This is a genomic window from Morganella sp. BCCO 40_0007 (assembly GCF_032989665.1).
Classification (GTDB): Bacteria; Pseudomonadota; Gammaproteobacteria; order Enterobacterales; family Enterobacteriaceae; genus Morganella; species Morganella sibonii.
In genome coordinates this window covers 172,182-229,852 of sequence record NZ_JAVBIN010000002.1, presented here as the reverse complement: position 1 = coordinate 229,852, position 57,671 = coordinate 172,182, and the positions used below count along the sequence as shown (strand labels likewise).

45 protein-coding genes (2 of these 45 cut by a window edge) are annotated in these 57,671 nt (G+C 51.3%); 26 read left to right on the top strand and 19 right to left on the bottom strand.

From position 1 onward, the window contains the following. Positions 1-768, top strand: the 3' portion of a protein-coding gene (macA, locus tag R5268_RS03075) for a macrolide transporter subunit MacA (protein ID WP_317418702.1). It extends 342 nt beyond the left edge of the window; 768 of the gene's 1,110 nt are visible here — the last part of the coding sequence; its start codon lies off the left edge, out of view; it ends in the stop codon at positions 766-768. Between the two features lie 3 nt (positions 769-771). After that, positions 772-2,718 (top strand): macrolide ABC transporter ATP-binding protein/permease MacB, encoded by a 1,947-nt coding sequence (macB, locus tag R5268_RS03070; protein ID WP_317418703.1) that lies wholly within the window; start codon positions 772-774, stop codon positions 2,716-2,718. Positions 2,719-2,838: 120 nt separating this feature from the next. Here macB and cspD read toward each other — a convergent pair whose 3' ends face one another. Next, positions 2,839-3,069: a cold shock domain-containing protein CspD gene (gene cspD, locus R5268_RS03065; RefSeq protein ID WP_046893902.1), complete on the bottom strand. Its 231-nt coding sequence runs from the start codon at positions 3,067-3,069 to the stop codon at positions 2,839-2,841. Between the two features lie 257 nt (positions 3,070-3,326). Here cspD and clpS point away from each other — a divergent pair, with 257 nt between their 5' ends. Further along, positions 3,327-3,647, top strand: a complete 321-nt coding sequence (clpS, locus tag R5268_RS03060) for an ATP-dependent Clp protease adapter ClpS (protein WP_046893824.1) — start codon at positions 3,327-3,329, stop codon at positions 3,645-3,647. Positions 3,648-3,680: 33 nt separating this feature from the next. After that, positions 3,681-5,966 (top strand): ATP-dependent Clp protease ATP-binding subunit ClpA, encoded by a 2,286-nt coding sequence (clpA, locus tag R5268_RS03055; RefSeq protein ID WP_046893903.1) that lies wholly within the window; start codon positions 3,681-3,683, stop codon positions 5,964-5,966. 110 nt (positions 5,967-6,076) lie between these two features. Here clpA and infA read toward each other — a convergent pair whose 3' ends face one another. From infA to trxB, 5 genes are all read right to left on the bottom strand, one after another. Next, on the bottom strand, positions 6,077-6,295 hold the full coding sequence (gene infA, locus R5268_RS03050) for a translation initiation factor IF-1 (RefSeq protein ID WP_002211347.1): 219 nt from the start codon (positions 6,293-6,295) through the stop codon (positions 6,077-6,079). Between the two features lie 150 nt (positions 6,296-6,445). Further along, on the bottom strand, positions 6,446-7,165 hold the full coding sequence (gene aat, locus R5268_RS03045; RefSeq protein WP_166707313.1) for a leucyl/phenylalanyl-tRNA--protein transferase: 720 nt from the start codon (positions 7,163-7,165) through the stop codon (positions 6,446-6,448). Then, entirely contained in the window at positions 7,143-8,909 is a 1,767-nt protein-coding gene (gene cydC / locus R5268_RS03040; RefSeq protein WP_317418704.1) for a heme ABC transporter ATP-binding protein/permease CydC, read from the bottom strand. The genes aat and cydC overlap by 23 nt, the downstream gene beginning before the upstream one ends. Positions 8,910-8,911: 2 nt before the next feature. After that, a complete protein-coding gene (gene cydD, locus R5268_RS03035; RefSeq protein WP_264997306.1) occupies positions 8,912-10,681 on the bottom strand; it encodes a heme ABC transporter permease/ATP-binding protein CydD in 1,770 nt (589 codons plus the stop codon). Between the two features lie 104 nt (positions 10,682-10,785). After that, positions 10,786-11,742, bottom strand: coding sequence for a thioredoxin-disulfide reductase (trxB, locus tag R5268_RS03030; RefSeq protein ID WP_317418705.1), 957 nt, complete (start codon positions 11,740-11,742; stop codon positions 10,786-10,788). A gap of 559 nt (positions 11,743-12,301) precedes the next feature. On the opposite strand from trxB, the gene lrp reads away from it, so the two are divergent. The 5 genes from lrp to serS all read left to right on the top strand — a co-directional run bounded on the left by lrp (position 12,302) and on the right by serS (position 20,052). Further along, a complete protein-coding gene (gene lrp / locus R5268_RS03025) occupies positions 12,302-12,796 on the top strand; it encodes a leucine-responsive transcriptional regulator Lrp (RefSeq protein ID WP_004235807.1) in 495 nt (164 codons plus the stop codon). Positions 12,797-12,933: 137 nt separating this feature from the next. Beyond that, positions 12,934-16,518, top strand: a complete 3,585-nt coding sequence (locus R5268_RS03020; RefSeq protein WP_317418706.1) for a DNA translocase FtsK 4TM domain-containing protein — start codon at positions 12,934-12,936, stop codon at positions 16,516-16,518. Between the two features lie 62 nt (positions 16,519-16,580). Continuing rightward, positions 16,581-17,192 (top strand): outer membrane lipoprotein chaperone LolA, encoded by a 612-nt coding sequence (gene lolA / locus R5268_RS03015; RefSeq protein ID WP_046893830.1) that lies wholly within the window; start codon positions 16,581-16,583, stop codon positions 17,190-17,192. 7 nt (positions 17,193-17,199) lie between these two features. After that, on the top strand, positions 17,200-18,543 hold the full coding sequence (locus tag R5268_RS03010; RefSeq protein WP_107678217.1) for a replication-associated recombination protein A: 1,344 nt from the start codon (positions 17,200-17,202) through the stop codon (positions 18,541-18,543). A 216-nt stretch (positions 18,544-18,759) separates the two neighbouring features. Then, positions 18,760-20,052, top strand: a complete 1,293-nt coding sequence (serS, locus tag R5268_RS03005) for a serine--tRNA ligase (protein WP_107678218.1) — start codon at positions 18,760-18,762, stop codon at positions 20,050-20,052. Positions 20,053-20,132: 80 nt separating this feature from the next. Here the strand turns inward: serS and R5268_RS03000 are convergent, their stop codons facing one another. From R5268_RS03000 to R5268_RS02970, 7 genes are all read right to left on the bottom strand, one after another. Further along, positions 20,133-21,437: an anthrax toxin-like adenylyl cyclase domain-containing protein gene (locus R5268_RS03000; protein WP_317418707.1), complete on the bottom strand. Its 1,305-nt coding sequence runs from the start codon at positions 21,435-21,437 to the stop codon at positions 20,133-20,135. Positions 21,438-21,568: 131 nt separating this feature from the next. Continuing rightward, the gene (locus R5268_RS02995) at positions 21,569-22,108 is read right to left on the bottom strand and encodes a fimbrial protein (RefSeq protein WP_182104886.1); all 540 of its coding nucleotides are present in this window, start codon (positions 22,106-22,108) and stop codon (positions 21,569-21,571) included. Between the two features lie 10 nt (positions 22,109-22,118). Further along, positions 22,119-22,655, bottom strand: a complete 537-nt coding sequence (locus R5268_RS02990; RefSeq protein WP_218455274.1) for a fimbrial protein — start codon at positions 22,653-22,655, stop codon at positions 22,119-22,121. A 12-nt stretch (positions 22,656-22,667) separates the two neighbouring features. After that, positions 22,668-23,675: a fimbrial protein gene (locus R5268_RS02985; protein WP_218455275.1), complete on the bottom strand. Its 1,008-nt coding sequence runs from the start codon at positions 23,673-23,675 to the stop codon at positions 22,668-22,670. Positions 23,676-23,686: 11 nt separating this feature from the next. Further along, positions 23,687-26,215: a fimbria/pilus outer membrane usher protein gene (locus tag R5268_RS02980; RefSeq protein ID WP_317418708.1), complete on the bottom strand. Its 2,529-nt coding sequence runs from the start codon at positions 26,213-26,215 to the stop codon at positions 23,687-23,689. A gap of 65 nt (positions 26,216-26,280) precedes the next feature. After that, complete coding sequence (locus R5268_RS02975) at positions 26,281-26,958, bottom strand: molecular chaperone (RefSeq protein WP_317418709.1); 678 nt, start codon at positions 26,956-26,958, stop codon at positions 26,281-26,283. A 47-nt stretch (positions 26,959-27,005) separates the two neighbouring features. Next, on the bottom strand, positions 27,006-27,551 hold the full coding sequence (locus tag R5268_RS02970; RefSeq protein WP_046893838.1) for a fimbrial protein: 546 nt from the start codon (positions 27,549-27,551) through the stop codon (positions 27,006-27,008). 517 nt (positions 27,552-28,068) lie between these two features. Between R5268_RS02970 and R5268_RS02965 the strand changes: the two genes are divergently transcribed. Further along, a complete protein-coding gene (locus tag R5268_RS02965; RefSeq protein WP_317418710.1) occupies positions 28,069-28,872 on the top strand; it encodes a methylenetetrahydrofolate reductase in 804 nt (267 codons plus the stop codon). A gap of 70 nt (positions 28,873-28,942) precedes the next feature. Here the strand turns inward: R5268_RS02965 and pflA are convergent, their stop codons facing one another. The 4 genes from pflA to ycaO all read right to left on the bottom strand — a co-directional run bounded on the left by pflA (position 28,943) and on the right by ycaO (position 35,072). Beyond that, positions 28,943-29,683, bottom strand: coding sequence for a pyruvate formate lyase 1-activating protein (gene pflA / locus R5268_RS02960; protein WP_004235814.1), 741 nt, complete (start codon positions 29,681-29,683; stop codon positions 28,943-28,945). Between the two features lie 104 nt (positions 29,684-29,787). Continuing rightward, the gene (pflB, locus tag R5268_RS02955; RefSeq protein WP_166707326.1) at positions 29,788-32,070 is read right to left on the bottom strand and encodes a formate C-acetyltransferase; all 2,283 of its coding nucleotides are present in this window, start codon (positions 32,068-32,070) and stop codon (positions 29,788-29,790) included. Positions 32,071-32,124: 54 nt separating this feature from the next. Next, positions 32,125-32,985 carry a formate transporter FocA gene (gene focA, locus R5268_RS02950; RefSeq protein ID WP_218455278.1) on the bottom strand — a complete coding sequence of 287 codons (861 nt, stop codon included), beginning with the start codon at positions 32,983-32,985 and terminating at the stop codon, positions 32,125-32,127. A 305-nt stretch (positions 32,986-33,290) separates the two neighbouring features. Next, positions 33,291-35,072, bottom strand: coding sequence for a 30S ribosomal protein S12 methylthiotransferase accessory factor YcaO (gene ycaO, locus R5268_RS02945; RefSeq protein ID WP_218455279.1), 1,782 nt, complete (start codon positions 35,070-35,072; stop codon positions 33,291-33,293). Between the two features lie 353 nt (positions 35,073-35,425). Between ycaO and serC the strand changes: the two genes are divergently transcribed. The 11 genes from serC to kdsB all read left to right on the top strand — a co-directional run bounded on the left by serC (position 35,426) and on the right by kdsB (position 47,995). After that, positions 35,426-36,511, top strand: a complete 1,086-nt coding sequence (gene serC, locus R5268_RS02940; protein WP_218455280.1) for a 3-phosphoserine/phosphohydroxythreonine transaminase — start codon at positions 35,426-35,428, stop codon at positions 36,509-36,511. An 84-nt stretch (positions 36,512-36,595) separates the two neighbouring features. Then, complete coding sequence (gene aroA / locus R5268_RS02935) at positions 36,596-37,873, top strand: 3-phosphoshikimate 1-carboxyvinyltransferase (RefSeq protein ID WP_052926165.1); 1,278 nt, start codon at positions 36,596-36,598, stop codon at positions 37,871-37,873. A 116-nt stretch (positions 37,874-37,989) separates the two neighbouring features. Beyond that, a complete protein-coding gene (gene cmk, locus R5268_RS02930; protein ID WP_107678231.1) occupies positions 37,990-38,679 on the top strand; it encodes a (d)CMP kinase in 690 nt (229 codons plus the stop codon). Positions 38,680-38,905: 226 nt separating this feature from the next. Next, positions 38,906-40,579 (top strand): 30S ribosomal protein S1, encoded by a 1,674-nt coding sequence (gene rpsA / locus R5268_RS02925; RefSeq protein WP_317418711.1) that lies wholly within the window; start codon positions 38,906-38,908, stop codon positions 40,577-40,579. A 65-nt stretch (positions 40,580-40,644) separates the two neighbouring features. After that, positions 40,645-40,929 carry an integration host factor subunit beta gene (gene ihfB / locus R5268_RS02920; protein WP_004235823.1) on the top strand — a complete coding sequence of 95 codons (285 nt, stop codon included), beginning with the start codon at positions 40,645-40,647 and terminating at the stop codon, positions 40,927-40,929. Positions 40,930-41,302: 373 nt separating this feature from the next. Beyond that, positions 41,303-43,603, top strand: a complete 2,301-nt coding sequence (locus tag R5268_RS02915; protein WP_317418712.1) for a DNA internalization-related competence protein ComEC/Rec2 — start codon at positions 41,303-41,305, stop codon at positions 43,601-43,603. A gap of 37 nt (positions 43,604-43,640) precedes the next feature. Beyond that, positions 43,641-45,386 (top strand): lipid A ABC transporter ATP-binding protein/permease MsbA, encoded by a 1,746-nt coding sequence (msbA, locus tag R5268_RS02910; protein ID WP_410795817.1) that lies wholly within the window; start codon positions 43,641-43,643, stop codon positions 45,384-45,386. A 12-nt stretch (positions 45,387-45,398) separates the two neighbouring features. Continuing rightward, positions 45,399-46,382 carry a tetraacyldisaccharide 4'-kinase gene (gene lpxK / locus R5268_RS02905; protein WP_317418713.1) on the top strand — a complete coding sequence of 328 codons (984 nt, stop codon included), beginning with the start codon at positions 45,399-45,401 and terminating at the stop codon, positions 46,380-46,382. A 360-nt stretch (positions 46,383-46,742) separates the two neighbouring features. Next, on the top strand, positions 46,743-46,958 hold the full coding sequence (locus tag R5268_RS02900; protein WP_004241772.1) for a cold-shock protein: 216 nt from the start codon (positions 46,743-46,745) through the stop codon (positions 46,956-46,958). A gap of 105 nt (positions 46,959-47,063) precedes the next feature. Next, a complete protein-coding gene (locus R5268_RS02895) occupies positions 47,064-47,240 on the top strand; it encodes a Trm112 family protein (protein ID WP_072056875.1) in 177 nt (58 codons plus the stop codon). 5 nt (positions 47,241-47,245) lie between these two features. Continuing rightward, positions 47,246-47,995 carry a 3-deoxy-manno-octulosonate cytidylyltransferase gene (gene kdsB / locus R5268_RS02890; protein ID WP_107678235.1) on the top strand — a complete coding sequence of 250 codons (750 nt, stop codon included), beginning with the start codon at positions 47,246-47,248 and terminating at the stop codon, positions 47,993-47,995. A gap of 61 nt (positions 47,996-48,056) precedes the next feature. On the opposite strand, the gene elyC is transcribed toward kdsB, so the two are convergent. Beyond that, a complete protein-coding gene (elyC, locus tag R5268_RS02885; protein WP_317418714.1) occupies positions 48,057-48,854 on the bottom strand; it encodes an envelope biogenesis factor ElyC in 798 nt (265 codons plus the stop codon). 208 nt (positions 48,855-49,062) lie between these two features. Here elyC and cmoM point away from each other — a divergent pair, with 208 nt between their 5' ends. From cmoM to mukB, 4 genes are read left to right on the top strand one after another with little or no spacing between them, the layout of a single operon-like run. Next, the gene (cmoM, locus tag R5268_RS02880) at positions 49,063-49,851 is read left to right on the top strand and encodes a tRNA uridine 5-oxyacetic acid(34) methyltransferase CmoM (protein ID WP_107678443.1); all 789 of its coding nucleotides are present in this window, start codon (positions 49,063-49,065) and stop codon (positions 49,849-49,851) included. Beyond that, complete coding sequence (gene mukF, locus R5268_RS02875; RefSeq protein ID WP_046893852.1) at positions 49,844-51,169, top strand: chromosome partition protein MukF; 1,326 nt, start codon at positions 49,844-49,846, stop codon at positions 51,167-51,169. Before cmoM ends, mukF begins: the two co-directional genes overlap by 8 nt. Then, entirely contained in the window at positions 51,150-51,887 is a 738-nt protein-coding gene (gene mukE, locus R5268_RS02870) for a chromosome partition protein MukE (RefSeq protein WP_317418715.1), read from the top strand. The genes mukF and mukE overlap by 20 nt, the downstream gene beginning before the upstream one ends. Then, positions 51,884-56,380, top strand: a complete 4,497-nt coding sequence (mukB, locus tag R5268_RS02865) for a chromosome partition protein MukB (protein WP_317418716.1) — start codon at positions 51,884-51,886, stop codon at positions 56,378-56,380. The genes mukE and mukB overlap by 4 nt, the downstream gene beginning before the upstream one ends. A gap of 64 nt (positions 56,381-56,444) precedes the next feature. Here the strand turns inward: mukB and R5268_RS02860 are convergent, their stop codons facing one another. Continuing rightward, positions 56,445-57,122: a hydrolase gene (locus tag R5268_RS02860; RefSeq protein ID WP_046893855.1), complete on the bottom strand. Its 678-nt coding sequence runs from the start codon at positions 57,120-57,122 to the stop codon at positions 56,445-56,447. A gap of 276 nt (positions 57,123-57,398) precedes the next feature. Between R5268_RS02860 and aphA the strand changes: the two genes are divergently transcribed. Then, positions 57,399-57,671, top strand: the 5' end (the start) of a protein-coding gene (gene aphA / locus R5268_RS02855) for an acid phosphatase AphA (protein ID WP_317418717.1). It continues 441 nt past the right edge of the window; the window shows 273 of its 714 coding nt (coding positions 1-273); its start codon is at positions 57,399-57,401; the stop codon falls past the right edge of the window.

Sequence of the window (57,671 nt, the reverse complement as noted above, 5' to 3'; positions counted from 1 at the left end):
AAGCAGGCAGAGGCGGAGTATGCCTTTGCACAGGCGACGTATCAGCGGCGGCTGGCACTGTCAAAAACACAGGTTATCTCAAAGCAGGATGTGGATGAGGCACGGCGCAATATGGAAGTGCAGCGCGCAGCGATTGATACCAGTAAAGCCCAGCTGGCACGTAATCAGGCCACTCTGGATACCGCCCGTAATGATTTGCAGTACACCAATATCCGTGCACCGATGGACGGTGTGGTGACAGAGCTGAAAACATTACAGGGGCAGACGGTGATCGCCATGCAGCAGGCGCCGACCATTCTCTCCCTTGCGGATCTCGATACGATGCTGGTGAATGCGGAAGTCTCCGAGGCGGATGTGGTTTATCTGAAACCCGGCCAGAAAGCGACGTTCAGTGTCCTGGGTGCACCGGATAAATCCTTCAGCGGCGTGATCACCGATATCCTGCCGAAACCGCAGAAAATCAATGACGCCATTTTCTATTATGCGCGCTTTGAAGTACCGAACCCGCAGCATGTACTGAAACTGGATATGACTGCTCAGGTGACCATTGCACTGGAAAACCGCGAAAATGTGCTGAAAATTCCGCTGGCGGCGCTGGGTAAAGAGATTTCCCCGACCGAATATGAGGTACAGGTACTGGTGAATGGTCAGCCGGAAACCCGGCAGGTGACACTCGGCACCCGTAATGATGTGGAAGCTGAGGTGGTAAAAGGCCTGGCGGAGCATGAGAAAGTGGTGACCGGTATTGATGACAGTACGGCGGGATAATTCATGAGCGCCTTATTAGAACTGCGGAATATTTACCGCCGTTATCCTTCCGGCGACAGCACTGTCACGGTACTGGATGATGTCTCACTGACGATCAGCGCCGGTGAAATGGTGGCGATTGTCGGTCAGTCCGGCTCGGGTAAATCCACACTGATGAATATCCTCGGCTGTCTGGACACGCCGAGTGACGGTCAGTATTTTGTCGCCGGAAAGAACACGGCAGAACTGAGCGGCGATGAACTGGCGGCACTGCGCCGTGAGCATTTCGGCTTTATTTTCCAGCGCTATCATCTGCTCTCCCACCTCAGTGCGGAACAGAATGTGGAAATGCCGGCCATTTATGCCGGACTGAACGCCCGCGAGCGCCGCGAACGGGCAGCAGAGCTGTTGCAGCGTCTTGGGCTGGGTGAGCGGCTGATTTACCGGCCGGGACAGCTTTCCGGCGGGCAGCAGCAGCGTGTCAGTATTGCCCGCGCGCTGATGAACGGCGGTGAAGTGATCCTCGCGGATGAACCGACCGGCGCGCTCGACAGCCAGTCGGGCAAAGAAGTGATGGCGATCCTCCACCAGCTCTGTGAGCAGGGGCATACGGTGATTATTGTCACCCATGACCCGGTCATTGCCGCACAGGCAGCGCGGATTATTGAAATCAAAGACGGGCATATTCTCAGTGACAGCGGGGCGGCAATCAATCCGCAGGCGAAAACCCCGGCGGCAAAACCCTGTCTGAAAAGCAGTGCGTTCAGCCGTTTCTTCGGCCGCTTTAATGAAGCGCTGCTGATGGCGTGGCGGGCGATGGTCGTCAACAAGATGCGGACACTGCTCACGATGCTGGGCATTATTATCGGGATTGCCTCCGTGGTGACTATTCTGGTGATTGGTGATGCCGCCAAAGCCCTCGTGCTGTCTGATATCAAATCCATCGGCACCAACACCATTTTTATCTATCCCGGCAAAGACTTCGGCAGTGATCCGGGACAGGATCTGCAATCCCTCAAACCCGGCGATGTGGATGTGATCCGCCGGCAGCCGTATGTCTATGCGGCTTCCGCGGAAATCGGGAGTAATGCACGACTGCGCCGCGGAAATATCGACTCCGCGGCCCGCATCACCGGGATCGGGCCGGACTTTTTCACGGTGTATGATATGCGTTTCGGCGAAGGGCGTGCATTCCCGCCTGAGATGTATGAACGCCGCTCTCAGGTTGTTATCATCGACATGAATACCAAACGCAAACTCTTTCCCCATCAGAAGAATGTGGTCGGGGAAACGCTGCTGGTGGGCAATATGCCCGCTACGGTGGTCGGCGTGATTGCGGATCGCAAGTCCATGTTCGGTAACTCGCAAACCTTACAGGTCTGGATGCCGTACACCACCCTGACCGGGCGGCTGATGCAGCGTAATTATCTGGATATGATCTCCGTGCGTATCCGTGACGGTTACAACACTAATAATACGGAAGAACAGCTGGTCCGGCTGATGACACTGCGCCACGGCAAACAGGATACCTTCACGTATAACCTCGACAGCATTGTGAAAACCGTGGATAAAACCACAACCACCATGCAGCTTTTCCTGACGCTGGTGGCGGTAATCTCGCTGGTGGTCGGGGGGATTGGCGTGATGAATATCATGCTGGTGAGCGTGACAGAGCGTACCCGCGAAATCGGTATCCGTATGGCGGTCGGTGCACGGGCGGGGGATGTGATGCAGCAGTTTCTGATCGAGGCGGTGCTGGTGTGTCTGATGGGCGGCGCCATCGGCCTGGGGCTCTCTTACTCCATTGCTTTTGCAGCCCAAATGGCACTGCCGGACTGGGAATTTGTCTTCCGGCCTGCGGCGATTGTCAGTGCGGTGCTTTGTTCAACCGCGATCGGGGTTATCTTTGGTTTTCTGCCGGCCAGGAATGCGGCGAAACTTGATCCTATCGATGCACTGGCGCGGGAATAGCCGCACACCGGCTGAAAATACGAATACGTCGCGGAATGACGATTGACATTACCGCGACGATCCGCATAATTTTATAAAATACATGATTTTGTAAAATACAGTAATTTGTAAAATACAGTGTTACGGCGCTGCGGTGTCGTCATCTTCAGTAACCGGAATAATCACACTGACGTGATGCCCTTTTGGTCCCTGAATGGTGTCATAATTCACTTTCTGACCCGCTTTCAGCGTGCGGTAGCCGTCCATCTGTATCGTCGAATAGTGGACAAAAATATCGTCACCACCGTCCGACGGACAGATAAACCCGAAACCCTTGGCGTTGTTGAACCACTTAACAGTACCTGTTTCCATACTGTTATCACCCTCATCTGTCAAACGATTGAAAAATGCTGCACAATGCACCATATGATCCATAATACTCATAATGAAGTATCAGTATTACGCAGATATACTGGTTGCCTTGTACATTATTTATACTCTATTGAATTAGAGGGTGACGTCAAGCCTTTGTTGACGGCAAAACAGTATGGGTCTGTAAAGTCTGATAAAAATAACGCTGAGTATTGATACGCCTGCTGCGGCGTACGTTTTCTATAACCGGAATAGCAATGAGTCACTATCAATCTGAATCACAAACGGATGTCACGCTCAGGGAAAAAGAGCTGCAGAAGATACAGCCGCCTTCAATGTATAAGGTGGTTTTAAACAACGACGACTATACCCCTATGGACTTTGTGGTTGAAGTTTTGCAAAAGTTCTTTTCTTATAATGTTGATCGCGCGACGCAGATTATGCTCGACATCCATTACCAGGGAAAAGGGATCTGCGGGGTATTTACCGCTGAAATTGCGGAAATGAAAACAATATTGGTCAATACGTACGCGAAAGATAACGATCATCCGTTGCTGTGTACACTCGAGAAGGTATAAGAATACACTTTATTTCTCAGAATGGAGGTGCCTATGCTCAATCAAGAATTAGAGCTCAGTCTGAATATCGCCTTTGCCAAAGCAAGGGACAACCGGCATGAATTTATGACCGTAGAGCACCTGCTGCTGGCGTTGTTAGGTAACAAATCAGCCCGTGAGGCGCTGGAAGCCTGCCGTGTTAACCTGGCTGTTCTGCGCCAGGAACTCGAAAATTTTATTGAACAGACCACGCCGCTGCTGCCGGAAGGGGACGATCGCGAAACCCAGCCGACACTCAGTTTCCAGCGTGTCTTGCAGCGCGCCGTCTTCCATGTCCAGTCATCCGGCCGTAATGAAGTCAACGGCGCAAATGTGCTGGTGGCCATCTTCAGTGAGCAGGAATCCCAGGGGGCATATCTGCTGCGCAAGCATGATGTCAGCCGTCTGGATATTGTTAATTTCATCTCTCACGGCACCACCAAAGGTGAGGATGATAATGACAGCAGCCCGTCTTTTGATGAGCCCTCCCAGTCTGCCGCCGAAGAGAGCGGCAGCGGAGAGGACAGCCTGGATAACTTCACCTCCAACCTTAACGAACTGGCACGTAAAGGCCAGATTGATCCGCTGATCGGCCGTCAGGCAGAGCTGGAGCGCACGATTCAGGTGCTGTGCCGCCGCCGCAAGAACAACCCGCTGTTTGTCGGGGAGTCCGGCGTGGGTAAAACCGCGATTGCGGAAGGGCTCGCCTGGCGTATCGAACAGGATGACGTACCGGAAGTCATCAAAGGCTATACCATTTTCTCTCTGGATATCGGCTCGCTGCTGGCAGGCACCAAATACCGCGGTGATTTCGAGAAACGCTTTAAAGCGCTGCTGAAAGTGCTGGAGAAAAACGAAAAAAGCATCCTGTTTATTGATGAGATCCACACCATCATTGGTGCCGGTGCGGCATCAGGCGGACAGGTGGATGCGGCTAACCTGATTAAACCGTTATTATCCAACGGGAAAATCCGTGTAATAGGCTCCACGACTTATCAGGAATTCAGCAATATCTTTGATAAAGATAAAGCGCTGACCCGCCGTTTCCAGAAAATTGATATCAACGAACCGACGGCTGATGAAACCGTACGCATCATCAACGGTCTGAAAGCCAAATATGAAGCGCACCACGATGTGCGTTACACCGCGAAAGCCGTTCAGGCGGCGGTGGATTTATCAGTGAAATACATCACTGACCGCCATCTGCCGGATAAAGCGATTGATGTTATCGATGAAGCCGGGGCAAGAACCCGTCTGATGCCGCTGAGCCGCCGTAAGAAAACCATCGGTGTCGGCGAAATCGAGGCGATTGTGGCGCGGATTGCGCGTATCCCGGAAAAAACCGTGTCCAGCAGTGATAAAGATCTGCTGCGCAGTCTCGACAGCCGCCTGAAAATGCTGGTCTTCGGCCAGGACCCGGCGATTGATGCTCTGACGGAATCCATCAAAATGAGCCGTGCGGGGCTGGGTAACGAGCATAAACCGATTGGTGCGTTCCTGCTGGCCGGGCCGACCGGGGTCGGTAAAACTGAAGTGACCGTACAGTTATCCAAAGCGATGGGGATCAAACTGCTGCGTTTTGATATGTCCGAGTACATGGAGCGCCATACCGTCAGTCGTCTGATTGGTGCGCCTCCGGGATATGTCGGGTTTGATCAGGGCGGGCTGCTGACAGATGCGGTTATCAAGCATCCGTATTCGGTGGTTCTGCTGGATGAAATCGAAAAAGCGCATCCGGATGTCTTTAACCTGCTGTTACAGGTGATGGATAACGGGACGCTGACGGACAACAACGGGCGCAAAGCGGATTTCCGTAATGTGATCCTGGTGATGACCACCAACGCCGGTGTGCGTGAAACCCAGCGTAAAGCCATCGGCTTTACCGAGCAGGACAACAGCACTGACGCGATGGCGGAAATCAAGCGGGTCTTCACACCGGAGTTCCGTAACCGTCTGGACGGCATTGTCTGGTTTAATGCACTGTCGCAGCCGATTATCGCCCAGGTGGTCGACAAATTTATTGTTGAACTCCAGGCGCAGCTGGATGCGAAAGGCGTTTCCATTGAAGTGTCTGCCCGTGCCCGCTCATGGCTGGCAGAAAAAGGGTATGACCCGGCAATGGGCGCACGCCCGATGGCCCGTGTGATCCAGGATAAACTGAAAAAACCGCTGGCAAACGAATTACTGTTCGGTGAGCTGGTGAACGGCGGTTCGGTGATTATCGATCTTGATAAGAAGAAAGATGATCTGACTTACCGTTTCAGTGCCCTGAAAGAGAAATCCGGTGACCCGGTAGCCTGATGGCAGGGTAGTACTGAGACAAACAGTACAGACATAAAAACGATCACCACAGGACGCGCACTTCGGTGCGTTGCCTGTGGTGTCTTTTTATGAGGCGTGGCCTGCAGGGATCAGCGGCTACGGAAGACGATACGGCCTTTGCTCAGGTCATATGGGGTCAGTTCTACTGTAACCTTGTCGCCTGTCAGGATGCGGATATAGTTTTTACGCATTTTACCGGAGATATGTGCAGTCACAACGTGTCCGTTTTCCAGTTCCACACGGAACATCGTGTTCGGCAGTGTATCTAACACAGTGCCTTGCATTTCAATATTGTCTTCTTTGGCCATCTAATCCTCTAATGTTAATAACCAGTATTTTCAAACCGCAAGATAATGCCGAAAAACCGGGATTATGTAAAGGAATGATATTTTTTAAGCACCGTGTCTGAAACATAAAACGGGCTGAAACATACCATTTCCTGTTGCTTTGCAGCGATTTTATAAAAAAGGCGGCAGTTGTGACGGCACCGGACGTGCTAATGTCTGCGGCTGCCAGCATGACTGCGGTAAATGATTATCGCGCAGCTGATACAGCTGACGGATAAACGTCTGCCGCGGGATCTCCCGCGCACCCAGTGATCCGGTGTAATGATTCAGTATCTGACAATCAAACATCGCGCCGCCGTGGCCGGTAAAATGGGCGAAAAATGTCATAAAAGCAATTTTTGACCCGTTGCTGACACGGCTGAACATCGACTCTCCGCAGAACAGCGATCCGGTGTTCAGACCATACAGCCCGCCGACCAGCGCGCCATCATCCCACACTTCGGCAGAATGAGCACGTCCTGCCTGATGCAGCCGGATATAAGCGGCAACAATATCCTCACCTATCCAGGTACCTTCATCCCGCTCTGTACAGGCGCGGATGACCTGCTCAAAGGCATGATTGAGCGTGACCCGGTAAGGGTGTTTTTTCAGAATTTTGTGCAGTGAACGGCTGACATGCAGCTCTTCCGGGTACAATACCGCACGCGGGTCCGGTGACCACCACAAAATGGGCTCACCGGGCGAATACCACGGAAAAATACCTTCCCGGTATGCCAGCAGCAACCGGGCGGGGGAGAGATCCCCGCCGGTGGCCAGCAATCCGTCCGGATCGGTCAGCGCGTGCTCAACCGGCGGAAAGAGAAGTTCCTCATTCAGCTGATAGAATGGCATCTGATTCCCCGGTCATGGCCGGCATACGGTTCACAAACTGATAATAACGGCCTCTGCGCGCCAGCAGCGCGTCGTGAGTGCCTTGTTCGGCTATCTGCCCGCCATCCATCACGCACAGCGTGTCCATGTGTTCCAGGCCCTGCAAACGGTGGGTGATAATAAGCATCGTCCGGTCGCGGCCGATTTCCCGCAGCAGAGCGAGAATATGCTGCTCAGTATCCGCATCAAGCCCTTCTGTCGGTTCATCGAGCAGCAGGAACGGCGCATTGTGGAGCAGGGCACGGGCGATCCCGAGACGACGCTGCTCACCGCCGGAGAGCAGACGCCCGCCTTCACCGATCCAGGCATTCAGTCCCTGGTCGTTATCCAGCAGGTTTTCCAGCCCGACCTGGGCCAGTACCGCATTCAGCTGCGCATCTGTTGCTTCATTATCCCCGATCCGCAGATTGCCGCGCAGTGTGTTATTGAACACATGAATACGTTGCGGAACGACGGCCATCAGCGACCGGAGTGTATTTTCATCATAAGCGGCAATCGGCTGGTCATTCAGGCGGATTTCACCCTCACTGACATCCCATGCACGGGTCAGCAACTGCAACAGGGTGGATTTCCCGCAGCCGGTTTTGCCGAGCAGAGCGAAATGTTCCCCGGCGCGGAGAGTCAGGGAGATATCTTTCAGCACCGGCAGCGGTTGTCCCGGATAGGTAAAACCAACGCCGCTGAGGCTGACACTGACCTGTGCGGATGCCGCCGGACCGGTGGCCGGGAAGGTGACTTCCGGTTTGGTGTCAACAATCTGCGAGACGCGCTCAGCAGAGGTCATTACCTGGCCGAGATGCTGGAACGCGACCGCCACCGGGCCTAATGCTTCAAATGCCGCCAGCGCGCAGAATACAAACAGGGCGATAATGGCTCCGCCCTCACGGTACGGCCAGCTGACCCCGGAGGCCATCCACAGCATCAGTGCAACGGCAAACCCGGTCGCCAGAATAATCACGGCCTGGGAAAGCCCGGTCAGTCCGGCCTGGCGCTGCTGCTGTATCAGCCAGCGTTGTTCTGTTTCAGCAAGCTGATCACGGAAACGGGGCTGCGCGCCAAAAATAGTCAGTTCAGCCTGTCCCTGCAACGCACTGGTCAGCAGGGTACGGTATTGCGCCCGCAGTGTCGTCAGCTGTATGCCTATTGGCTTACCGGCAGAGTAGAACACCACCGGCAGGGCAAACAGCAGGAAGGTCATAAACCCGCCCAGTGCATATGCGAGAGTCAGATCGAGAAAACCCAGCCCGAATGTCAGTACCGCAATTACCACCAGCGCGGCAACAATCGGAGAAATGACCCGCAGATAGAGATGATCCAGCGTTTCCACATCCCCGACCAGCCGGTTGAGCAATTCTCCCTGACGGAAGCGGGCGATGCTGCCCGGTGTCAGCGGCAGGATTTTCTCAAAAGCAAATACCCGCAGGTGTTTCAGCACACGGAACGTGGCATTGTGGCTGACCAGCCGCTCCGCATAGCGTCCGGCGGTACGGGAGATAGCCGCACCGCGTACCCCGGCGGCAGGCAGCATATAGTTAAAAAAGGCAATCCCCGGCACACCGGCAATCGCCGTTCCGGCCAGGAACCAGCCGGACAGCGTCAGCAGGCCGATACTGGCGAGCAGGGTGGCAATCGCCAGCAGTATCCCGAGCGTCAGCAGGAACCAGTGGCGGCGGTAGAGGGCTAAAAACGGCAGTAAAACACGCATAATTACAGATCCCCCGTCCGGTGTGACAACAGCTGTGCAAAGGCACCCTGCTGTTGTTGCAGGGCGGCATAACTTCCCTGTTCAGTAATCAGACCTTTATCCATCACCCAGACTTCATCGTAGTCACGGGTCTCTTCCAGCAGGTGCGTCACCAGCAGGGTTGTCTGCTGACGGGCGGCATCATTCAGGGCATGCATCACACGCTCCTCACTGTGCGCGTCCAGACTGGCGGACGGCTCATCCAGCAGCAGCAGATGACACGGATTGAGCAGGGCACGCGCCACGGCAATCCGTTGCGCCTGGCCGACAGAGAGCCGGGCGGCATTATCCCCGACCACGGTATTCACACCGTCAGGCAGGGAACCGATAAAGTCGGTCACATAGGCTTTTTCCATCACCGCATTAATTTCGTCCTGAGCGGCATCCGGACGGCTCAGGCGGATATTGTCCAGAATGGTTTGTTCCGGCAGATGCGGGTTTTGTCCCACCCAGCTCAGTTGCGCCCGCCAGCTTTCCGGGCGGATGTCACGCAGTTCCTGCTGATTAATCCGGATACTGCCTTCATACGGCAGAAAACCGAGCAGCAGATTGAGTAGTGAGCTTTTTCCTGCACCACTCTGGCCGACAAGCGCGATACGCTGCCCGGCATTCAGGGTGAAGGTCAGCGGCCCGGCCAGTTTTTCCCCGGACGGGGCAAAAATCACCAGATCGGTTGCCGTGACAGAAATCTGCTCTGCCGGTGCCAGCGGTTCGGTGCCCGGTAATTCATCCGCATTATTCTCCGCAGATAGCAGGGTTACCAGCGATTCCGCGGCTCCGACGGCTTGTGCTTTGGCGTGGTAGTAGGTGCCGAGGTCGCGCAGCGGCTGGAAAAACTCCGGCGCCAGGATCAGGGCGATAAACCCGGCAAACAGCGTGACGCCCACGCCGTAACTGCCGAAATTCAGTTCGCCGAGGTAGGAGAAACCAAAATAGACCGCGACCACCGCAATTGAGATCGCCGCGAAAAACTCCAGTACGGCGGAGGAGAGGAACGCCATGCGCAGCACTTCCATGGTGCGCGAACGGAAATCTTCGGTGGCATCATCAATCTGTTTCACTTCCTCACGGCCGCGGTGGAAAAAGCGGATCGTTTCCAGTCCGCGCAGACGGTCGAGAAAATCGCCGCTCAGACGGCTCAGTGCCAGGAAGTTACGGCGGTTGGCATCGGCGGCTCCTAAGCCGACCAGTGCCATAAAGACGGGGATCAGCGGTGCCGTTACCAGCAGAATCAGCGCCGCAACCCAGTTGATCGGGAACAGGGTGATCAGAATCATCAGCGGAATGATGGCGGACAGCGTCATCTGGGGCAGATAGCGGGAATAGTAATCCTGCATATCGTCAATCTGTTCGAGAATAATGGTCGCCCAGCTGCCTGCCGGTTTGCCTTTTACCCGCACCGGACCGAGTTGTTCCAGTTTATCCAGCACAGTACGGCGGATTTCACGTCTCACCACCTGCCCGCAGATAAAACCGACCCGTTCGCGGATCGCAGCGACAACCGCGCGGGCAATAAACAGTATGATTAGTACAGTGAACGGAGTGAGGAGCTGTTCGCGGGGCGTATGCTCCATGATGAGGGACTGAAGGAGAACAGCGAGGCACCAGGCCTGGCCGATAATCAGTAAACCGCTGAGTACACCCAGCAACATCGAGAGGCGCAACCATCGCCGTGCCGGTGCCGCCTGATGCTTTAACCAGCGGACGAGTTCTGACTGTCTTGATTTATCCATTTTTTCTGTATGCAGGTGATAAGTAAAAATTTGGCTGAAATCAGCAGGATAATGCCATGGTACACGAAAAGGCGCTACAGATATAGCGCCCTGATAATGCTGGATTATTTGTCAGCGAGGCTGTCAAGATAGCGCTCGGCATCCAGTGCGGCCATGCACCCGGTTCCCGCGGAGGTAATCGCCTGGCGGTAGACATGATCCATCACGTCACCGGCGGCAAACACACCCGGCACAGATGTCTGAGTGGCATTGCCGTGTGTGCCGGACTGAACACGGATATAGCCGTTTTCCAGATCCAGATGTCCTTCAAAAATACCGGTATTCGGGCTGTGGCCGATAGCGATAAAGCAGCCCATCACCGGCAGCTCTTCCGTTGCATCACTTTGGGTATCACGCAGACGGACAGCGGTCACGCCCATCTGGTCACCGAGCACTTCATCCAGTGTGCGGTCAGTATGCAGAACGATATTGCCGTTCTGGACTTTGTCCATCAGACGGCTGAACAGTATTTTTTCCGCGCGGAAGCTGTCACGGCGGTGGATCAGATGCACTTCTGACGCGATATTGGAGAGATACAGCGCCTCTTCCACAGCGGTGTTACCGCCGCCGACAACCGCCACTTTCTGGTTACGGTAGAAAAAGCCGTCACAGGTGGCGCAGGCAGACACACCACGGCCTTTGAAGGCTTCTTCTGACGGCAGGCCGATATAACGGGCGGATGCGCCTGTGGCGATAATCAGCGCGTCACAGGTGTAGGTATTTTCCCCGGTCAGGGTAAACGGGCGTTTGCTGAAATCCACTTCCGTGATGTAATCGTTGATGATTTCAGTCTCAAATTTTTCAGCATGCGCCTGCATACGTTCCATCAGGCCCGGTCCGGTCAGACCTTCCGGGTCTCCCGGCCAGTTTTCCACGTCAGTGGTGGTGGTTAACTGACCGCCGACTTCCACCCCGGTAATCAGCACCGGCTTTAAATTCGCCCGTGCCGCATAAACGGCAGCGGTATATCCGGCAGGGCCGGAACCCAGAATAATTAATTTACTGTGTCGGGTTGCGTTCATGAACACCTCATTAACAAAATGGCAAAAAAGCGTGTACAGGATTGTAGGAGAAACGGGGGGTTAAAAAAAGGAATAAAAACGGCAGAGCACAAAATCGAAATGAGCCGGAAATGAGTCGGTTTTCAGGTTATTGTACGAAAAAGTGATTATTCAGAAGATTCCTAAGTTGTTTGAATATCACACCAAAAGCACGCCGTATTTGTCAGCGAAACGTTTTTCTGCCATTTTCTTCAACAGGTTGTTCTGATTTTTGTTCATTTGCTTTGACAATCGGCTGCGCATTTGCGAAAACATCAGTGTAAGAGATTTTTATCCGTCAGGTTAATACATCCTGTTACACCGGCGATGTGTTTGTCCTGATGACGAAGCGTGGTAATTTCAGCTTACGACTACAGCGATAATAATCTGAATGTTCCGGTAAACTGGCGCCGGTTGCGTATTCTTATAATCAGAAATGCAAAGATTAGCCTGAAAACATGTTTTCCGATGCTGATTTTGTTCTGTCAGGTAAGGGAAGTGTTATGGGTGTGGGAAAATAGTAAATAAGAGAGATAACGAGATGATTGATAACAAAAAGCGTCCGGGTAAAGATCTTGACAGAATCGACAGGAATATTCTTAACGAATTGCAGAAAGATGGCCGTATCTCTAACGTCGAACTCTCCAAACGTGTGGGTCTGTCACCGACTCCGTGTCTGGAACGTGTCCGTCGTTTAGAGCGTCAGGGCTTTATCACCGGGTATACCGCACTGCTGAATCCGCACTATCTGGATGCATCTCTGCTGGTATTCGTGGAGATTACCCTTAACCGCGGCGCTCCGGATGTCTTTGAGCAATTCAACACTGCAGTTCAGAAGCTGGAAGAGATTCAGGAATGTCACTTGGTTTCCGGTGATTTTGACTACCTGTTGAAAACTCGTGTGCCGGACATGTCCGCTTACCGCAAACTGCTGGGTGAAACTCTTCTGCGTCTGCCGGGCGTGAATGACACCCGCACCTATGTGGTGATGGAAGAGGTCAAACAAAGTAACCGTCTGGTCATCAAGACCCGTTAATTTGTTTCCTGCGTCATGTGCAAAACGGGATAAATCAGGTACACTCCTGTTTATGCATACAGTTTCAACGCTGAGCTACCCTCAGCGTTGTTCCGTTTTACTGACAGGAAAAACCGGACGTTGCGTCAGGAAATGAGATGAGCCAGGAATATACAGAAGACAAACACATTAAATTCAGAAAAATCAGCAGCGGCCGCCGGTTGCTGGAAGCCGTCCTTATTGTGATCGGGTTGTGCGCCGTCTTTCTGCTGGTTGCCCTTTTATCGTTTAATCCGTCAGACCCGAGCTGGTCCCAGACAAACTGGCATGAGCCGGTGAAAAATCTGGCAGGCAGTATCGGTGCCTGGTTTGCGGATATTCTTTTTTCCGCCTTTGGCATACTGGCTTACACCGTTCCCCCGCTGATGATTCTGGGGTGCTGGTCGGCCTTCCGCAGTAATGAAAATAAAGATTACGTAGACTTTTTCTCACTCTCGATGCGTATCATCGGGGGACTGACCCTTATCCTCTCATCCTGTGCTCTCGCCTCCCTGAATGTGGATGATATGCAGAACTTTGCTGCGGGCGGGGTGATAGGCAGTTTATTCAGTTCGGCGCTGATGCCGTGGTTTAATGCACTCGGCGCGACACTCGCGCTGCTCAGTTTGTGGGCGGTTGGCCTGATGCTGCTGACCGGCTGGTCGTGGATCACTATCGCCGAAAAAACCGGCGCGGCCGTTCTTTCACCGATTACCTTCCTCACCAATCATTCCCGTGACCGTTATGACGACCAGTATGACGATCAATATTACGACGACCGTGAATATGAGGATGATGACGAATACGATGATGACGAAGACGCTGATGAGCAAAAAACGCACAGCAGCATACCGCAAACAGCTGCTGCCGCTGCGGCACTGACTGCCGTTGCGCCTGACAGTGATGCACAGACTCAGACCGCACAGTACCGTGAATACGATGATGAGGATGATGTGTTATTTTCCGCGCCGAATGCGGCGGAACTGGCTAAGCAGACTCATTATGATGATCCCGCTGAAAACACAGACCCGCTGCTGACACCGGAACATCCTGTTTCTGCATTCCCGGAAACCGTGGCTGAACCGGTGGTGCCCGCGGTGCAGCATATCCCCGCACAGGAACCGGCAACAGCGGAACCTGAAAGACAGGAACACACTGAGTCTGCTGCGGATGACGCTGAACACTACCGTTTTGATGTTCCGGACGCTTACCGGACAACGTTTGATCCGAATACGCCGATTCACGTGCCGGATGTTCAGCCTGAACCTGAACCGGCACCGCCGCAATGGGAAAACCCGTATGCAGAAAGCGGCCGCACTGAACCGGTCTTTACGTTCGGTTTACCCGGTTCTGCGGATTTGGATGATAACAGCAGCGCGGCGGCTGCCGCAGCGGCAGCTTTTGGTGCGGCACAGGTCAAACAGGGGCTTGGCCCTGAACTGCCGCGTCCGAACCCGGTGCGTCTTCCGACCCGGCGTGAACTTTACGGCATCCGTATTCCGTCTCAGCGTGATGCGGAACTTGAGCGTCTGCGCCGTGAGCAGGATGAATTTGCGCAGCAGCATCAGCCGGAGCAACCGGCAGCACAGACAGAGCCGGATGAAGACGACGTATTGCAGGCGCGTCTGCGTGATGAGTTTATGACGCAGCAGCGCAGCCGCTATGGTGATGATGATGCGGATATGTCGCCGGCAGCAGAGCCGGAGCAGGCAGTAACTGCCCCGGAAGTCACCGCGGGGACCTCCTCTGCCTTTATCCCTGCGTCGTCCGCCTATCAGACTCCGGTTAATCATCACTCCTTTGCCTCTGTCTCACCGGTGGCGGATGTCCGCACTGTGGCAGCAGAAGACGATGAAGACGAGCAGGAATCTGAGCGCCTTCAGGCTCAGTTTATGCAGATGCAGCAACAACGTTACAGCGGGCAGGCTGATGCGATTTTATCAGATCTGGCCGAACTGAAGGCATTCTCCCCGGTGGACGATCTGGTCGACCCGGAACCGGCAGAGCCGCTGTTTATCCCGACACCGGTCACCGCGCCTGTGGCTGAACCGGCTCCGGTTTATCAGGCACCACAGACGCCGGTACAGAGCGCTGAGCCTGTTGCCGCACCGCAGCAGAATCCGGCACCGGTCAGTTCACAGGAAACACAGTTACAAAAACAGATGGAAGAGAGCCTGTTCCATCCGTTCCTGGTCCGCAATGATCAGCCACTGCCGAAATCCACCACGCCGATGCCGTCTCTTGATTTACTGGCCTCACCATCGGATACCATTGAGCCGGTGGATGAATTCGCTATGGAACAGACTGCACGCCTGATTGAAGCGCGTCTGAATGACTTCCGTATCAAAGCCCGCGTGGTCGGTTATGAACCGGGGCCGGTGATCACCCGTTTTGAACTGGATCTGGCGCCGGGCGTGAAAGCCTCGCGTATTTCTAACCTGTCCCGTGACCTGGCGCGTTCACTCTCCACTGTCGCGGTTCGTGTGGTGGAAGTGATCCCGGGCAAACCGTATGTGGGCCTGGAACTGCCGAACGAAAAACGTCAGACCGTCTATCTGCGTGAAGTGCTGGATTGTGACGAGTTCCGCGACACGCCGTCGCCGCTCTCGGTGGTGCTGGGGAAAGATATCTCCGGTCAGCCGGTGGTGGCAGATCTGGGTAAAATGCCGCATCTGCTGGTTGCCGGTACAACGGGCTCCGGTAAATCAGTCGGCGTAAACGCCATGATTATCAGTATTCTGTATAAAGCGAAACCGGAAGACGTCCGCTTTATCATGATCGACCCGAAAATGCTGGAACTCTCTGTTTATGAAGGCATTCCGCACCTGCTGACCCAGGTGGTAACCGACATGAAAGACGCCGCCAATGCCCTCGGCTGGTGTGTGGCGGAAATGGAGCGACGCTATAAACTGATGTCAGCGCTCGGGGTACGTAACCTCGCGGGTTATAACGAAAAAATTCTGATGGCGGAATCCATGGGACGACCGATTCCGGACCCGTTCTGGAAACCGACAGACAGCATGGAAATGACACATCCGGTTCTGAAAAAAGAGCCGTATATCGTGGTCATGGTGGATGAATTTGCTGACCTGATGATGACCGCCGGTAAAAAAGTGGAAGAACACATTGCCCGTCTGGCGCAGAAAGCTCGTGCAGCAGGTATCCACCTGGTGCTGGCGACACAGCGTCCGTCTGTGGATGTGATCACCGGTCTGATTAAAGCCAACATCCCGACCCGTATCGCCTTTACCGTATCCAGTAAGATTGACTCCCGGACTATCCTCGACCAGGGCGGTGCGGAATCGCTGCTGGGGAACGGGGATATGCTCTATCTGCCGCAGGGGGCTAATGCGCCGCTGCGTGTTCACGGCGCATTTGTCCGTGACCAGGAAGTTCATGATGTGGTGAATGACTGGAAAGCCCGCGGGCGTCCGGAATATATCGATAACATCACCCGTGGCGGTGAGGACGGCGAAGGCGGCAGTTCTGTCAGCGGGGAAGATCTGGATCCGCTGTTCGATCAGGCGGTACAATTCGTCACAGAAAAACAGCGGGTGTCCATTTCCGGTGTCCAGCGTCAGTTCCGGATCGGTTATAACCGGGCGGCACGGATTGTGGAAGAAATGGAAGAACAGGGCATTGTCAGTGAACCGGGCCATAACGGCAACCGTGAAGTCCTGGCTCCGTCCTCAAATAACTTTTAATGACACCGCTGCCTGAAAAGGCGGCGTCTGATTTATCCGAACGCATCATCAGGAATGCATACATGAAAAAGGTGTTTATCACAGCCTGCCTGCTGGCAGGTGCCGCAGTCAGTGCAGCACATGCAGATACCCGCAGTGACCTTCAGTCGCGTCTGGGAAAAGTGAACAGCTTCCATGCGAATTTCGCACAGACCGTCACTGATGCTGACGGTGCACTGGTTCAGGAAGGAACAGGGGATTTATGGGTAAAACGCCCGAACCTGTTTAACTGGCAGATGAGCGCCCCGGATGAAAGCGTACTGGTTTCCGACGGCAAAACACTGTGGTTCTATAACCCGTTTGTTGAGCAGGTCACTGCCACCTGGCTGAAAGATGCCACACAAAACACGCCGTTTATGCTGATCACCCGTAATGATCCGGCAGACTGGCAGCAGTACATGGTGAGTCAGCGCGGTGACAGCTTTGAGCTGAAACCGAAAACCAATAACGGTAATCTGAAATTATTTACTATCACTGTAACTCCGGACGGTATTATTCAGCAGTTTGCCGCCGTTGAGCAGGATGGACAGAAAAGCAGCTATCAGCTCAAAGGTCAGCAGAGTACTGATGTGAATATGAATAAATTCACTTTTACACCGCCGAAGGGGGTTACGCTGGACGATCAGCGTCAATGAGGCGTCAGTGACTAACTTTTCTCTCGATTTTTCGCAAAACGATTATCAGCCTCTGGCCGCCAGAATGCGGCCGGGGACGCTGGAACAGTACATCGGACAAACTCACCTGCTGGCAGAGGGCAAACCACTGCCGCGGGCTATCCGCGCCGGACAGCTCCACTCCATGATCCTGTGGGGGCCGCCCGGCACCGGAAAAACCACCCTGGCGGAAGTGATTGGTCACTATGCGGATGCGGATATTGAACGCCTGTCAGCGGTGACTTCCGGGGTCAAAGAGATCCGCGAAGCTATCGAACGGGCGCGTCAGAACCGTAATCTGGGGCGCCGTACCATTCTGTTTGTTGATGAGGTGCACCGCTTCAATAAAAGTCAGCAGGACGCGTTTCTGCCGCATATTGAGGACGGTACGGTTACCTTTATCGGTGCCACCACCGAAAACCCGTCGTTTGAGCTCAACTCTGCACTGTTATCCCGCGCCCGTGTTTATCTGCTTAAATCCCTGTCACCGGAAGATATCGAAGCGGTTCTGATTCAGGCGCTGAATGATACTGAACGCGGCCTGGGCGGACAAAATATCGTCCTGCCGGATGAAACCCGCAAACTGCTGGCTGAACTGGTCGCCGGAGATGCCCGCCGTTCGCTGAATGTGCTGGAAATGATGGCGGATATGGCCGAAACCGGGGCTGACGGTAAACGTGTGCTGACCACTGAACTGCTGAAAGAAGTCAGCGGTGAGCGCAGTGCCCGTTTTGATAACAAAGGCGACCGCTACTACGACCTGATCTCCGCGCTGCACAAATCAGTGCGCGGCTCGGCACCGGATGCGGCACTCTACTGGTACGCCCGGATTATCACCGCAGGCGGTGATCCGCTCTATGTTGCCCGTCGTCTGCTGGCGATAGCATCGGAAGATGTCGGTAATGCCGACCCGCGCGCTATGCAGGTCGCGATTTCGGCCTGGGACTGCTTTACCCGCGTGGGACCGGCAGAAGGTGAACGGGCGATAGCCCAGGCGATTGTTTATCTCGCCTGCGCACCGAAAAGCAACGCCGTTTATACCGCATTCAAAGCCGCCATGCGTGATGCAAAAGAAGGGCGGGATTACGATGTGCCGGAACATCTGCGTAACGCGCCGACCAAACTGATGAAAGAAATGGGGCTCGGCAAAGAGTACCGTTACGCGCATGATGAAACGAACGCGTATGCCGCCGGGGAAGTCTATTTTCCGCCTGAAATGCGTGATACCCGCTACTATTTTCCGGCAAACCGGGGGATGGAAGGCAAAATCGGCGAGAAACTCGCCTGGCTTGCTGAGCAGGATCAAAATAGCCCGATAAAACGCTACCGTTAATGCCGCTGTTGCGGTAAGGTGTGAAATGTAAGAATAGGTAAATGGCTTAAAACACTCAGAATGTTCATCCTGCATACAGTGCGGGTTTCCGGGCGGATTAAGACGTTTCACAGTTGCGTTAATAACAGCCGCACTGCCGGAAAGCAGGAAAACACTTTTCGCCGGTTGCATCTCCGTTACTGACACTCACGTTATAACAACAAGCACAGGAATAGCATGCTCGATCCAAATTTACTGCGTAATGAGCTGGACGCGGTTGCCGAAAAACTGGCTCGCAGGGGTTTTACCCTGGATGTGGACACGCTGCGCACTCTCGAAGAGCGCCGCAAGGTTTTACAAGTTGAAACTGAAACTCTGCAGGCTGAACGCAACTCCCGATCGAAGTCCATTGGTGAAGCGAAAGCCCGCGGTGAAGACATTGAAGCAGTGCGCCGTGAAGTGAACCTGTTAGGGGATAAACTGGATGCTGCCAAATCTGCGCTGGATGAAGTGCAGGCTGAGTTACGTACCATTGCTCTGAATATTCCTAACCTGCCGGCAGACGAAGTGCCGTTTGGTAAAGATGACAGCGATAACCCTGAAGTCAGCCGCTGGGGTACACCTAAGCAGTATGATTTCGAAGTGCGCGATCACGTTTCACTGGGTGAAATGACCGATGGTCTGGATTTCCCGGCTGCCGTCAAACTGACCGGTGCGCGTTTTGTTGTGATGAAAGGCCAGATTGCCCGCCTGCATCGCGCTATCGCACAGTTCATGCTGGATCTGCATACAGAACAGCACGGCTATCAGGAAATCTATGTACCGTATCTGGTTAACCACGATACGCTGTATGGCACGGGTCAGTTACCGAAATTTGCCGGTGATCTGTTCCATACCAAACCACTGGAAGAAGAAGCGGAAACCAGCAGCTATGCACTGATCCCGACAGCAGAAGTGCCTGTCACCAACCTGGTCCGTGACGAGATTCTGGATGAAGCCTCTCTGCCGCTGCGTATGACTGCACATACCCCGTGCTTCCGCTCCGAAGCCGGTTCTTATGGCCGTGATACCCGTGGTCTGATCCGTATGCACCAGTTTGATAAAGTTGAGCTGGTTCAGATTGTTCATCCGGAAAAATCCATGGAAGCCCTGGAAGAACTGACCGGCCACGCCGAGAAAGTCTTACAGCTGCTGAACCTGCCATACCGTAAAGTGCTGCTGTGCACCGGTGATATGGGCTTCGGTTCCCGTAAAACCTATGACCTCGAAGTCTGGGTTCCGGCGCAGAACACTTACCGTGAAATCTCATCCTGCTCTAACTGCTGGGATTTCCAGGCACGTCGTATGCAGGCACGCTTCCGCGGTAAAGATGATAAAAAACCACAGCTGGTTCACACCCTGAACGGCTCCGGTCTGGCTGTAGGCCGTACCCTGGTGGCTATCATGGAAAACTATCAGCAGGCTGATGGCCGTATCGAAATTCCGGAAGTACTGCGTCCGTATATGAGAGGTCTGACACATATCGGCTGATGGCCGGTGAGTAGTCACTGATCTGATAAAAAATCCCGCCGGTGAAAACCAGCGGGATTTTTTTATCTGTATTTTACGGATCAAAGTGTGCTGAATTTTTTATTTTCAAAGAAATTGAGCGTGTCTTCGAAATGTACGCGGCGTGGTGAAGTAAAGTGAGTATCCCAGCGCGGATTAAATAAAATAAAGTAGCCGTGCTGATGTAATATATGTAAAAGCTGTTTCAGTCCGTCTTTATTTTCTGCGGTCACAACCCGGGGAAGATCCCCTATCGGCTCCGGCAGGAAAAAAGTGGCGGGAAAATTATCATCCAGTTCGGAATACGGATTTGCCGCATCCATCCCGTGGTGAACAACATCACAGCCTTGTTTGCATTCCAGTGCGGAATTGATCTTCGGTATCAAATCAGCAACCCGCTGTGAGCTGTTACCATAACCCGGATGCTCCAGTGCCAGTAATTCTTTGCGGATAACATCCTGAGCAGATGCCCGGCGTAAAATCTCAGCCGGAGGCAACGGAGCCGGTGCTTTCAGCCCTTCAGCCACCGTCGTACTCCGGAAAAGAGGTTTTCTGATGGTGCCAGAGGAAAGCAGGTATGCCCGCTGACGTATATGTTCTTCCGGACTGATACTTTTTATTCTGAGGGTATCCTGCACTCCGTGATTCTCCATCCGGTGTGAGACAATCATCAGATCATAATCTGCTGTCAGTGGTTTATTAACATCCGGAGAATATAACACCTGCACCGGGTCTTCACCGTCTGCGGGAAAAATGGTGTACAGATCATCACCGGATGGTTTGGCAATATAGCGGGTAACCGGCTCCGTACTACCCGGAGATACAGACAGTGTATAAATAGTTTTCCCGGTATTATCATCCGTTAGCGGCGGCTGACATTCACTCACCAGGTTCATCTCAATCAATTCTCTGATGCGTTGCATGGAAATAACCAAATCACCGGGCTCAGCATATTTTTCTCTGATACATTGTTGTATCTCTTTATTCATTGTGTCGATTTTACCGGTATTGTCACCCGGTTTATTTCCCAGCTTACTAAGATGCTGCTCAACCGGAATGAATCCTGCCATCGGCCCGAGATTCGCGCTTTTACCTTTAATATGGAAATTCTTGGTCGGATAACCTGTATCAATGAGCCCCGTGGCTGCACGTTCAACCGGCCGGAAGCTGATGACCAGCTCCTCCTTTTCTGCGAAAGCCAAAAGCGGTGTGAAGTGCTTTTCGGCAATACCGCTGCGGCGAAGAACGTCTGTCTGAGCGGTGATCAGAAAAGAGCATTCCTTTTCTGTTTTTGATACGGGATGGTCAGATGTTTTCTGTGTACAGACTGAAGCCGATGAGGGGAGTGATGTAATGGTTCGTGGCATAAGTATTATCCCTGGATGTAAAACAATAAGGATAAAAAACTGACGAAAAAATGGTGTCAGAAAACAACCGGAAGCCGGTATAAAAAGAGATAATGCCTGACTCTGTTTTCATATCCGGGGTTATTTTGCAGCTATTTATAAACAATATTCAGATCTAATGTCGCATTTGCCGTTCCGGGGGTAATTTCGGCGGCAGTCTGGCGATAATACCCTCTGAAATTTAAGGTCAGGATACCGTCATTCTTCACTGTACTGACAATCGTGTTTGTTTTATTCAGTTCTAATACTTTCCAGGCGCCGTCAGCCGCTTTATATTCCGTTTCAATACCAACCCCTGATGCAGCATCTGCTGCCGGAGCAATCGCCAGTAAGCTGCTTTTCCCGGATACTGTGGTCCCGGCCGGATTAATTATCACAGGAATATCTGACGGGCATTCCAGAACAATATTCCAGTCAACCTTATCACTGGCTGAATCAGGTTTGCTTCCCAGTCCGGTATTACTCAGATAAACATCATTCAGCTTCACATTAACGACGGAAGAGGATAGCAGCGTGCAGGTGCCGGGCTGAATACGACCTGAGATCTTATAAATTGCGTCATAAGCCGCGGCATTGAAAGACAGACACAGAACCGCAAAAAGACAGGCTGTTTGTTTAATTATTGCTGACATTACCAATTCCTTATTTATTTTCCACAACGAATGTCACGGACGCATTTGCTTTTCCGGTCGTGGCCTTTGCGGCCAGCTGCTTATAACGGGCCCGGAATTTCAGACTGTTTGTCCCGGCCTGAGTCTGTTTCATGGCAAGAAACTGATTGATTTTATTGGCGTCAGCCGGCTCCCAGCGGTTAGTTTGTGCAGAAAAATACTCAATCTGAATTGCCATGCCGGTGGCTGCACCGGTGATCTTATCCAATTCAAATGATCTGTTATCTGACGCCGCTGCTCCCTGAAGTGAACCGGCAATCCGGCTCATACTGCTGTGACAGTTAAAAATAAGTTCAAATTCAGTCCAGTCAGTGGTGCTGCCGGCGGGAAAATTACTGCCGTTACCGGTTAATAACCACGTTCCCAGCTCAACATTGGTATTATGGGTTGTAATATCACATGCCGGTATTTTTATGGAGCCGCTGTAATTCACTTTTACATTCGTATCCGCCGCGGAATATGACGATAAAAACAGCAGGTATAAAAAAACAGAGCGTATTATTTTCATTATTTTTACCTGTTATTTATAGATAAGAGTAATTGTTGCCTGCGCATTCCCTTCAGTGGCTTTGACATCATCTGATAATTTTACATATTTAAAATCCAGATATTTTGTGATGGTCTCTGCGCTGCTGTTGCCGGTTTTATAAAACGGATACTGATGTGCCGAACCGGTTTTTTTATCACCGCCTAATTTATAGGGCTCTGATTTTTCCGGTTCGAATATCTGTACCGCAAATCCCGGATTGGTATTGTGATTTTCAAGAAAGAGGGTATCAGTATTGATGTTTCCGGAATGCAGGTGATCACCGAGTGTAAAATAGACATTCATTCCCGCGTCACATTTCACGGTAAGCCCGGCACGGGCATGGCCAAAATTCTGACCCACTTTTAATTTTCTGACCGCCGTCAGCTCATGCGTACCGAGATAAACCGACTGGGTTTTATTGGTGACATTACAGGTTTCTGCTTTCTGTGTGGCTCCGTTACTGCGTACGGATAATTCTATCGGCATGCTTACGGATGAGCTGGAAAACATACAGGAGATCTTCACCAGACTGACCTCCTGTGTAACTTTTGTCGGCACTAACGTTTTTTGGGTTTTCACATAAATGCCTTTTACTTCAAATATTATATTACTGTCTGATTTATTCAGTGAAACGCTTGTCTGGTTTTCGGTGACAGGATGCCAGGCTGATGTGCCTCTTTCACGTACAGCGAGTGCCACGCCGACACCTTCAAGGTATGTCTTAAACACCGGATAGCGTTTTCCGTCGTCAGACAGTGTCACGCCGGTTGTGGTATAGCCGTTATTGCTGAAGCGGTAAGTATCCGGCGCTATGGGCGAATCACAATTTATTGATGAGCTTAAATCCTGCCAGTGACCGAGCGTTGTTCCGACAGGCTGCTGTTGTGCGGGGCTGTCAATGGTGACACTGATCATATGAGCAATATCGGTATAGGCAGCAGCCTGAAAAGAAAGCAGCCCTGCACACAGACCGGAAAATAAGTGTTTTGTATAGTTCATCGTTATACCTCTCAATGACAGGTAACAGGGACAACCGGCAGATGCTGCTCAGTCTGTGATTGGGTCAGCTGATAGGCGGCACGGCACTGTTTGTCCGGGCTGTTGCCCCACTGGATATTTATCCGGCCTTTTTCCGGCATACCGCTGAGGTAAACATCACCGTTCTCATCGGCAATACCGGTGCTGTTGTCGTTGCCACTATTCTGTTCTGACGATGCAACTGCACCAAACGGCACAGGAGAACCGTCTTTGGTGATCGTAAAGAGGATGCGGTAGCCCACATGTGTCTGATAATTGATTACGACGGCAGCACCTTTGGTCGGCACAACGCTGACAGTGTTTGATTTCAGTTCCACATTAGCCGGCAGACTGCTGACATCCAGGGCGACTTCATTTTTTGTATAGGCATTCAGGTAAGGTACGATTGCATAACCGCGCCGGTCAGTAGATACACCGTTCCGGTTGGTCACGGCGACATTTTCCGCACCCGGTGCACGGACGATCGCAAATGCGTCATAGACCGGCTGTGATAATGTGACGCCGTAAGGATGAGCGATAACTGCTCCGGTTAAGCCGTAATTCAGACGCTGTGAGTTTTTGTCATAGCTGTACCCGGCATTGGCGACACCGTAACTGCCACGGTAAGAGGCCGAGGCATTACCGCCCGCGCCGGTACCTTTATTGGCATAGGATTGCTGAACGGAATAACTGAAACGGTTATCGCCGGATAAGTTGCCGCTGATACCCGCCATCATATCGCTGCGTCCGCTGTTATCTGTTGTTACCGAGGTATTAAAGCTGGCATTACTGCCTGCTGCCGTAGTTAACGGAATACTCACGGAAAATGAAAATTGGTTATCTGCTTTATGCTGATAAGCATTATCTGAATAGCTGTAGCTGAGGTTATAACTGATCCCCTCATAGCTGTTGTTGTATCCGGCACCGGCAGAACGCTCTTTACCGGCACGGTTCCGGTAATCCTGCTGATAGGCACTCAGGTAAACGCTGCCGTATTCATCCAGCGACTGGCTGATTGTTACCTGTATGCGGTTCTTTTTACTGTCACGGTACAGCTCTGCGCGGTTCTTATTGGCCTCTTCAAAGGAATAGTAACCGTCTGTGGAATAGCGGTAATTTGCCAGGGTAACGGATGTGCCTGTGGTCATCATATTCTTTGAATACTGAACACGGTAAGAACGGCCGCTGTCACGGGATTCGCTGCCGCGTAACTGACGGGTGCCTGCATGGGTGACATCGGCGGAAAACGCCCCGAAATTCCCCATATTGATACCGGCTCCGGCAGCCAGGGACTGATAGTTATCCGCTAAAATTGTGCCGGTATAGGCGGTGACGCCTTTCGGCAGACCATAAATCAGGGTGCCCTGAAAAAAATCCGGCTCTTTGCCGTCACCCGCAGCTCTGAATTTACCGCCGGTCAGGGAATAACGTAACTGTCCCTCACGCTGCATAATGGCAACGGACGAGAAAGGTACGATACTGGTACGTTCTGTACCGTCAGCTTCTTTGATAACCAGGGTTAAATCACCGTTGGTGCCTGTCGGGTGGAGATCGTTTATTTCAAATGCACCCGGCGCAACATATGTCTGATAGATAACATAACCGTTCTGTCTGACGGTCACTTCCGCATTCGACTGAGCAATACCACGAATTACGGGGGCAAAGCCTTTCATGGCATCGGGCATCATGGATTCATCACTTTGCAGTTGTAAGCCGCGGAACTGAAAGCCGTCAAAAATATCGCCGGGTGTGGATGAATCGCCGATAATCAGCCGTGATTTTATGAAGTTAATACCACGTTCCAGGCTGGTATCAATATTCTGCCATTTCTTTTCACCGGCGCTGACCGAATACGCTGAGTAATTATTTATGCGCCATGCCCCGAGATTCAGACCACTGCGTAAATTAAGATAATGGGCATCGGTATCCGGAGTATGGTTATTGTGATTATTTGAACCGCTGTAATAGTAATTCAGGATAAATGCAGTGACCCCGTTTTCCCATTGTGCTTCGGGAATACCACCGGCAACCGTATTATTCATAGCTATCTGCGGAACAGAGATCAGCAGACGCTGATGGTTAATTTCCGGTGTAACCGATGCATCCGGAATATAGCGGCTGACAGCGGTGATTTCCTGTTCCGGCGGCAGTGCAGCCAGCTCAGGGAGAGCCTCAGTATTAATGCCCCATAATGCCAGATCTGCTTTGGTCAGAACCGGTGTCAGGCCATTGTTGTCGTTATTTCCGGTAAAGGTAATTGTGCGGGCATCAATAACAACACCGTTAACAATAATATCCACATGATAATCGCCAGGCAGTTGTCCGCCCGGTGCCGCAAATTGATCCAGACTCTGAAGATCTGCGATATTCTGCCCTTCAGTCATGCTGAGTGAATTAACGCTGAAATAGTCTTCGGCAAAAGAAATACTGCTGCCGGCACTGAAAACCAGCGCGGTAACGACAACAGCAATTCTGTTTAACCGAAAACGGTATCCGGCATTATCAGCATTCCGATAAGGCATTTCACAGGTGAACTTCATTGTTTTAATCTCTGTGGCGTAATGAATAATAAATAACTATCCGGCGATTAATTTAATGACTGGGTTTTATTTTCTGTTATTGATCCGTAATCATTAACGGCATTCCAGGTCACACTGTTTACCTGAACACCATTGATATTCCATGATGCGGTTCCTTTCGGCGGTACCATTCCGGAATGTTCAATTTCCTGATTATCGGCTTTTAATTCACCAAATGACACATAATAAGGTGTCGGGTTTGTGGCCTGTAATACATTGCCTTTCTTTTCAAAATGCAGTTGTGTATAGGCAGTTGCCGCATCTGCGGATGGTAATCCGGCCGGGCGGTAAATCAGCTTTATTTTGTTATTGACTGAAATAGTCAGATTATTTGTCGCTGCAGGATCTGACGGCGGAATAGATTTTACATTCAGCCAGTAAACAGATTCTCTGTCTTCCGGAAGTCCCGGTGACGTTAATACAACCCGTACGGCATTCGCTGATTCCGGCTCAATTCTGAACAGCGGTGGTGTCACGGAAAATGGTGGTTTAGCCGTATTATTGTCATCGAAATTATTTATCCATGACTGAACAAGATAGGGTGTTTTTTCATCGTTTCTGACGGTAATGGAGGCTTCTTTTTTATTACCTTCATAAATAACGCGGGTTCCGCCCAGAACAACGCTTGCATTGGCCGCAGAAACTGCGGTGCTCAGAAGAAATAATGTAGCCAGTGATTTTTTCATAATGAACTCCGGTAAAAAGAGGGAGCAGGCGCCCCCTTCAAAAGTAATTACTGGTTGTACTGGACGGTAACGGTAACATCAGCATTTGCGGTGCCGGGGGTTACTGTATCTGCGGTTGTCATATAACGGGCGTAATAGGTTTTCTGGCCTCTGTTATCTTTACCCAGCGTAATACCGTCGGCTTCGGTGTTCGGGCGGTAAAAGGTTTCGCTGGTGGCACTGCCGGTAATACCGATGCCGACGCCGGTTGCATTATCGACTTTATACAGGTCGGCATTATCTGCATGCTCTGTGCCGCCGAACGTAACGCGGGCTTTACCCAGGGTTGCCGGGCATCCGCTCAGGCCGATAGTGAACGGGGTGGCCTCTGTTTTTTCACCGCTCTTTGAGAATGCCTGCGTCATCCAGGTACCTAACTGCACAGTGCCTTCGGTTTTATTCTCATTATTGGTTTCCACCTGGCAGGTGGAATCAATAAACTGGCCTTTAAAGTGGATCATGCCGGTTGTATTGACATTCTCTGCGGCAAAGACATTACCGGAAAATGAAGTTGCAACGACAGATGCAATTAACAGAGTTTTTTTAACGCTCATTGAAAACCTCGGTAGTATTTAAAGTAAATTTGATTATCAGTCGGTTATTTAATTAAGGTGTCACGACGTGCATATCATGCCTTTCGTTTAACTCGTGATAATTGTATTGGGCTTTATTGATCAGATCTATTTGAGCGGCGATGTGCTTTAGTTTTTGTTTAGATTGCGGATTAAATTACCCCGGGTACTGTGAAATGATGCGTTTTGTGAATCAATAAACTAAAATAACACAATTTATTGGATTTAAATTCTGATTTATTGTTTATTTTTAGTTCTTGGTGTTGTCTGATAACTGAAACAAAGGATAAACGAGTTGTTCAGGAGCACTACTGCAACAGTCAATTTTCCGGAAAAAAGACCATTCACTCTTCAGATAGCATTACGGGAAATAACGTGGTTTAAAAAAGAAGGGTGGAAAACCGGCAGAAAATATGTAAGAAATGGTTACAACCAGGCGGAGGGACAGAATATATTTCTGTTTTACGGTGTTTTTACAGAAAGGGACAATCGCGGAATAATGAATGGAATAAGTTTTGAAATTAATGCTGTTTCAGAAAATAATAATGGAGTTAAATTATTAAAATCATTAATTGAATTTACAGAGACACTTAATCCGTTATTTTATACGGTAAATACAGAAATTGGTATGATGCCTCAGGCAGCGACATTTGATACCTGTATGGTACTGAAGCAATATACAGGCAAAAAAATTATTCCGCATATTGCGATAAATAATAAAGATGAGTGTGAACTTGACTGTATTCTCAGCAGATATATAAATGCGGGGATAAGCAGCTTCTTTCTTATCAGGGGGGATAAACATATTCCCGGTGCGGAAAAATCATTTAACTATGCAATTGACCTGATACGGTATTGCCGTGAAAATTTCAGGGAGGCGGAAATACGAGCGGCGATTTATCCGGATTTCCATAAAGAAACCGTATCACCGGCAGAAGAGCGGTATTGGATTAAGGAAAAAGCCGGGTTTGGTATCCGGGAGTTTATTTGCCAGTTTTGTCTGAACAGTGATGCCATTTCATATCTTAAACAGACCGGCGGTCATGATATCAGGATTGTCCCGTCGCTCTTTCCGCTGGTTAATTTCAGCTTTATTGAAAAGTTCACAAAAGCAAACGGCATCGGTTATCCGTCATGGATCAGGAAAACGATTTCTGATCCGTCACTCGTGTCAGTGACTGACGAGGGCATAGCGCTGACCCGTTTCTTTATCCGCTCTGCGTTATCAGAATCAGGACGCTTGCATCTTTTCACACTGAATAATCCTGATCTGCTGAAAAAAATATTCAGCGAAATTGAGTGAACCCGTTTACCTGCGGCGCAAATAAAAACAGCACACCGGAGTGTGCTGTCAGCAATAACAGTGAAATAACTTAATACATCACTTTATGACCATAGCTTTCCAGGATGGATTTCACTTTTTCCATGGTCTCTTTTGACGGCGGCTTAACACCATCAAGTTTGTATTCTTCATTCATTGCCGTCCACTTATGCTTTCCTAACTCATGGTAAGGCAGCAGTTCAATCTTCTCGATATTCTTCATATCTTTGGTGAAATCACCGAGAAGGTGGGCAGAATGCTCATCATCAGACCAGCCCGGCACGACAACATAGCGTACCCAGGTTTTCTGATTCCGTTCAGCGAGATAACGGGCGAACTGTAATGTACGGTGATTGGATACACCGACTAAATTCTGGTGGATGCTGTCATCGAGTTGTTTTAAATCCAGCATAACCAAATCCGTCACTTCCATCAGCTCATCGATGACAGGGTCATAACGGCGGACAAAACCATTGGTATCCAGGCAGGTGTGAATACCTTCTTTTTTACATTCACGGAACCAGTCACGCACGAACTCAGCCTGCAGTATCGCTTCACCACCGGATGCTGTCACACCACCGCCGGATGCATTCATAAAGTGACGGTAAGTGACCGCTTCTTTCATTAACTCGTCGACAGTGACTTCCTGACCGTCATGCAGATCCCATGTATCGCGGTTATGGCAATACAGGCAACGCATCAGACAGCCCTGGAAAAAGACGATAAAACGAATGCCCGGACCATCAACGGTCCCGCAGGATTCAAATGAGTGAATACGACCTAATACTGACATGACAGGATTACTCCAAAACTGACCAGTTATAATAAAGGCCCCGAAACAGAGGGGCCTTTTAGTTTAAGTTATTTTAATAAGACAGCAAATGGTTACCGCACAAATTACATGGATTTTGTGAATGTACGGGTAATAACGTCTTTCTGCTGTTCTTTAGTCAGTGAGTTGAAACGAACTGCGTAACCAGAAACACGGATAGTCAGCTGAGGATATTTCTCAGGATTTTCCATTGCTTCTAACAGCATTTCGCGGTTCATTACGTTCACGTTCAGATGCTGACCACCTTCGATGCTTGATTCGTGGTGGAAGTAACCATCCATCAGGCCTGCCAGGTTAGTACGACGAACATCGTCATCTTTACCTAATGCGTTTGGTACGATAGAGAAGGTGTAAGAAATACCATCTTTCGCGTAAGCAAACGGCAGTTTGGCAACGGAAGTCAGAGAGGCAACAGCACCTTTCTGGTCACGGCCGTGCATAGGGTTAGCACCTGGTCCGAACGGAGCGCCTGCGCGACGGCCGTCAGGGGTGTTACCGGTTTTCTTACCATACACAACGTTAGAAGTGATGGTCAGAATTGACTGTGTAGGTACTGCGTTACGGTACATGTGGTGTTTCTGAATTTTCTTCATGAAACGTTCAACGATGTCACATGCGATGTCATCAACACGGGAGTCGTTGTTACCGAACTGCGGATATTCACCTTCGATTTTGAAGTCAATGGCCAGGCCGCTTTCGTCAATAATCGGGCTTACTTTCGCATATTTGATAGCAGACAGGGAGTCAGCTGCAACAGACAGACCTGCGATACCACATGCCATAGTACGATATACGTCACGGTCATGCAGAGCCATCAGAGCTGCTTCGTAGCTGTACTTGTCGTGCATATAGTGGATGCAGTTCAGTGCAGTTACATAGTTAGTTGCCAGCCAGTCCATGAATTCGTCCAGACGAGCCATAACAACGTCGTAATCCAGAACATCTGAGTGAATTGGTTCGTGTTTAGGACCAACCTGGATTTTCAGTTTTTCGTCAACACCGCCGTTGATTGCATACAGCAGGGTTTTAGCCATGTTTGCACGGGCACCGAAGAACTGCATTTGTTTACCGACGATCATCGGGCTCACGCAGCATGCGATTGCGTAGTCATCGTTATCAAAGTCAGGACGCATCAGGTCATCGTTCTCATACTGTACAGAAGAGGTATCGATAGACACTTTAGCGGCATAACGTTTGAAGTTCAGAGGCAGTTTTTCAGACCACAGGATGGTCATGTTTGGTTCCGGTGAAGGACCCATGGTGTACAGGGTATTCAGGAAACGGAAGCTGTTTTTGGTTACCAGAGTACGGCCGTCGGTACCCATACCTGCCAGAGATTCTGTTGCCCAGATTGGGTCACCGGAGAACAGTTCATCATACTCAGGGGTACGCAGGAAGCGGACCATACGCAGTTTCATGATCAGGTGGTCAACGATTTCCTGAGCTTCAACTTCAGTGATTTTGCCTTGTTCCAGGTCACGCTGAATGTAAACATCCAGGAAAGTAGAAACACGGCCGAAGGACATTGCAGCACCGTTCTGAGACTTAACAGCAGCCAGGTAGCCGAAGTAAGTCCACTGTGCAGCTTCCTGAGCGTTAGCAGCAGGACGGGAGATATCCAGACCGTATTTGGCAGCCATTTCTTTCATCTGGCCTAATGCACGGTGCTGTTCTGCGATTTCTTCACGCAGCTGGATAGTTTCACGCAGATCTTCGCCGCTTTCTAATTTAGCCTGCAGAGAAGTGAACTGTGCGAATTTGTCTTTCATCAGGAAGTCGATACCGTACAGTGCAACACGACGGTAGTCACCGATGATACGACCACGGCCGTATGCGTCAGGCAGACCGGTCAGAACACCGGATTTACGGCAGCGGATGATGTCCGGAGTATAAACGTCGAACACACCCTGGTTGTGAGTTTTACGGTAATCGGTGAAGATTTTTTCGATTTCCGGGTTCATTTCGCGGCCGTAAGCTTTGCATGAACCTTCGATCATACGGATACCACCGAACGGCAGCATTGCACGTTTCAGAGGTTTTTCAGTCTGCAGACCAACAACTTTTTCTAAATCTTTGTTGATGTAACCGGCATCGTGAGAAGTGATAGTAGACGGCAGATCAGTGTCAAAATCGACAGGAGCATGGGTGCTGTTTTCGATTTTGATGCCTTCCATGACAGTAGTCCACAGTGCGGTTGTTGCATCTGTAGCGCCTGCTAAGAAAGACTCATCGCCTTCATATGGGGTGTAGTTTTTCTGGATAAAGTCACGGACGTTAACTTCCTGTGACCAGTCACCCAGATTAAAGCCTTGCCATGCTGAAGCGAATTTTTCATTTAATTCTGACATGATACTTTACCTTTTAACAATGGAACTTAGAAATTCAGTCGTGATAAACAGAGATTAATGCTTCTGGTCACCGCGTAAATGAATCAGCCAATAAGTCAGACCTACTAAAACTGCACCACCAATGATGTTACCGATGGTGACCGGAATCAGGTTGTTAATCACAAAATCAGAAACTGTCAGGGACGGAAACTGTTCAGGCGACGAACCAACCATAGTCCAGAATTCAGGAGGTGCAAAATTTTTAATCACAATCCCCATCGGGATCATAAACATATTGGCGATACTGTGCTCAAATCCGCTGGCAACAAACATACCGATAGGTAAGACTAAAGCTAAAAGTTTATCGGTCAGACTACGGCCTGCGTAGCTCATCCATACCGCCAGACAAACCATTAAGTTTGCCAGAATCCCGAGACAGACGGCTTCAATAAAGGTGTGATGAAGCTTATGATCCGCTGTTTGCAGGATATTTAATCCCCACAGCCCGTTGGCTGCCATTGATTGTCCGGCGTACCAGATGAGGGCGACAAAGAAGAGGGCGCCGACCAGGTTACCGAAATACACGCGGGTCCAGTTTGCAAACATCTGTCCCCAGGTGATGCGCCCGGTGGCTTTTGCCACGCTGGTTAATACGGTGGAGGTGAATAAGTCAGCCCCGCAAACCACAACCAGCATCAGACCGAGCGAGAAACATAAACCACCGATAAGTTTTGCGATACCAAAAGGCACTATGCCTGCGGTACCGGTGGTGGCTGTAATATAAAAGACAAAACCTACTGAGATGAAAATTCCTGCCATAAATGCAGATAAATATGTGATGTGAGGGGATTTCGTTGCTTTATAGACACCCACATCGTCTGCAACTTGTGCCATAGCGGCAGGAGGTAATAAATTAAAAAGTGCGTCAGTTTTCATAATGCTAACTGTCTCTTGATTCCAAATAATTATAGCACGCAATGATAGTAACAAAGGGTGAAAAAATTAAACTTGATGTGGATCATAAAGGCGTTCAAGAGAATCGTCAAATATCCCTGAAAAAGTTGAGAAATTAACGTAACTTTATGTATATAAAGGAAAAACAATTTTTTAAAAATTGTAATATATTTTTATTTTTTGTTTTTTATTTAATTAAAGTAAAAAATCAGGTTAACTTGTCGTTTTTGTGTTACTTAAAACGAACAAATTAACCTAATATTTACGTTTATTGCTATTTACGACGATTAAATCGCATTTTTATCGTTTAGCCAAAAATGCGATTTTGCTTTTTGCAGTTTTTCATAAGCTGCCAGCAGTGCCTGATGAGCAGGAAATGCGGTTAAGTTATTATCAGATGCACATAATCCGAAGAAACAGTTTTTGCCGTTCAGGGCATTTAAGGCCGCATCCAGTGTTTCCTGACCGTACATGCGCGCAAACGCAGGAAGATACTGTTCTGCGTCACGATCCGGCTCCTGCGTCAGTAATAACAGGGTATGCAGACAGCGGTAATAGTTTGCCCGCGCAGCACTGAGGACACTGGCGTTGAAGTCCTGTGTCCACTCGACCCAGGCCAGCGCCTGATCAGTATCACCACCCGCCAGAGCCAGCATGGATTTCAGCTCACCGATACGCAGGGTGGACCAGCCGTTATCTTTACCGGCGGCAATGCCCAGTAACTCACGGACACGGGTGAAATCGTCATGACCTTCCTCATCCAGCTGTGCCAGCAGAGAGAGATAATCTTCCGGGCTGTAACGGCTTTCCGGCAGGGCGAGAATCGTTTCACGCAGGTGAATACCCATGGCGTTATTGGCCATATGCAAATCTTCCGCCGGATAAATATCGGACATGCCCGGTACCAGGATACGGCAGGCATACACACCCAGATGTTCATAATCGGCGATATACACTTCGTGGCCGGATGCCGCGAACTGCGCCATCAGTGTGGCAAATTCTTCTTCTGTGGTACCGCGGAACTGCCAGTCTGCGAAATCATAATCCGCATCCTGTTTGAACAGATCCCAGCTGATCAGGCCGCTTGAATCGATAAAATGGGTTTCCAGGTTGGTCTGATCCGCCACTTCCTCATCATCAAATGTCGGCGGAGTGAAGACATCCAGGTCTTTCAGGCTGCGTCCCTGTAACAGCTCAGTGACAGTCCGCTCCAGTGCAACACCGAAATCAGGATGAGCGCCGAAAGAGGCAAAGCAAGTGCCGTTGGCCGGGTTAAACAGTACCACACAGATGACCGGGTACTGACCACCGAGAGAGGCATCAAAACAGAAGATCGGGAAACCTTCATTTTCCAGGGTGCGGATTGACTCAACAACCTGCGGATAACGCGCCAGCACGTCTTCCGGGATAGCCGGTAAGCTGATGCGCTCAGCAATAATGCGATTTTTCACATAACGTTCAAAGACTTCTGATAATCCCTGAACCCGTGCTTCATTGCGGGTGTTCCCGGCGGACATACCGTTGGACACATACAGGTTGGCGACGATATTCATCGGAATATAGACCGTTTTGCCGTCAGACTGACGGGTAAACGGCAGGGCGCAGATACCGCGCTCTTCATTGGACGATTGCAGATCAATTAACTGACTGCCCTGCAAATCATTTTCCGGATCATAATAGTTGCGCAGATACTGATCGAGAATGCCTTCCGGCAGAGAATCATCGTCTGTCAGCGGGAACCATTTCTCATCCGGATAGTGAACAAACTCCCCGTTGGCAATGGTTTCACCCAGCCAGAAATCGGCAAAAAAGTAGTTGGTGGACAGACGCTCAAAATACTCGCCCAGCGCAGAGGCCAGCGCAGCTTTTTTCGTGGCTCCTTTACCGTTGGTAAAACAGAGCGGGCAGTCGGTATCACGGATATGCACGGACCAGACGTTCGGCACCGGGTTGAGCCACGAGGCTTCTTCAATATTGAAACCCAGCTGCTGTAATTTCTGCTGAAAGCGGCTGATGGAATCTTCAAGGGCGGCATCTTTGCCGGGAATAAAAGTATGTGTTTGCGTCATGGGATCCACAATTGCTGTAACGGCCCGCTGCATGCGGACTCAGGAATACCGGGGAAGAAAGGCGCACATAATACGGATTTTTCGTGTCAGCGGCTACCTTTGTGAATGTAAAGTTACCACCGCGTTATTCCGCTGTATTTCCGCCGTGCGTCATGTATCTCCGGAAATACATTATATAATATCCCAATCTGATGGTCAGAGGCAGTCAGATATTCTGCCGGGCGATAAAAAGGGTTTGCCGCCCATCATGCAATAAGCGTTGCAGCGAAGGATGGGGAGTGATAAAACCGAGAGACAGGGCGTATTCATATGATGGATATACAGGGCGTTAATTTACAGATAGGGTGAGGTCAATGAGTCAGGTATACAATTTTAGTGCCGGTCCGGCTATGCTGCCGGTTGAAGTACTGCGCCGTGCTGAGCAGGAACTGTGCAACTGGCGCGGGCTCGGCACCTCAGTCATGGAAATCAGCCACCGCAGCAAAGAATTTATGTCCGTGGCGAAGGAAGCGGAAAATAATCTGCGTCAGATCCTCGCAGTACCGGATAACTATAAAGTACTGTTCTGTCACGGTGGAGCACGCGGCCATTTTGCCGCACTGCCGATGAACCTGCTGGGTGAGAATACCAAAGCGGATTATGTGGTGGGCGGATACTGGGCGGAATGTGCGGCAGAAGAAGCAAAAAAATATTGCACACCGAACATTATTAACGTCAGAACCGAATCGGAAGACGGTATCGGTGTGAAGCCGATGAGCGAATGGCAGCTCAGTGATGATGCAGCCTATGTGCACTACTGCCCGAACGAAACTATTGATGGTATTGCTATTCACGAAGAGCCGGACTTCGGCGATAAAATCGTGATCGCAGATTACTCGTCCGCTATCCTGTCAAAACCGCTGGATGTCAGCCGTTTCGGGGTGATTTATGCGGGTGCACAGAAAAATATCGGCCCGGCGGGGCTGACCCTGGTGATTATCCGTGAGGATCTTCTGGGCAAAGCACGCAGAGAAACCCCGTCTATCCTCGATTATACCGTGCTGAGCGGATGCGATTCCATGTTCAACACGCCGCCGACCTTTGCCTGGTATCTCTCCGGTATGGTCTTTAAGTGGCTGATTGAGCAGGGCGGATTACAGGAAATTGCCCGGATCAACTATGACAAAGCACAACTGCTCTATTCAGCCGTCGATCACAGTGATTTCTACATTAACCGCGTGGCGGCAGCCAACCGTTCACTGATGAACGTACCGTTCCAGATGTCTGATCCGTCACTGGACAGCAAGTTCCTCGCCGAAGCACAGGCCGCAGGGCTGGTTTCCCTGAAAGGGCATAAAGTGGCCGGCGGTATGCGCGCTTCCATTTATAACGCAATGCCGTATGAAGGCGTGCGCGCACTGGCTGAATTTATGGCGGAGTTTGAAAGCCGTCACAGCTGATTTTTTGCAGACATTTTTCCGGGACCGGATTGATATCCGGCCCCGTTTTTCGTTTTTATGTTATACACCGGAGAATAATTTCGTATGGATTCCCTGACGTTACAACCCATCGCCCGCATTAACGGAACGATTAACCTGCCCGGCTCCAAGAGTGTCTCCAACCGGGCACTGCTGCTGGCGGCACAGGCAGCGGGCACCACACGCCTTATCAACCTGCTCGACAGTGATGATATCCGCCATATGCTCAGTGCACTGCGGGAACTGGGGATACGTTATCAGCTTTCTGACGACAAAACCGAATGCATCGTGGAAGGTCAGGGCAAACCGATCAGCGGATTTAAAGGTATTGAATTGTTCCTGGGCAATGCCGGGACGGCGATGCGCCCGCTGACGGCAGCACTGTGTCTGGGCGATAATGATATTACGCTGACCGGCGAACCGCGTATGAAAGAGCGTCCGATCGGCCATCTGACTGATGCGCTGCGTCAGGGCGGTGCACGGATTGATTTCCCGGAAAATGACGGTTATCCGCCGCTGCGTATCCGCGGCGGCTTTACCGGCGGCCGTATCAGTGTGGACGGTTCGGTATCCAGCCAGTTTCTGACCGCGCTGCTGATGGCGGCACCACCGGCAGAGAATGACACTGAAATCACCATCACCGGTGAGCTGGTGTCCAAACCGTATATTGATATCACACTGGCGATGATGTCCGTGTTTGGTATTACGGTGGTGAATGAAGATTACCGCCGTTTCCTGATCAAAGGAAAACAGCAGTATCAGTCCCCGGGGCAGTACCTGGTGGAGGGGGATGCCTCATCCGCTTCTTATTTCCTTGCGGCGGCGGCGATTAAAGGCGGCACGGTGCGGGTTACCGGTATCGGGCGCAACAGTTTGCAGGGTGACACGCAATTTGCCGCAGTACTGGAAAAGATGGGCGCGAAGGTCACGTTTGCGGACACGTACATCGAATGCACCCGCGATACCCTGCACGGTATCGATATGGATATGAACGCCATTCCGGATGCGGCGATGACCATTGCAACCACCGCGCTGTTTGCAGAGGGGACAACCACTATCCGCAATATCTATAACTGGCGGGTGAAAGAGACAGATCGTCTCAGTGCAATGGCCGCTGAACTGCGTAAAGTCGGTGCACAGGTGGAAGAGGGACATGATTACATTCAGGTGACCCCGCCGGCAAAACTTCAGCACGCGGAAATTGAAACCTATAACGACCACCGGATCGCCATGTGTTTCTCGCTGGTGGCACTGTCAGACACCCCGGTTACGATTCTCGATCCGGGCTGCACGGCAAAAACCTTCCCCGGCTACTTCAGTGAACTGGCGGCGCTGTCAGAATAAAAAAGCGCTGTTCCGCGCACAGGACGTTTCCTCTGTTGTCACAGATGCGTATAATACCGGCATCTTTTTTCAGGCGGCCGTTGTGACGGCCGCCGGACTGCGACAGGAGAGCGCGCATGGCAGTATATGTTCCGGTTATCACCATTGACGGCCCGAGCGGCGCGGGCAAAGGGACACTTTGTCACGCACTGGCAAACGAAATGGGATGGCACTTACTGGACTCCGGCGCAATTTACCGCGTTCTGGCGCTGGCGGCACTGCATCATCATGTGGATATCACCTCAGAAGATGCACTGGTTCCGCTGGCCGCCAATCTGGATGTGAAATTTCAGGCAAAAGAATCCGGCCTTGAGATTATTCTGGAAGGTGAGGATGTCAGCCGGGGTATCCGTCAGGAAGAGGTGGGCATGACAGCCTCACAAATCGCGGCATTCCCGCGTGTCCGTGAAGCTCTGCTGCGCCGTCAGCGTGCATTCCGTGTGGCGCCGGGCCTGATTGCCGACGGCCGTGACATGGGTACCGTCGTGTTCCCGGATGCACCGGTGAAAATTTTCCTCGATGCCAGTGCGCAGGAGCGCGCCCACCGCCGGATGAAGCAGTTGCAGGATAAAGGCTTTAGTGTTAATTTTGACCGCCTTCTTGCTGAGATAGAAGAGCGCGATTACCGTGACCGCAACCGTGCGGTTGCCCCGCTGGTCGCTGCCGGCGATGCGCTGATTCTGGACTCAACAACCATGTCAATTGACGACGTTATTGCCGAAGCCCTCCGTTATACGAAGGCAAAACTGGCAGAAACGGCGGAATGATAAACAAAATTTGCGGGAAATCTGACTGAAAACGTGTTTTTTAGTAGGTTTCTGTATTCGTTTTTGTTTATAATGTTAAGTTGAAGTTTTTTACCGGCAGAGAACAAGGCAAAGAAGCAGTTTTCTGCCACCCCTTTGTGACAAGGAATGTTGCAAGGTATGTGAAACAACCCCATTCGGCCGGATGCTAAATGGACGTTAATACTTAAACACTTGAAGATCAAACATGACTGAATCTTTTGCTCAACTCTTTGAAGAATCCCTGCAGGCTATCGAAACTCGTCCGGGCGCTATCGTCCGTGGTACCGTTGTTGCTATCGATAAAGACGTTGTTCTGGTTGACGCAGGTCTGAAATCAGAATCTGCTATTCCGGTAGAACAGTTCAAAAATGCTCAGGGCGAGCTGGAAATCCAGGTTGGCGACGAAGTTGATGTTGCTCTGGACGCAGTAGAAGACGGTTTCGGTGAAACTGTTCTGTCCCGCGAGAAAGCAAAACGCCACGAAGCATGGCTGATGCTGGAAAAAGCATACGAAGAAGCTGAAACTGTTACCGGTGTTATCAACGGTAAAGTGAAAGGCGGTTTCACTGTCGAACTGAACGGCATCCGTGCGTTCCTGCCGGGTTCACTGGTTGACGTGCGTCCTGTTCGTGACACCACGCATCTGGAAGGCAAAGAGCTTGAGTTCAAAGTAATCAAGCTGGATCAGAAACGCAACAACGTGGTTGTTTCCCGTCGTGCAGTTATCGAATCAGAAAACAGCGCAGAGCGCGATCAGCTGCTGGAAAACCTGCAGGAAGGCATGGAAGTTAAAGGTATCGTTAAGAACCTCACTGACTACGGTGCATTCGTTGATCTGGGCGGCGTTGATGGTCTGCTGCATATCACTGATATGGCGTGGAAACGTGTTAAACATCCAAGCGAAATCGTGAATGTCGGCGACGAAATCACTGTTAAAGTGCTGAAATTCGACCGTGAACGTACCCGCGTATCTCTGGGCCTGAAACAGCTGGGCGAAGATCCTTGGGTCGCAATCGCTAAGCGTTACCCTGAGAACACCCGTCTGACCGGTCGCGTGACCAACCTGACTGACTACGGCTGCTTCGTTGAAATCGAAGAAGGCGTTGAAGGTCTGGTACACGTTTCTGAAATGGACTGGACCAACAAAAACATCCACCCATCTAAAGTTGTTAACGTGGGCGACGTTGTTGAAGTTATGGTTCTGGACATCGACGAAGAACGTCGTCGTATCTCCCTCGGCCTGAAACAGTGCAAATCTAACCCATGGCAGCAGTTCGCGGAAACTCACAACAAAGGTGACCGCGTTGAAGGTAAAATCAAGTCAATCACTGACTTCGGTATCTTCATTGGTTTAGATGGCGGCATCGACGGTCTGGTTCACCTGTCTGACATCTCCTGGAACGTTGCAGGCGAAGAAGCAGTACGTGAATACAAAAAAGGCGACGAAATCGCAGCTGTTGTTCTGCAGGTTGATGCAGAGCGCGAGCGTATCTCTCTGGGCGTTAAGCAGTTAGCTGAAGATCCGTTCAACAACTACACCGCTGTTACCAAGAAAGGTACTATCGTCACCGGTAAAGTAACTGCAGTAGACGCTAAAGGCGCAACTGTTGAGCTGATGGATGGCGTTGAAGGTTACCTGCGTGCATCAGAAGCTTCACGCGACCGCGTTGAAGATGCTACTCTGGTTCTGAGTGTTGGTGATGAAGTTGAAGCGAAATACACTGGTGTTGATCGTAAAAACCGTGTAATCAACCTGTCTGTACGTGCAAAAGACGAAGCGGATGAAAAAGACGCTATCGCTACTGTGAACAAACAGGAAGAAGCTGGCTTCTCTAACAACGCAATGGCAGAAGCTTTCAAAGCAGCTAAAGGCGAGTAATTAAGCAGCGGCAGGCCGCGCAAGCGGTCTGCTTTTATGATAATCAGGGTAGTCCAGGAGGTTATATGACCAAATCTGAACTGATTGAAAAGCTGGCAGGCCAACAATCTCATCTTCCGGCTAAAGTTGTTGAAGAGGCAGTAAAAGAGATCCTTGAGCATATGGCAAATACGCTTGCTGACGGCGAACGTATTGAAATCCGTGGATTCGGCAGTTTTTCTCTGCACTACCGTGCACCGCGGGTAGGTCGTAACCCGAAAACCGGCGAACAGGTGGAACTGGAAGGTAAACACGTTCCTCACTTCAAACCGGGCAAAGAGTTACGCGACCGCGCAAATATCTATGCTTGATTCTTGACAGAGATAATAAAAATGACGCCGCCGGCGTCATTTTTTTGCAAAAAAAATCAGAATGTTATTATTATAAAAATGTTAATGCATTATTAATAAAATAGACTTTTATAAGGTTCTGGTGTTGGCAATACTGAATGTATTTAATAACAGGTTGCCGGAGCTATAATATTCAGTTCATCATAAAATACTATTAAAAAGTGGACTGTCTTTATAATGAAACAAATAATTGTGAGTTAACTCGCATAAAATAATTGATTATTTGTATGATTAAAATATAAATTCGTGACAACTCTCATTTTTCTTTTACCGTAATAAAACGCAATACCATCCATTACATAATACCGGTCTGTTTACCTCCCGGATAAGTAATATGCAAGTTGTGGTTGTACTGAAATATCTGTTTCCCCGCCCGCTGTCACTGTGGCTGGTTGCGGCTGCTGTCGTGGCCGGACACCTGCCGTTACTGCTGATACCACGCCTGTTGTCACCGGCAGAAAATCTTTTGTTATCCGGTTGTGTTTGTGTATTGTTTCTTATCCGGACGCGGCTGAGTTTTTTTATTCGTATTGTTGCAGGAACTTTCTTAGCAGTTAATATTCATCTCAGTAATACGCTATCACTCTTTTCAGCAGAACAACCTGAATATATTGATATCATAACCCGCGATATTATGATCAACCCATCTGATTATTATTCAGTCAGGGGGCGTGTTATTAATGTAAATAATAAAATCTATAATGATACAGCTTTTATTAATATAAAAATAAAAGGGGCATTTAAACCGGTGTGTGCCGGAGAGATGTGGCGCATATACCGTCCTGTATTACGGCCGGTACATGGTCAGTTAAATGAAGGGCAATCAAACCGGCAGCAATATTTACTGTCTGAACGGGTTTTGTTTTCCCTGACGCCCGGGCGCAGCGAAAAATTATCTTCCGGCTGCAATCTGCGCCAGAGGATGATCGCGCGATATCTTCCCCGGATGGACAACCAGCCGCACAGCGGACTGATGGCGGCACTCCTGTTTGGTGAACGACGCGGTATCACACCGGAGCAGCGCAGACTGGTGCAGGAAACCGGTGTGGCACACGTGGTGGCTATCTCCGGGCTGCATATCGGACTGGCAGCATTATGGGGCTGGTGGGCCGGGAGGCTACTGTTACTGCTGTTACCGCAGCGTGTCATGTCATATGGCATTCCGGTGGTGCTGTCAGTCTGTGCCGCCATTGTCTATGTCTGGCTGGCCGGATTTGCCGTTCCTGCCTGCCGTGCGTTGTCTGCGTTGTTGTTGTGGCACCTGCTGCGCTGGCGGCATTACCATCTGCCGGCGTATCAGTTTGTTGTGATAAGCTCTGCACTGTTATTACTGGCTGATCCGCTGACGATTCTGTCCGCCGGATTCTGGTTGTCTTATACGGCGGTGGCCGCATTACTATTCTGGCATCATACCGGCGTTTTATCCCGCCGATCTGATGTTATTTCTGTAACACGCTTTACCCGTCTGCGGCGCAATATCCGGCTGTTTCTCTCTTATCAGAGCGGATTGTTTCTGCTGTTGCTGCCGGTTCAGGGATTTTTCTTCGGTGGCGTCAATGTGTTGTCGTTCCTCAGTAACCTGTGGGTTGTGCCGGTGATTTCTTTTCTGACCGTTCCGTTACTGTTTACCGGGCTGCTGACGGCGCCGGCACTACAGCTGGCCGATTATTCTCTGGCACTGGCATTATGGCCGCTGCCGTTTCTGGCGCAGGGCTGGCTGGTTACCGGACACATCTCCCTGATATGGATACCGCTTATGTGGATTGCTGTTTATATCATCCGGCTGGATATGTGGCGTCAGCATCCGCTGTTGCTGCCGGGGATGGTGTGCAGTTGTTGTCTGTATCTGCGGAAAACTCCGCCACCTGAATGGTCGGTCACATTGCTGGATATCGGGCACGGGCTGGCGGCGGTTGTCATAAAGGATGGCAGAGCTGTGCTGTATGACACCGGCAACCGCTTCGGGTCCCGGGACGACGGGCTGCGCACGGTGCTGCCTTATCTGCGTTATCACCGGCTGGTTCCTGACCGGATTATTATCAGCCATGATCACCGCGATCATACCGGCGGTCTGGGCTCTCTGCGCCGTGCTTATCCTGCCGCCGTGGTCAAAGGCAACATCCCGCAGGCAGATACCCCCTGCCGTCGCGGGGAGCGCTGGGTATGGCAGTCATTGTACTTTGAGGTGCTATGGCCGGATGAGAAATATCAGCTGAGTAAAAATGACGGCTCTTGTGTTATCCGCATCAGTGACGGGAAATATCAGGTTTTGCTGACCGGAGATATTGAAAAGCAGGCAGAAAAACAGCTGATGAAGTATAGCGATGAACTGTCGGCCACCGTCCTGCAAGTTCCGCACCATGGCAGCAAAACCTCATCATCAGAATTTTTTATTCGTGCGGTAAATCCCGCTTTCGCACTGGTTTCTGTTGCGCGCTATAGCCCGTGGCGTCTGCCTTCTGATAAAGTACGCCGTCGTTATCATCATCTCGGCGTGCAGTGGCATGACACCGCGCACAGCGGCCAGATTACGGTCCGTTTTTTTGCCGGAAAGATATCCGTTGTGACATACCGTTTTCACCTCTCTGCCCGCTGGTTCAGCGCATGGTTTGGAGATCAGGCGGTAAACGGGTAATATAGGCAGCTAATTTTTGGTATTGGTAAACGCAATAATGAAAGATATTGATATTTCAACCCGGCAAACATTCCGCCGGTTATGGCCGACAATCGCTCCGTTTAAAACAGGTATCATCGTGGCGGCTATTGCGTTAGTCATCAATGCGGGCGGTGATGCGTTTATGCTGTCACTGCTGAAACCGTTGCTTGATGAAGGTTTCGGCACAGCGGAGAGTGATTTTCTCCGTATTATGCCGCTGATTATCCTGGGGCTGATGCTGCTGCGCGGTATCTCCAGTTTTGTCTCCAGCTACTGCCTTTCCTGGGTTTCCGGTAAAGTGGTTATGACCATGCGCCGTAACCTGTTCCGCCATATGATGGGTATGCCGGTTTCCTTCTTTGATCAGCAATCCACCGGGACACTGCTTTCCCGTATCACTTACGATTCTGAACAGGTGGCTTCCTCTTCCTCCGGCGCACTGGTAACCGTTGTCCGTGAAGGCTCGTATATTATCGCGCTGTTCGGCATTATGTTTTTTAACAGCTGGCAGTTGTCGCTGATTCTGATTGTCATCGCCCCGATTGTGGCATTTGTTATCCGCAGAGTGTCTGTACGTTTCCGTGAGATCAGCAAAAACATGCAGAGCGGCATGGGGCAGGTTACCGCCAGTGCCGAGCAGATGCTGAAAGGCCATAAAGAAGTCCTGATTTTCGGCGGTCAGAAAGTGGAAAATGATCGCTTTGATAAAGTCAGCAACCACATGCGCCGCCAGGGAATGAAACTGGTTACCGCCTCTTCTGTTGCTGATCCGATTATCCAGGTTATCGCCTCATTTGCGCTGGCATTTGTCCTGTTTGCCGCCAGTTTCCCTGAAATTAAAGATGCACTGACACCCGGTTCCATCACGCTGGTCTTCTCCTCAATGATTGCCCTGATGCGTCCGCTGAAATCACTCACTAACGTGAATGCCCAGTTTCAGCGCGGGATGGCTGCGTGTCAGACACTGTTTGTTCTGCTTGATATGGAGCAGGAAAAGGATACCGGTACTAAAGTACTGAAAGATGCCAAAGGTGATGTGGCATTTGAGAATGTGACGTTCCGTTATCAGGGGAAAGAGAACTCGGCGCTGAAAAATGTGTCGTTTACTATCCCGTCAGGCAAAACCGTGGCACTGGTCGGCCGCTCTGGTTCCGGGAAATCCACCATTGCTAATCTGATCACCCGTTTCTATGAAATCGAAAGCGGGCATATTACGATCGACGGCAATGATATCCGCGACTACACACTGGCATCGCTGCGCAGTCAGGTGGCGCTGGTATCGCAGAATGTTCACCTTTTCAATGATACGGTCGCGAATAATATCGCCTATGCCACAGAAGGGAAGTACACCCGCGAACAGGTTGAAAAAGCCGCTGAAATGGCGTACGCCATGGACTTTATCAACAAGATGGACAAAGGGCTGGATACTGAAATCGGTGAAAACGGCGTTCTGCTCTCCGGTGGTCAGCGTCAGCGTATTGCGATTGCCCGTGCACTGCTGCGCGATGCACCGATCCTGATCCTCGACGAAGCAACGTCCGCACTGGATACCGAATCTGAACGTGCGATTCAGGCTGCACTGGATGAGTTACAGAAAAACCGTACCTGTCTGGTGATCGCGCACCGCTTATCCACGATTGAGAAAGCCGATGAGATCCTCGTGGTACAGGATGGTGAAGTACAGGAGCGCGGTACGCATGATGAACTGGTGAAACAGCCGGGGATCTATGCGCAGCTCTATAATATGCAGTTTGGTCACTAAGCGGCTCTGCTGATGATTGAAAAGATTTGGTCCGGCCGCTCAAAGCTTTACTGGCTACTTCTGCCGCTCTCGTTTCTGTATGGGGCGGTGAGTGGTCTGCGGCGCTGGTTATTCCGCTCAGGGCTGAAAAAATCCCGCCGCATGCCGGTACCGGTGGTGGTGGTCGGTAATCTGACTGCCGGCGGTAACGGCAAAACCCCGGTGGTTATCTGGCTGACAGAGCAACTGCTGGCCCGGGGCTATCGTCCGGGCGTGGTTTCCCGCGGTTACGGCGGCAAATCGGATCATTACCCGCTGCTTATCACCGGAGAAACCACAACGGCACAGGCTGGTGATGAGCCGGTGCTGATTGCCCGCCGTACCGGTGTGCCGGTTGCGGTTGCCCCGGATCGTGCCGCCGCAGTGGACGCTATCTTGCAGCACTCGCCGGTGGATGTGATTATCACTGATGATGGTTTGCAGCATTACGCGTTGCAACGTGATATGGAAATCGTGGTGATTGACGGTGAACGCCGTTTCGGTAACGGCTGGTGGCTGCCCGCCGGGCCGATGCGGGAACGGGCCGGACGTCTGAAACAGGTGGATGCGGTGATCGTGAACGGCGGCACCGCACAGCCCGGTGAAACCGCTATGCAGCTGGTGCCGGGTGAGGCCGTTAATCTGTCAGACGGGACACGCAAACCGGTGACGGAGCTCGGTGAGTGTGTGGCAATGGCCGGTATCGGACACCCGCCGCGCTTTTTTGCCACTCTGAATTCACTGGGTGTGACACCGGTACACTGTGTCGCATTTCCTGATCACCAGTCTTACAGCCCGGAGCAGCTTTCCGCACTGATAAAACCGGGTCAGTCACTGCTGATGACAGAGAAAGATGCAGTGAAATGTTTTGCCTTTTCTGAAACTGACTGGTGGTATTTACCGGTCAGCGCTGCGGTTTCTGCAGAATCCGCCAATTTAATTCTGGATAAAGTCATATTCCTCATAAAAAATGCATAAAGGGGCTTGTGCTTTTTATCTGAATGTGGCTTAATCAAAAAGTTGTATTTCTGTGATGTATTTCATATCTCACTGTGCAACCAATCCGTGTGTCACTCATAATTCTGATCCCGCTGTCATAATTTTTTCACACCACCTTGTTAATCTTGTGGTGCGGATGACCGGATCCCGCGGATAAACGGTATGTTTTGCAGATGGTGTCTGACCGGCTGCAAATCAGAATAAAAAATAATAACTATAATGTTTTGCTCATTACCGGGTGGCTGTTCGCAAAGAGAGCACCCGTGTTGCCCGGCCGGAGCAGACATAACCTGTGATGGGGTGTATTCCATTACCGGTGATATAAAAGGAGTTAATACTATGTCTAAACAATTACAACTTGGCCGCGTTAAATGGTATGACGCGAAAGAAGGTTACGGTTTCATCTCCCCGGTTAACGGCGGCGACGATATCTGGGTAACCCGTAACGGGATAGCCAATTCCCGTAACAAATTACTGTGCGAAGGGCAGGAAGTGGAATTTTCACTGACCCGCGGCAGTTATGGTATTGCAGCGAACGATGTGATCGCGCTGTAAGCAGTAAAAAACGCGATTATCTCAGTGATATCGCAACAACAGAGTTAACGGTGAGACCGGGCTTATGTTATTCTGAGCCAACGTTTTTATCTCATTGGGGGACGTATGGATCACCGTTTACTCGAAATCGTGGCCTGCCCGGTTTGCCACGGCAAACTCAGCTACGACAAGCAAAATCTTGAACTCATCTGCAAAGGCTGCCGTCTGGCCTATCCCGTCCGCGACGATATCCCTGTCTTATTAGAGAATGAAGCCCGCGAATTACCGGCCTCAGAAGGATAATCTCCATGTTTACCGTTATCATTCCCGCGCGCTATGCGTCCACGCGTCTGCCCGGTAAGCCGCTGGCCGATATCTGCGGCAAACCGATGATTGTCCGTGTGATGGAGCAGGCAAAGCGTTCCGGTGCCGCAAGAGTCATTGTCGCCACAGATACTCAGGCCGTATTTGATGCCGTAATCGCAGAGGGCGGCGAAGCCTGTATGACGCGCGAAGATCATCAGTCCGGGACAGAGCGCCTGGCGGAAGTGATTGATCACTATCAGTTTGCTGATGATGAGATTATCGTGAATGTCCAGGGCGATGAACCGTTAATCCCTGACAGTATTATTGCGCAGGTTGCTGAAAATCTGGCAGCCAGCGAAGCCGGTATGGCAACCCTGGCGGTAAAAATTACCACCGCGGAAGAAGCGTTTAACCCGAATGCGGTTAAAGTGGTGATGAATAAACAGGGTTATGCACTCTATTTCTCCCGCGCCACTATTCCGTGGGATCGCGAGCGCTTTATGCACAGCCGTGACAGTGCAGGTGATAATTTCCTGCGTCATATCGGCATTTACGCTTACCGTGCCGGGTTTATCCGCCGTTATATTCAGTGGGAAACCAGCCCGCTGGAGAAAATTGAGATGCTCGAGCAGCTGCGTGTGCTCTGGTACGGCGAAAAGATCCATGTCGCGGAGGCATCAGAAGCGCCGGGCACCGGTGTTGATACTCCGGAAGATCTTGAAACTGTGCGCAGATTGTTTGCTGCCCGCTGAGCGGTATCAGTTATAAACAAAAACGCGGGTCACTTCACTGAACCCGCGTTTTTGTTGTCTTCTATTCCTGTTCGTCATTATCTGACGTTTTCACCGCCTGCCAGATACGCCCGAGCCCCTCATACCAGACCCGTTCGCTGTGTGATAAATAATACGCGGATGGAATCGTCTTTTCCCAGCTGTGAAGCGGTGTGGTGATAGCCAGCTGATTGGCCGGAGCCGGAACCGGATGCAGGCCGCGTGCCTCAAAGAAAGCTTTGGCGCGGGTCATATGACTGGCGGAAGTCACCAGCAGGAACGGCGCGTTACCCACGATTTTTTCCACTTCTTCCGCTTCTTCTTCGGTATCTTTCGGCAGTACCAGCGGCAGTGTGCGTTCAGCCGGAATTCCCAGTGACTGTGCAACCTCTGCCGCGACTTCCGCGCTGCTGATACTGTTTGCACCCGGCCCGCCGGTGAAAATCAGCGTTGCCTGCGGGTAGCGCAGTGCAAGGCGCACACCTTCCGCCACGCGCGGCAGGCTGTTGCTGATCAGATTGGCGGATGGCGCCCATTCCGGGTTATAGGTAAAGCCGCCGCCGAGTACCACGATATAGCGCAGATCCTGCTGCTGAACCTCCGCCGGGGTGATGAGCTCATAGCGTTTATCATACGGTTTTTCTGCTGTCAGCAGCAGAGCATCTGCCACCGGTTGCAGGCTGAGCAGCACCAGCCCCAGCCAGCCCGCAGTGATCAGGGTTTTGCCGGTTTTCTGCCGGGAGGAAAACCACAGCAGCAATAATCCGGCAAGCATCAGCAGAAGCATAAACGGCAGCGGCAGCAAAAAACCGCCGAGGTATTTTTTCAGGGCAAACAGCATGAGCGCACCTTAAATATGATTGATTTATCACCGGTTAACGGCAGGAGCCTGCACAAATCGGGTGACATTAAACACGTCTGTGACACAATAGTTACCGACTTTGCATATTGCACTGCTCTGCCCGGCAATACAATTGAAGATAGCCGGATCGCGCGGGAAACCGCCGCAAACTGACCCGAAATATCCCCCGGAACTGATACAGGTTTTCATGGTTGATCGTAATTTTGACGATATCGCGGAAAAATTCACCCGCAATATCTATGGCACAACAAAAGGGCAAATCCGCGAAGCGGTGGTCTGGCAGGATCTGGACGCCTTACTGACACGGCTGAAGCCGGGTCCGCTGCGTATTCTTGATGCGGGCGGCGGTGACGGTTTTTTCTCCCGCCGTCTGGCTGCGCTGGGGCATCAGGTGGTATTGTGCGACCTGTCAGAAGAGATGATTGCCCGTGCACAGCAGGCCGCGCAGGATGATGGCGTGGCAGAAAATATGTCCTTTATTCATTGTGCGGCACAGGATATCGCACTTCACACTGAGGGGGCGTTTGATCTGGTATTATTTCATGCCGTTTTGGAGTGGATCACAGATCAAAAAGGTGCAATTGAAGCACTGACCGCTATAATAGCGGGCGGTGGTGCATTATCGTTAATGTTTTACAATGCGAACGGACTTGTGATGCGAAATGCGATATTAGGCAATTTTCATCTGGCAACTCCGGAAATTCAGCGCCGCCGCAAGCGTTCGTTATCGCCGCAGAATCCCCTTGTGCCGGAACAGGTTTATCAGTGGCTGGATGATTGCTGTCTGACTATTGAGGCAAAAACCGGTGTGCGGGTTTTCCATGATTATCTGCAGAGCCGCCAGTTACAAAACCGTGATTTCCCGGCGCTGCTGGCACTGGAGCAACGCTATTGCCGTCAGGAGCCTTATATCAGCTTAGGCCGCTATATTCACGTTATGGCACGAAAACCGATCAGAAGGATGGACAATGAGTGAGTTTACCCAAACAGTCCCGGAGCTCGTGGCATGGGCGCGAAAAAATGATTTCTCTATCGCACTGCCGCCGGAACGGCTGGCTTTTTTACTGTCTGTTGCCGTGCTCAACAGTGAGCGCATCGACGGTGAAATGAGCGAAGGGGAACTGGTGGATGCCTTCCGTGAAGTCTGCAAAGGCTTTGAACAGACCACCGAATCTGTCGCGGTGCGTGCAAACAATGCCATCAATGATATGGTGCGCCAGAAAATATTTAACCGTTTTACCAGCGATTTATTTGAAGGTAATGCGATTTACCGTCTGACCCCGCTCGGGATCGGCATCAGTGATTATTATATCCGTCAGCGTGAATTTTCCTCACTGCGTTTATCCATGCAGCTTTCCATTGTGGCCGGTGAACTGAGCCGCGCGGCAGATGCCGCCGAAGAGGGCGGAGATGAATATCACTGGCACCGTAATGTGTTTGCCCCGCTGAAATATTCAGTGGCGGAGATTTTCGACAGTATTGATATGTCGCAGCGCATTATGGATGAGCAGCAAAACGGCGTGAAAGACGATATCGCCAAACTCCTGAACCAGGACTGGCAGGCGGCGATTGCCAACTGTGAGCAGTTGTTATCCGAAACCTCTCTGACACTGCGGGAATTGCAGGATACCCTCGAAGCCGCCGGTGACAAATTACAGGCAAACCTGCTGCGCATCCAGGATGCCAATATGAATACCACCACCGGCTCCGAGCTGGTGGATAAGCTGATTTTTGATTTGCAGGCCAAGCTTGACCGTATTATCAGCTGGGGCCAGCAGTCTATCGATTTGTGGATCGGCTATGACCGCCATGTCCATAAATTTATCCGTACCGCCATCGATATGGATAAAAACCGTATTTTCTCGCAGCGTCTGCGCCATTCTGTTCAGCACTATTTTGATTCGCCGTGGGCACTGAATGTCGCCAATGCGGATCGTCTGCTGGATATGCGTGATGAGGAGATGGCACTGCGTGATGACGAAGTGACCGGGGAATTACCGCCGGATCTGGAATATGAAGAGTTCAGCGAGGTCAACGAAGAACTTGCGGCCATGATGGAAAGCGCGCTGGCGGTGTATAAAGCACAGGCGAAGCCGCTGGATCTGGGCGCGGTTCTGCGGGATTACCTCGCGAAATATCCGCGGAGCCGTCAGTTTGATGTGGCACGGATTATCGTGGATCAGGCCGTCCGCCTCGGGGTCGCCGATGCCGACTTCTCGGGCATCCCGGCGGAATGGTCAGCAATTAATGAATACGGAGCAAAGGTGCAGGCACATGTCATCGACACATATTGAACAATTTATGTCAGCAAAGCTGGCTCAGGCACTTGCCAACAACCTTTTTCCGGAACTTGACAGCCAGTTACGCGCCGGCCGCCATATCGGCGTGGATGATCTGGATAATCACGCCTTTCTGATGGATTTCCAGGATGAACTGGAAGGTTTTTACGCCCGCTATAATGTGGAAATGGTTCGTGCACCGGAAGGGTTCTTCTATCTGCGTCCGCGTTCCACCACGCTGATCCCGCGCTCTGTCTTATCCGAACTGGAAATGCTGGTCGGGAAAGTGCTGTGCTACCTGTACCTCAGCCCGGAGCGCCTGGCCAACCAGGGGATTTTCTCCACGGCAGAACTCTATGAGGAACTGCTGTCACTGGCCGATGAAGCCAAATTGCTGAAAGTGGTGAATAACCGCTCCACCGGGTCTGACCTGGACAAACAAAAATTACTGGAAAAAACCCGTGGTGCGCTGAACCGTCTGCGCCGCCTGGGTATGATCACATTTGTTGCCGCGGATAACAGCCAGTTTGTGATTGCCGAGTCAGTTTTCCGCTTCGGTGCGGATGTCCGCAGCGGGGATGACCCGCGTGAGGCACAACTGCGTCTCATCCGCGACGGTGAGGCTCAGTCTCTTGCGGAAGAAGAAAAACACCCGCGCCCTGAGGATCAGGACGATGATACTGAAGAATCTGATAATGACAACGCGACGGATGAAGCGGAGGATGAAGAATGATTGAACGTGGTAAATTCCGCTCGCTCACGTTAGTCAACTGGAACGGCTTTTTTGCGCGCACTTTTGATCTGGATGAGCTGGTCACCACCTTATCCGGCGGTAACGGTGCCGGTAAATCCACCACTATGGCGGCATTTATTACTGCCATGATCCCGGATTTGACCCTGCTGCACTTCCGTAACACCACCGAAGCCGGTGCAACATCCGGTTCCCGTGATAAAGGTCTGCACGGTAAACTGCGTCCGGGCGTGTGCTATGCCATGCTGGATGTGGTGAACTCCCGCCATCAGCGTGTGCTGGTGGGGGTGCGTCTTCAGCAGATTGCCGGACGTGATAAAAAAGTCGATATCAAATCCTTTATGATTCAGGGATTGCCGACGCAATACTCCCCGACACAGATTGTCAGCGAACAACTGGCTGAACGTCAGGTGCGGGTACTGCCGCTGAATGATCTGAAAGCACGCCTCGAGGATATCGAAGGTGTGCAATTCAAACAGTTTAACTCGATTACGGATTACCACTCGGTTCTGTTTGAACTGGGGGTTATCCCGAAACGTCTGCGTTCTGCGGGTGACCGCAGCAAATTCTACCGCCTGATTGAGGCCTCTCTTTACGGCGGTATCTCCAGTGCCATTACCCGTTCTCTGCGCGACTATTTACTGCCGGAGAACAGCGGGGTGCGCAAAGCCTTCCAGGATATGGAAGGGGCACTGCGCGAAAACCGTATCACACTGGAAGCTATCCGCGTTACCCAGTCTGACCGCGACCTGTTCAAACACCTGATCACCGAAGCGACCGCGTATGTTTCCGCGGATTATATGCGTCACGCCAATGAGCGCCGTGTGCATATTGATCAGGCGCTGAATGTGCGCCGTGAACTGCTCGGCAGCCGTAAACAGCTGATCAGCGAACAATTCCGCCAGGTGGAAATGTCCCGCGAACTGGCAGAGCAGACAGCGTCATCGGCTGATCTGGAAACCGATTACCAGGCGGCGAGTGATCACCTGTCTCTGGTACAGACAGCGATGCGCCAGCAGGAAAAAATTGACCGCTATCAGGCAGATGTTGAAGAGCTGACATTCCGTCTGGAAGAACAGACTGAAGTGGCGGAAGAAGCGGCAGAACAGCTGGCGGAATATGAAGAACGTAACCATGTTGCGGAAGAGGAAGTGGATGAGCTGAAAAGCCAGCTGGCCGATTACCAGCAGGCCCTGGACGTTCAGCAGACCCGCGCCATTCAGTATCAGCAGGCATTGCAGGCGCTGGAGCGTGCGAAAGCGGTGTGTCAGCTGCCGCAGCTGGATATTGATTCACTGGATGAATGGCTGGAAACCTTCCGCGCCCGCGAAGAGCAGGCAACAGAATCCCTGTTAGGGCTTGAGCAGAAAATGAGTGTGGCACAGGCTGCACACAGTCAGTTCTCTCAGGCGTATGAGCTGGTGAAATCCGTTGTGGGTGAAGTCAGCCGCAGCGAAGCATACCAGACCGCCCGCGAATTACTGCGTGACCTGCCGTCACAGCAGATGATGGCTGACCGCGTACAACCGCTGCGTCAGCAGTTATCAGAACTCGAACAGCGCCTGCACAGTCAGCACAATGCACAGAAATCGCTGGATGATTTCTGCAAGCGCATCGGGCAGCAGATTGAGGCGGACGGGCTGGATGACATGCTGATGACCCTTGAGGCGCAGCAGGAAAGCCTGAGTGTCAGTGTCAGTGAAAGCGGTGAGCGCCGTATGGAAATGCGTCAGCAGGCAGAACAGCTGAAGCAGCAGATCCAGTCGCTGACCGTCAAAGCGCCGGCCTGGCTGGCGGCACAGGAAGCACTGACACAACTGTGTGAACAGTCACATGAAACGTTCACCAGCACCAACGATGTTACCGAATATATGCAGCAGTTGCTGGAGCGTGAGCGCGAAGTCACTGTTGAGCGTGATGAAATCGCGCTGAAAAAAGCACAGCTGGAAAAAGACATTGAGCGGCTCAGTCAGCCGAGCGGTGCGGAAGACGGCCGTATGCTGGGACTGGCGGAGCGTTTCGGCGGTATATTGCTGTCCGAAATCTATGATGACATCACCATTGATGACGCACCGTATTTCTCCGCCCTGTACGGTCCGGCACGCCATGCGATTGTGGTACCTGACCTCAGTGCAGTACGCCCGATGCTGGATGCACTCGATGATTGCCCGGAAGATCTCTATCTGATTGAAGGGGACCCGCAATCCTTTGATGACAGTGTTTTTACCACCGAAGAGCTGGAACGTGCGGTACTGGTGCGCAGCACCGATCGTCAGTGGCGTTATTCCCGCTTCCCGTCTGTACCGCTGTTCGGCCGTGCGGCGCGGGAAAATCAGCTGGCAGTGCTGGAACATGAACGGGATGAGCTGGCAGAACGTCTGGCAACGCTCTCCTTTGATGTCCAGAAAATGCAGCGTGCCTATCAGGCATTCAGCCGTTTTGTCGGTAAAAATATCTCTGTGGCCTTTGAGGCTGACCCCGAAGCAGAAATCCGCACACTGAATCAGCGCCGCAATGAGCTGGAGCGGGAACTGGCGCAGTTTGAGGATCAGACTGCCGTTGCCCGTCAGCAGTACGCGCAGGTCAAAGAAAACCTGAGCATCCTGAACCGTCTGATCCCGAATACGGCTCTGCTGCTTGATGAAACACTGGCGGATCGTGCGGATGAGATCCGCGATGCACTGATCGATGCACAGGAGTCTGCCCGCCATATCCAGCAATACGGCACAGCACTGCGCAAGCTGGAGCCGATGGTTGCTGTTCTCCAGAGTGATCCGGAGCAGCACGAAGCCCTGATCCGCGATTATGAAAACGCGAAACAGGTTCAGCAGCAGGCACGTCAGCAGGCGTTTGCCCTGGAAGAGGTCGCACAGCGCCGTCAGCACTTTAATTACGGCGAATCTGCCGGCATGCTGACAGAAAATGCTGATCTCAACGACAAACTGCGTCAGCGTCTGGAACACGCGGAATCTGATCGTACCCGCAGCCGTGAAATGCTGCGCCAGCAGCAGACCAAATGTGCGGAATTCAATCAGGTACTGGCCTCACTGCGCAGTTCGTATGAAACCAAATCAGACATGCTGCGCGAACTTGAGCGTGAGATGAGCGAGATTGGTGTTCAGGCGGATGCTAATGCGGAAGAGCGTGCCCGCGTACGCCGTGATGAACTGTACAATCAGGTCAGCCATAACCGTGCCCGTATCAATCAGCTGGAAAAACAGCTGGGGATCGGGGAATCGGAAATGGACAACCTGCAAAAACGTCTGCGTAAAGCGGAACGCGATTACCAGCAAATCCGTGAACAGGTGGTTACCGCCAAAGCGGGCTGGTGTGCCGTGATGCGGATGGTGAAAGAGAGTGGTGTTGAGCGCCGCCTCCACCGCCGTGAACTGGCCTATGAAGATGCCGATACACTGCGTTCTATGTCGGATAAAGCCCTCGGGGCACTGCGCCAGGCGGTGGCGGATAACGAGCATCTGCGTGATGCGCTGCGTCTGTCCGAAGATCCGAAGCGTCCGGAACGCAAGGTGCAGTTCTTTATCGAAGTGTACCGCCATCTGCGCGAACGTATCCGTCAGGATATTATCAAAACGGATGATCCGATCGACGCCATCGAACAGATGGAAATCGAGCTGGCCCGTCTGACTGACGAACTGACCGCCCGTGAACAGAAACTGGCGATCAGCTCGAAAAGTGTGGCCAATATCATCCGTAAAACCATTCAGCGTGAACAGAACCGTATCCGCATGCTCAACCAGGGGTTGCAGGCAGTGGCGTTCGGTCAGGTCAAAGGTGTGCGTCTGAATGTCAATATCCGTGAAAGTCACGCAATCCTGCTGGATGTCTTATCCGAAGAGCACGAGCAGCATCAGGACTTGTTCGCCAGCCAGCGTCTGACCTTCTCGGAAGCGATGGCGAAACTTTATCAGCGCCTGAACCCGCAGGTGGATATGGGGCAGCGTCTGCCGCAGACCATCGGTGAGGAACTGCTGGATTACCGTAACTACCTCGAACTGGAAGTGGAAGTCAACCGTGGTTCAGACGGCTGGCTGAAAGCCGAGAGCGGGGCGTTATCCACCGGTGAGGCGATTGGTACCGGTATGTCGATTCTGGTGATGGTGGTGCAGAGCTGGGAAGAAGAATCCCGCCGTCTGCGCAGCAAAGATATTTCACCGTGCCGTCTGCTGTTCCTGGATGAAGCCGCGCGTCTGGATGCGAAATCTATTGCCACGCTGTTTGAGCTGTGCGATCGCTTACAGATGCAGCTGATTATCGCAGCCCCGGAAAATATCAGTCCGGAGAAAGGCACAACGTACAAACTGGTGCGTAAAGTCTTCAATAATCAGGAACATGTGCATGTGGTGGGACTGCGCGGCTTCGGCCAGCCGGAACCAGCGCCGGCACCGGAAGCATTGCCTGAGCCGGTGACAGAAGATGAGAACGACGGGGAAAACGGGGAAGAAGAGCAGGATTAATTCTTTCCTCCGGGGTTTTCTCTGAAACGGATGAGCACATTGTTGTGCTCATCCGTTTTTTATATCAGCGCTGTGAATCTAAAACTTCGTTGTTATTAACAACATCCTGCGCTTTGGTGTAGCTCTCAATCAGTAACTGATAAGCCGGGAAAATCTGCGTGTAAGCCTGCGCCCATTCTGCCGCATCGGCGCGGTTCCAGGTTTTTTGCAGCTCAGAAGCGACCGCGGCGGTATCCATCGGTACAACACCCGCCTGAACAACGCGTGCCAGCGTAATTTCCTGTGCCATTTTGGTATAGGTGCCGGAAGCATCAATCACCGCAAATACCTGATAGCCGTCAGCCACGGCACTGATAGCCGGGAATGCCATACAAACGCTGGTGATTGTACCGGCAATAATTAACTGTTTTTTACCTGATGCCTTCACCGCCGCCACAAATTCCGGGTTATCCCAGGCATTAATTTCACCTTTACGCGCAATATACTGAGCATGCGGCGCATTCTGATGAATTTCCGGGATCAGCGGGCCATTCGGACCCTGCGGAACGGAGGCGGTGGTGATCACCGGGATATTGGCGAGTGTTGCCATTTTTGCCAGCACGGCGGCTCTGGCGCGTAATTCCGTCATCGGCATATCGCCGACAGTCTGGAACAGTCCGCTCTGATGATCGATTAACAGCATCAGGGCATCATCAGGATTAATAACAGGACGCTGACCATTAAAGTTTGCCGGAATACTCATTTTAAGACCCTCATTTATGATAATTTGAACGTTATTTTTGTTTAAACAGGGTGTTTACCAGACTCCCTGTTGTGCGGATTAAAATTAATGCATAAGCGAAAGTCTGAGTAGTGCGGATATTGATAAACAATGTTCTGAATTCAGAACAATCAGGCGGGGATCTGATGCTATCAGGCGGCAGGATTCCTTACAGTGTGATCTGAATAACGTTAATATGAAACAGGAATGGTTAGATTTTCACTCCGCGTGATCGACACAGAAAATTAAGGATACACAATGCGTAAACTGACCCTCACCCTGAGTGCTCTGGCACTCGCTCTGAGCCTCAACAGTGTGGCTGATGCCAAAGTATACATGCCGGAAAAAGTCAGTGACGGCGTGACAGCGGCTCAGCTGGCACAGCAGCATGCCATTCACTGGATTTCGGTTGAACAGATTGAAGTGAGTCTGAAAGGGCAGCCGCCGATGGCGGTGGGCTTTGATATTGATGACACCGTCTTATTTTCAAGCCCGGGCTTTTACCGCGGTAAACTGGAATACTCCCCGAAC

Bases quoted from the DNA above. Each gene is read 5' to 3' on its own strand.
- ycaO (WP_218455279.1), bottom strand. From the start codon at position 35,072: ATGACGCAAACACATACTTTTATTCCCGGCAAAGATGCCGCCCTTGAA.
- mukE (WP_317418715.1), top strand. From the start codon at position 51,150: ATGTCATCGACACATATTGAACAATTTATGTCAGCAAAGCTGGCTCAG.
- cydC (WP_317418704.1), bottom strand. From the start codon at position 8,909: ATGCGTGTTTTACTGCCGTTTTTAGCCCTCTACCGCCGCCACTGGTTC.
- R5268_RS02895 (WP_072056875.1), top strand. From the start codon at position 47,064: ATGGATCACCGTTTACTCGAAATCGTGGCCTGCCCGGTTTGCCACGGC.
- R5268_RS02980 (WP_317418708.1), bottom strand. From the start codon at position 26,215: ATGCCTTATCGGAATGCTGATAATGCCGGATACCGTTTTCGGTTAAAC.
- R5268_RS02965 (WP_317418710.1), top strand. From the start codon at position 28,069: ATGAATGGAATAAGTTTTGAAATTAATGCTGTTTCAGAAAATAATAAT.
- R5268_RS02970 (WP_046893838.1), bottom strand. From the start codon at position 27,551: ATGAGCGTTAAAAAAACTCTGTTAATTGCATCTGTCGTTGCAACTTCA.
- msbA (WP_410795817.1), top strand. From the start codon at position 43,641: ATGAAAGATATTGATATTTCAACCCGGCAAACATTCCGCCGGTTATGG.
- lolA (WP_046893830.1), top strand. From the start codon at position 16,581: ATGAAAAAGGTGTTTATCACAGCCTGCCTGCTGGCAGGTGCCGCAGTC.
- ihfB (WP_004235823.1), top strand. From the start codon at position 40,645: ATGACCAAATCTGAACTGATTGAAAAGCTGGCAGGCCAACAATCTCAT.
- R5268_RS02990 (WP_218455274.1), bottom strand. From the start codon at position 22,655: ATGAAAATAATACGCTCTGTTTTTTTATACCTGCTGTTTTTATCGTCA.
- R5268_RS03000 (WP_317418707.1), bottom strand. From the start codon at position 21,437: ATGCCACGAACCATTACATCACTCCCCTCATCGGCTTCAGTCTGTACA.
- lpxK (WP_317418713.1), top strand. From the start codon at position 45,399: ATGATTGAAAAGATTTGGTCCGGCCGCTCAAAGCTTTACTGGCTACTT.
- mukB (WP_317418716.1), top strand. From the start codon at position 51,884: ATGATTGAACGTGGTAAATTCCGCTCGCTCACGTTAGTCAACTGGAAC.
- cspD (WP_046893902.1), bottom strand. From the start codon at position 3,069: ATGGAAACAGGTACTGTTAAGTGGTTCAACAACGCCAAGGGTTTCGGG.
- trxB (WP_317418705.1), bottom strand. From the start codon at position 11,742: ATGAACGCAACCCGACACAGTAAATTAATTATTCTGGGTTCCGGCCCT.
- R5268_RS02985 (WP_218455275.1), bottom strand. From the start codon at position 23,675: ATGAACTATACAAAACACTTATTTTCCGGTCTGTGTGCAGGGCTGCTT.
- infA (WP_002211347.1), bottom strand. From the start codon at position 6,295: ATGGCCAAAGAAGACAATATTGAAATGCAAGGCACTGTGTTAGATACA.
- serS (WP_107678218.1), top strand. From the start codon at position 18,760: ATGCTCGATCCAAATTTACTGCGTAATGAGCTGGACGCGGTTGCCGAA.
- cmoM (WP_107678443.1), top strand. From the start codon at position 49,063: ATGGTTGATCGTAATTTTGACGATATCGCGGAAAAATTCACCCGCAAT.
- R5268_RS03020 (WP_317418706.1), top strand. From the start codon at position 12,934: ATGAGCCAGGAATATACAGAAGACAAACACATTAAATTCAGAAAAATC.
- kdsB (WP_107678235.1), top strand. From the start codon at position 47,246: ATGTTTACCGTTATCATTCCCGCGCGCTATGCGTCCACGCGTCTGCCC.
- focA (WP_218455278.1), bottom strand. From the start codon at position 32,985: ATGAAAACTGACGCACTTTTTAATTTATTACCTCCTGCCGCTATGGCA.
- clpA (WP_046893903.1), top strand. From the start codon at position 3,681: ATGCTCAATCAAGAATTAGAGCTCAGTCTGAATATCGCCTTTGCCAAA.
- clpS (WP_046893824.1), top strand. From the start codon at position 3,327: ATGAGTCACTATCAATCTGAATCACAAACGGATGTCACGCTCAGGGAA.
- lrp (WP_004235807.1), top strand. From the start codon at position 12,302: ATGATTGATAACAAAAAGCGTCCGGGTAAAGATCTTGACAGAATCGAC.
- mukF (WP_046893852.1), top strand. From the start codon at position 49,844: ATGAGTGAGTTTACCCAAACAGTCCCGGAGCTCGTGGCATGGGCGCGA.
- R5268_RS02995 (WP_182104886.1), bottom strand. From the start codon at position 22,108: ATGTCAGCAATAATTAAACAAACAGCCTGTCTTTTTGCGGTTCTGTGT.
- cmk (WP_107678231.1), top strand. From the start codon at position 37,990: ATGGCAGTATATGTTCCGGTTATCACCATTGACGGCCCGAGCGGCGCG.
- R5268_RS02860 (WP_046893855.1), bottom strand. From the start codon at position 57,122: ATGAGTATTCCGGCAAACTTTAATGGTCAGCGTCCTGTTATTAATCCT.
- R5268_RS02915 (WP_317418712.1), top strand. From the start codon at position 41,303: ATGCAAGTTGTGGTTGTACTGAAATATCTGTTTCCCCGCCCGCTGTCA.
- serC (WP_218455280.1), top strand. From the start codon at position 35,426: ATGAGTCAGGTATACAATTTTAGTGCCGGTCCGGCTATGCTGCCGGTT.
- macB (WP_317418703.1), top strand. From the start codon at position 772: ATGAGCGCCTTATTAGAACTGCGGAATATTTACCGCCGTTATCCTTCC.
- R5268_RS02975 (WP_317418709.1), bottom strand. From the start codon at position 26,958: ATGAAAAAATCACTGGCTACATTATTTCTTCTGAGCACCGCAGTTTCT.
- aroA (WP_052926165.1), top strand. From the start codon at position 36,596: ATGGATTCCCTGACGTTACAACCCATCGCCCGCATTAACGGAACGATT.
- rpsA (WP_317418711.1), top strand. From the start codon at position 38,906: ATGACTGAATCTTTTGCTCAACTCTTTGAAGAATCCCTGCAGGCTATC.
- elyC (WP_317418714.1), bottom strand. From the start codon at position 48,854: ATGCTGTTTGCCCTGAAAAAATACCTCGGCGGTTTTTTGCTGCCGCTG.
- R5268_RS02900 (WP_004241772.1), top strand. From the start codon at position 46,743: ATGTCTAAACAATTACAACTTGGCCGCGTTAAATGGTATGACGCGAAA.
- pflA (WP_004235814.1), bottom strand. From the start codon at position 29,683: ATGTCAGTATTAGGTCGTATTCACTCATTTGAATCCTGCGGGACCGTT.
- aat (WP_166707313.1), bottom strand. From the start codon at position 7,165: ATGCCATTCTATCAGCTGAATGAGGAACTTCTCTTTCCGCCGGTTGAG.
- cydD (WP_264997306.1), bottom strand. From the start codon at position 10,681: ATGGATAAATCAAGACAGTCAGAACTCGTCCGCTGGTTAAAGCATCAG.
- pflB (WP_166707326.1), bottom strand. From the start codon at position 32,070: ATGTCAGAATTAAATGAAAAATTCGCTTCAGCATGGCAAGGCTTTAAT.